The sequence below is a fragment of the Vibrio rhodolitus genome, from assembly GCF_003350325.1.
Taxonomy (GTDB): domain Bacteria; phylum Pseudomonadota; class Gammaproteobacteria; order Enterobacterales; family Vibrionaceae; genus Vibrio; species Vibrio rhodolitus.
This window is the reverse complement of sequence record NZ_QLYZ01000018.1, coordinates 1-57,671: the sequence shown is the minus strand read 5'-3', so window position 1 is coordinate 57,671 and position 57,671 is coordinate 1. Positions and strand designations below refer to the sequence as shown.

The following is a 57,671-nucleotide window of genomic DNA, read 5'->3' as shown; positions in this document are numbered from 1 at the left end:
CCGATTGAAGATACCGTTGCTGACCTAATGGGCGAGCTTTGGATCATTCTTGCCCTGCTCTACTTTGGTGTTTTAGCAGTGATTTTCTTGCAGATTGCATGGTCACTTAGCCCACTTACAAAAATGCATCGCGAGCTCAGCCAACTTCGTCAAGGCGAGCGCACAGCATTAGGTGATGATTACCCGCGAGATATCGCCCCGGTGGTGTCCGATCTCAATGCGTTACTGTTTCATTATCAAGAGCTACTCGAACGTGCGCGCCATCATGCAGGTAACTTATCTCACGCCCTAAAAACGCCGCTTTCTGTGCTAAAAAATGAAATCCAGCATTTACCACAAAGCAATCAACAACAGTTACGTCAGCCTGTCGACCAAATCCAAAGCCAAATCGACTACCATCTTGGGCGCGCTCGCATGGCTGGCTCGATGAATATATTATCTGTTAAAGCCTCACCAGCTGAACGTATTGATGCGATTTCGATGGCGTTCGATAAAGTGTATGCCGCGCGCGACATCACCCTGATCAATGAAATCGAATCTGAACTCGAAGTTTCCGTCGATAAGACCGATCTGGATGAAATGGTCGGCAACTTACTCGAAAATGGCTACAAATGGGCACACAGTATTATTCGCGTTTATGCCGAAACCATTGATAGCAACAACGTCAATATCATTATTGAGGATGATGGTCCGGGTATTCCCGACGAGCAACTCGACAATGTGGTCAAACGCGGCGTGCGCTTAGATGAAACCACACCAGGTACGGGGCTTGGCTTAAATATTGTCGATGAAATGGCGCACAGTTATCGCGGTGCATTTCAACTCGGTCGTAGCTCGATGGGCGGCTTAAAAGCAACCCTAACTATGAAAGTGAGCCACTAGCGAGAAGCGAGAAGCGAGAAGCGAGAAGCGAGAAGCGAGAAGCGAGAAGCGAGAATATAATAGCGATAAAGGCAAAGGCTCAACACTAAGTTGAGCCTTTTTACTTTCTACGCTGCTTGCTGTGCCAATTGTTCGCGATTGGCACTTTCCCTTACCACAAAGTAGCTTAATACTATTAGAGCCATCGCCGCCAAGCCTAAGCTGACATAGAAGGTGGTGTAGTAATTAAAGTACTCGCCCACCACACCGACCGAAAGGCTTGCCACCAGCATCGAGACTTGCAACAAACTCGAGAACAAAGTCGAAGCCGTTCCAAGGCGATTTGGCATCATATCTTGCAACGCCACCATACCTAAGGTCGCGGTGATGCCGATAAAGAAGCCATTTAATACCTGTACCGCCAGCAATTGCCAGAACTCAGTAACATTGATCATGGCAACAAAGAACACACAGCCGCTAACGAGAGACAACGCTAGCATCTTCATGGTGCCAAAACGCGCTGCCAGTCGCCCCGCTTTGAGCATAATTGGGATTTCACACAACGCTGCCATACCAAACATATAACCCACCCAGCTCGCATTAACTTTTAGCTCCTGCGAAAAATAGAGCGGCATACTGGTAATGTATAAGTTGTTCGCACTGCACATAAAAATCACGGCGATACAGAACAACACCACCGTTGCGCCAAATGGTCCTTTAGTCTCTTTAGGTGCATCTTCCCCTTTAATCACGCTACTTGGCAAGTAGATCCAAGCCAGCACGAGTGAAATAAAGGTCGCCATACCAGCAACAACAAACGAAGCACTAAAACCAAACGCACTTTTCAACGTAAAGGCAATTGGAGGTCCCACTACCCAAGCAATAGCAATACCTGCTCTCATCACAGAGAGAAACGTCGTGCTGTCCTTAATATGCTTATCCGCGTATTCACGCCCTAAAGCAAACAACTGACCAAAACCTGAGCCACTTAACGCCCCAAACACCATTGAAACGGCAATCGCCACGTAGTAATCACGAATAAAGCTAAACGAGAGTACCGTGATCAAATAACAACTGAGTGAGAACAACAGAATGTTCTTACGGTTCCAACCTTTATCTGAGCGCGCGGCAATCCACTGTGATACCGCTATCCCTGAAACAATGGACAAAATCATATAAACACTGAGCATCATTGGTGTCGCGCCGAGCGCTTCAATAATAAACAGGCTTGATAACGGATAGAAAAATGATCCACAAATCCCGGTAATAAACGCCATCACAAGGAAGATCAACGCTTCCTTTTTCTTAAACATAACTCCTCCTAAATGCTGTTCTTCTTTTTTCTGATCAGAGTATTTAGTTAACGCACTCAGTTTAATGATGTTTTCACCAATACGATTAATGACTATCCATCATTTGGTGATACTTTAAACCCAAACTTAATCAAAATTTTGACTGAAAATAACAAAGTCGGTAGATTAAATATCGAGCAAATAGCGAAGGAGTTGCAATGAAGCCTACAATTGAAAGCGTCCTCAGTGAAAACAACTTCAGTTGGTACATCAAAGAGTATGATTGCCGAGGCAAGGTTGGAGAGTTTACCTGTTCATGGCACTACCATTCTGAATATGAATTGGTTTTGTATCACGATCCAAATGACGTATTTAAAGGACGCTATTTCGCTGGAGATAACATCGGTAGTATTCACCATAACACCATGCTGCTCTATGGTCCGGGTCTACCTCATCTTATCTCGGGAGAAATGAATGGTGATGATGAGCGTGGGCATCGCTCGCTGATCCTGTGGTTTCGTCACCAATGGGTTGAATCATTGATGGAACATTTTCCTGAGCTTAGAAATTTGCAGCGCTTACTCAAGCGTTCGGCTCATGGTTTGCTTTTTAGCCCTGAAACCACCGATCGCGTTTACCAATTGCTGTCAGATATTGAGCGTCATGAGCCGCATCACCAACTGTTATGTGTTCTCGAAGCGCTATGTGCTCTGGCTGACGATGATAAATCTGAGCGACTATCTCTCCATGCTTATGGTCTGCATGACATGAATATTGACGATGAATCGAGTCGTCGAGTGGAATTAGCGCGTCAATTTATCGAGCAAAACTATGCGCGGCAGATAAAGATCGACGATTTGTGCCAAGCTCTGCACATCAGCGAAAGCTCAGCTTATCGATTATTTGAACGTCATTTCCTTGAGAGTTTTTCAGAGCATTTGAAGCGCTTTCGCATCGGTAAAGCATGCGAAATGTTGGTCAATAGCCAAGACTCCGTTGCTTTGATTGCTGAGCAGTCTGGCTTTAATAACTTGTCTAACTTTAATCGCCAATTCAAAGCAGTCAAAGAGATGACGCCATCTGCCTTTCGCGCGCAGTTTAACTAAACGTGAATAGCTGAGCCTGAATAGATCGAAACCTAAATAGACAGTCGCAGCTGACTAACTGCGACTTCTGCCCTGTTTAATAAGCTAAGTGGTCGCGGATCACCAATATGCGACCATCGGTGTAGTACTCGTGATCATCATCCAATACGGTCGGAGCGGCTAGCGCTGCTAACTCTATCTGACGATTGCTCGCTTGCTCACTCACTTGCTTTGCCAATTTGTCACGCTCAAGGTCAACATTAGGATCAACGCTGTGCAACACGGTGACAATTCCTGAATAAGGCGTTAGCTGCAAACCATCATCATAACTCAGCGCCCCAACCCACATTTTTTGTTGGCTCTTAGCATCAATACCCGCTTGCCACCAGCGAATGTGGCTGCGACGCAGCAAGTCACCAGGTAACTGAAATGCCATCTCTTGAGGTTGATTATTCCAAAACAAGTCCGAAACCGGCGGCGTATTATCTTTTAACAGCTGAATGTAATCTTTTAGCTCAATATCATTGCGCGAAAAAGTCAGATTCTCAATCCATCCTAGCTCAAGCATTAAGTCTCTTGGGTTCTCGCCAATAAACATAATGTTCATCGCTTGGGCATCAAACACATTCGACAGCCCCGGATACACTTTATACGCCAACTCACTTGGCTGAATGATTGCTGCTAAGCGTGCCCCGCTACTCTCTTGCTGCGCAAAATCATCCGAGTAGAAGAAAAAGTGGCTGTAGTTTGCCCATAGCATCAGGGCAAAGAATACCCCTGTGAATTTAGTAAACAAAAAGCGCCAACGAAGTTTGTAACCAATAACGAGAAACAACAAAGTTGCCGCAATTGCGATTAACGTATATTGGTGCTCAACCACCACAAGTTTGGCTTGGCTTAATACTGGAAATTGCTCAATCCCATACGCCAGTAAATAACCCCACATGACAAACTGGCCAACGCCAAGGAGTAGACCAACCAAGCCAAACAATGAAAACCGCGACCAGCCGATTTTGTTCGTCCCGGCGATAAACGGGACAACCCAAGCAACCGGACCAAGTAAACGCGCGAACGCCAACACATAGTTACCTTTTTTGTACATTAAGTGGCGACAACGCGCGATTGGTCGGCGGGTTTTAGGCTGCCAAGCCAACAGTTTTTTCTGTGCTGGTACACCAACATAACGACCAATCCAATAACTGGCTTGATCGCCGATTAATCCGCCAAATAAGACTGCAATAACCCCCGTCCAAATCCCTTGATGAAGTTGGTAACCTGCCGCAATTAAAAAGGGTTCACCCGGCACAAACAGGTTCGGACCAATAAGGGCATCAAGCAATGCCCCTATAAACAAACTCATCCCATCAAACATCTGTTTTACCTAGATAGATTATTGCTCTTTGTAATGGCCGAATTTGTATTCCATCTCGTTATTACGCATCTCGCCAAAGAAGAAGCGACGCACATTTGCTTTCAGATAAGTCGCGCCCATTTTGAAAATACCATCTTGGTCTAGACGACGAGGGTCGAAGCCAAAGGTTAGGTTCAAGAAGCGGAAGCGCCAAGTTTTACCGGCACGTTTTACGTAGTCACAGTCTTCACACAGCGTAATATCTAGGTCAAAACCGCCAATTTCATTGTGTGCACGTTTGGTTGAAAAAATACACGCACCCACCGCTGTTGGAAATGTGTACTGAGTGATAAATAACCCTAAGTTAAATAATCCATAACCCAACTTATGAATCATTGGCAGATTCTTAGCACCCATATAAACACCAGCCACTTCTAGCTGCTTTTCTTCTAGCTGGCTTAGAGCATTGGCTAAGAAGGTTGGCTCCAGTCTTACATCGGCATCCAAAAAGAGAATGCGTTCATACTGCGCCATCGCAGCACCTGTATTACGTCCAAGACTCACGCCGCGCGCTTCCATATTGTGTACGGTTAGTTGTGGTAGTGACACTTCGTATGCTGTCGCAACTTGACAAGTGTTATCATCGCTATTCGAGTCAACCACAATCACTTCAAAATCTTGATGAGTTTGCTTGCTCAAATCATTTAGCAAACGTCCAATACGCTTTTCTTCGTTTAGGGTAATAACTACAATACTTACTGGTCCCATCTTTATTCTCCACTAGGTGATGGCTGATTATGGGACTAGTCTATGCTCGGCTAACTTAACCAATCGTGAGTGATTCATTCACAATCGGTTCATGTTTTGTTTATCAAAAACTTGGCTGGCTAAGCTGCGCTAAAAAGCTCTTACTCAGGGCAAATTGATGACATTGTAATCATCTGTAGAATTAACGGCGTATCTTGCTTATAAACCCAGCAAGCAAAAGGGAAAAGTATTGCTCTTCGCCATATTGAGTGGTAGTATCCGCGCTCGCTGTTGAAGTAACTACCAATTACTCATCAGCGTTTAGCACGATATGAGGTCGCATCATGTCGTGAATTCAATACTTATTTTTCGAGAGTAATACTATGAAATTTGAAGCAGTAGTACGTACTGAACTAGGTAAAGGTGCGAGCCGCCGCCTACGTCACGCTGGTAAATTCCCTGCTATCGTTTACGGTGGTTCTGAAGCTCCAGTATCAATCGTTCTTAACCACAACGACATCGTTAACCAAATGGACAAGCCTGAGTTCTACGAAGGTATCATCCTAGTAATCGACGGTGCTGAAGTGAAAGTTAAGCCACAAGACGTTCAACGTCACGCTTTCAAGCCAAAAGTTGAGCACATGGACTTCATCCGTATCTAATTCCTCTACCTAGGAATTAATCGGATATAATCCAGACCTTTTGCATAAAGATTATCGGAATTACCAACCGAGACATCTAAAAAATTCGAAACCCCAGAGACTTACCACCTCTGGGGTTTCACCGTTTATGGGCTTAATAAAAGTCTCACTGCTACCATTTCTCTTCAGCTTGCACCATTCGCAAATAACGCTCACGTAACGCCTCTCCTGCCCCTACCAGACATAAACAGCTACACAGATAGCGAGAAAGACCAGGCGAATATTTTCAGACAATCAGTGAAAACCAACACAAAAAAAAGAGAACGATGAAAAATGCGCAAGCTTTGAGAGCGATCTAGTGCGTACCAACGCCAGTATCATTTGCCAAACTTGAGAGGGGAACTGATTTGATCACGGGTAGAATCAGGGCGCAAAACGCTCTGCGCCTTACTGTTCTGTCGCAAAACGCCCAATAACAGTGTATCGAGACAGATTAATTGACTAATATAGCTAAGCCACTGATTGGCTGCGCAGACGGGCGAAATGCACTGGGTATTTAGTGCGAATATGGCGCTGCTGTTCCACCATATCTTTAAAAGATGGACCTTGAACTAACTGTAAGATCACTTCATTGTCGTCAAAACGCAAAACCTGCCCCTTGACCGGGATCTGATTATCAACGCCTAAACTCAATGTGCCCGTTAAGGTTAAACCTCGGTACAGTGACGCGAAGTTATTCATGATGATACGGATACCCTTTTCAGAGATTTCGCTGACATGGAACAGTTGATCATCAATGCGAACGGTCGGCATTGCTCGACGAGGATACCTCAGTCGATAATACTTACGCTTTTGCACGATCTCTTCCATGTAAAATTTCCTATATTGGGTATTACGGTTAACTCTTGTCGCTAAACCTTGCAACTAGGCTTTGTACCTGGTGTAAAGGTTGATCTTGGTAAACAGGCGACTGACCTTGGTCATCGGCTATTATTGTTATTATAACTATCGGCTATTGAAAGCCAAACTTTAGTTTAGTTTCTATCTAACAAAACCAGCAATTGACTCACTCTCGTCTACTGAGCCAAGACACGTTAGACAGAGCTCAAAACCAATTCCCTATCAACTCAATTAAATCAGCAAGACTAAAACGTAAAAACCCCAGCACTAAGCTGAGGTTTTCATCAAAGGACGATAAGTCATGGAATTAGTGTTCTCTGCCGGAAGGATTCACACCAAATTCTACTTGCTGATAAATGTCAGCCAACTTCTTCGGCTTCTTAGCTGTCGCTTTACGACTGAGTTTGCCATCTTCAGAATGGGATTGTTGCTGCAATGCCTTTTGATGCGCCTCAGCTGACTTAATGTATTCTGGATTCGCCATCGCTTGCTGGCGTGCACGATTTACGCGTTCTAATGTTTCCCACAACATACTCACCTCCACTTACTGTTTATACATACAGCATATCTAACCGACGAGTAATGTCAAGAAAATAACTGTATATTAATACAGCCTTAAATATTCTTAAGTGAACTACCTGAATAAAATCTGAGTGTTAAGTGATTAACCGCCTTGACTAAGACACGAACAACAACAGCTACTCCCAATGCAAGTCACTGTTTTTACGGATTGATCTCTATACTGCTAGGTTGTTTTTACCTACATGAACAATACAAAGAGTGGTATGAGATTAACTAGCATTCATCAATTAAATCCCATAAGTCGCCATTTTCGCAGTAAGAATATCTGCAATTTGGCTTAAGAATTATCATCTTACTCGAGCCAAAATCGGCTTTTATAGCGGTACGTCCTATTTTGGATCTTCGACTGTGAAATAGATCGAATAACCTTTTCGCCGCGATAGTTTCTTTAAAATCGCGTGGTAGTGTCATTAGTTAATAGACGCGAGTAGTTCGTAAAACATTAGGTATCGTAGGGAGATTGAGATGCCGAGGGAGCTACATGATTGACAAGGAAAATTGGCTTAACCGAATGTTGAGCCCTTTAGTTTTGGTCAGAATAGCTTACATCGCCGCCATCACTTTGATCACGCACACACTCATCACGGAGCATGAGTTAGTTGGGTGGTCCTATCTGCTATTTCCACTCGGAATGCTGATTGCCCTATTCACCAAATCTGCCAAGCGACGCAAGCTATTTGCAGTGCTTTCTTTTGTGCATATCTTAATTGGCGGTTTGATAGAGCCGTTAAATGTCGAGGCGATCGAGCGTTCATTTCTCTTGCTACCACTCTGTTACTTGGTGCTTTTCCCAAGTACGATTTGGCCCATCACTATTTCTTTAGTCTTGATTGCCCACTACATGTTTTCCGTACCCAAAGAAGGCATGCTCGAGATGGCAGACGATTCGGTAAAACTATTGCTGATCACTGTGTTTGCCACCATTATGACTTACTACAAGTTTAAATTTGATAGGCAACTAAGCATCTACCTTGATGAAAGCCGCAGTGACTTTCTCACTCAATTGCCTAACCGACGCGCTTTCTATCGTTACATAGAAAATTACGCTGATGCTTATATTGATAATCGCGACTTTGTCCTACTTAAGATTGATGTCGATAACTTTAAAGACGTTAATGACTCATTTGGTCCACAACAAGCCGATACCTTACTGAAGTTCATTGGTACTCGTCTAAAACAACTGGTGATGAACAAAGCCGAACTGTTTCGTTTAGAAGGTGATGAGTTTGTCATCGTGGTGACTGAAAAAGCCAATATTGATCAGCAAGTGGAAGGTATTGTACGTGAGCTATCACGCCCTGAGCGCTTCCACTTTGAACTCGACCGTGGCTTCTACCAAGTGACCTTTTCTGTGGGTATTTCTTCTTTGAAAAAAGCGACTAACAATCGTGATATCTGGTTAAAGAACGTCGATGTTGCGACAGTGAAAGCCAAAAATACCGGCAAAAATCGCGTGCGTTGGTACGATGAATCCTTACTGGATGAAACCATTCGTGCCCATCAAATTGAAGTCGAACTTGAACAGGCAATTCGTCTTAACCAGTTTGTGCTGCATTACCAGCCCAAAGTGTCGGTCAAAGATCAACAAGTACGCGGCGCGGAAGCTTTGATCCGCTGGCAGCACCCTGATCTTGGGACGATCAGTCCATTCGAGTTTATTTCGGTGGCCGAGCAAACCAAACAAATCATTATGATTGGGCGTTGGGTTATAAAAGAGGCGTGTGAACAAGCCAAAGCTTGGTACGATGCAGGCATGTCGGTACAAATCTCCGTCAACGTTTCTACCGTTCAGTTTGCTCATGATGACTTGCTAACTTATGTGCGCCACATTTTACGTCGCACTGAACTACCGCCTCATCTATTGCAAATTGAGATCACTGAAACGACTTTGATGAAAGACTCCGATCGCGTCACGCAAGTTTGTCATCGACTTCGTGAGCAAGGTGTCACGATTGCGGTTGATGACTTTGGCGTCGCCTACTCATCGCTTAATTATCTCAAACACCTGCCGATCGATGTTTTGAAAATAGATAAGTCCTTCGTTGATGACTGCGTGCAAGAACATCACGATCACATGTTAGTTAGAACCATAGTGCAGCTGGGTCACAATATGGGTAAATGGGTGATAGCAGAAGGCGTGGAATATGAAAATCAACGTGAGCTACTATTCCAAGAAGGCTGTGACGATTTCCAAGGCTACCTGTTCTCCAAACCTCTTTCAGCGCATGAATTTAGCCAGAGATTTGTTGAACATCCCGATCTTGAAGAGCTCAGTATCTAACCTTACAAATCGTCGAGGTTTTCTAGGTAATGCTCAGCTTTTTGCACTATCTGCTGCTGCACTTCATCATCCAACGCATCCCAAGAGCGATAAATCATGCCAATACGTGGGTTGTTGCCAATTAACGCCCGGTGTTTATGCATAAATCGCCAGTACAAGCTGTTTAAAGGACATGCCCCCTCCTCCAACTTGTGTTTAACGTTGTAGTGGCACGACTTGCAGTAATCGCTCATACGATTGACATAAGCGCCACTCGCCGCATAAGGCTTAGTGCCAACAATGCCACCATCGGCAAACAATGCCATACCACGAGTATTGGGCATCTCAACCCATTCAATCGCATCGATGTAAATCCCTAAGTACCATGCATCAACTTGCTCGGGGTCGATCTCGGTGATTAGGCAAAAATTACCCGTGATCATAAGCCGTTGAATATGGTGCGCATAAGCGTATTTAAGCGACTGACCTACCGCCTGCTTAATGCAGTTCAACTTGGTTTGACCGTGCCAAAAATAGCTTGGTAAATCGCGCGTTGCCTGTAGCGCATTCTTACTCTGATAATCAGGCATATTGCTCCAATATACGCCGCGAATGTATTCTCTCCACCCGAGGATCTGGCGCACAAAGCCTTCGATTTGGGCGATATCAATATCATCGTTACCTTGATAGGCACTAAGCGCCGCATCAATCACTTCAAGGGGGCTAAGCAGTTTGCAGTTAAGAGAAAATGAGATCCTGCTATGGTACAAACTCCAAGCTGATTGATGCTGGTCTGTCATCGCATCTTGAAAGCTGCCAAATAGAGGCAAGCAGCGCTGACAAAAAAATGCGAGCAGATTAAGACTTTGATTGCGGGTTACCGGCCATAAGAGATCATCACCTAGCTCACCGATAGTCATAACGCCATGGCGCTCGATTCGCGCTTTAATTTCAGTGATATCATTGGCAAACATCAAAGGTGCTGGCAGATCAGCAATGTCTGCCGCTTTAAGCGCTTTGCGATTGCGCGCATCAAAGTTCCATTTACCGCCCTCAGGTTTGCCGTCTTTGATAAGAATGCCGTAACGCCTGCGCATCGAGCGATAAAAATGCTCCATCAAAATGTGCTTATTTTGCGGGAACGACTGTAGTATCTCTTGGTAAGGCAAAAGAAAATGTTCGCTGGCGACGCAATACGAAGTCGCTTCATAACTGTGCGTTTCAAGCTGCTTCAGCAAACGAAACTCATCTGGTCGTTGATACTCAAAATGCTCTGCTTGATATTTTTTAATAATTGAATCAATGATTTGGGTTAGATTCTCGTACTGGCATGTATGATCGAGCGTCAAATACTCCACATGGTGACCAGCCTGACGCAGATGACTTGCAAATTCTTCCATGGCGGCAAAAAATGCCGCGACTTTTTGCCCATGATGCCGCACATAATCCGTTTCTTGCTTTAATTCCGCGATGAGATAAAGCACGCTCGGATCAACGCGCCCAAACCAAGAATGCTGATGGTTAAGCTGATCACCCAAAACAAGCCGAACTGTCTCTATTTTCATCGTCTCTTTCCCTATTGATGTGCGCTGCGTAGCTTGGGTTTGCATGGTTCAGGCTCTTTTGGGCCAGTCGACCATATCGACATTATCCGATGTTGCCACGCTGCTATTGCCATTCCAACGCAGAACAAACTCCCTTTGCGGATCGTACAATGCCGCTTGCTTGCTTTGATCGAAACGACGTGCAGAACGACTTGCCCCTACGCCAGCGATATACTGCCAGTTACCCCAGTTAGAGCCAACATCATAATCAACCAACTGGCTTTCCATGTAAGCAGCACCATAGCGCCAGTCAATACCCAATTCGTAAATCAAGCAACTTGCCACCAGTTGCCGTCCTCGGTTTGACATATAGCCAGTTTGGTTTAATTGCTTCATGCAGGCGTTAACTAGCGGGTATTCGGTATTACCCATTTTCCACTGTTTAAAGCGCTGCGGATAAAACGTGGTTAATGGCGGCTTGTTTTGCACTCCTTTACGCTGAAACAGAGAGACACCAAACTTGCGTGCATACCATTGAAAGTATTCTCGCCACAATAACTCAAAAAAGATCCAATAGGTTGACTCATTACTGCCGTTACGATGTTCATATTGATTGAGCGCATGCATGATTTGACTAGGCGACAAGCTGCCAACCGCAAGCCAAGGAGAAAACTTCGTCGAGTTCTCTTTACCATCTAATTCATTTCGGGTTTGCTTATAACGACTGGCAAACGAAGTGGAGAAATAACACATCATGTGCGCATGGGCAAAATGCTCGCCTCCGACAAAGTCATCACGACTACTAACGCTAACCTCAGGCAAGGTCACAGTCTCTAAGCTATGTTTTGCTGGAGCAGGAAGATTGGTTATTGCGCAATGTGGCAAGGCGATAGATTGACCTTCAACCATTTTACGAAATTGGGTAAACGACGCGGGCAAAGCATCGAGTGTGAATGGCAGCTCAAATTGTTGGAACAGTGTCCGCTGCGATCGCTGGCATATCTTCACTAAAGGAAAATAGCAGCTCAGATGCTGGACGATTAGCCTTTCATCATGGGCGACAAAGTCATCACAGTAGAGCGCGCTAATATTATCGTTGCTCATTAAGTGCGCTAGCGCAGAAAAAGGATGAGCTTGTGAGACAACTAGACGCTGTCCTTTCTCGTTTAGCGCTTGGTCTAAACTGGCGACAGATTGCTGCCAGAAGCGCTCTCTTGCACTGCCATAGTGTGATTCAGAGGTGAAACGCTTTAAGTATTCAGAATAGCTCGGCAAGCAATAAAGGCAGATAAGTTGGTCAACCTCTTGCGCCGCTTGTGCAAGCAAAGGGTTGTCATCTAAACGAAGATCGTTGGTAAACCAGTAAACGCCGATTGTTTTTTTACCCATCTTGAATCCACTCCGTAACTACACCGACTAATATTTACGTAAATGGCTCTTTTTAGTTCAGTTTCTCTTTACCACCGGCTAACGAATAACAGCTCAATTTGTCAGGCAAAATCTACCAACGTAAAAAAGGGAGCATTTGCTCCCTCTTCACTATCAGCGATTATTGCAAGTATGCGTTTAGCATCCACATTAGTTTTTCTTGCTCACGAATGTAATCACCCATCAATGCCGCTGTACCTTCATCTTCAGCTTCGCCTGCTTGCTCTAGAATCTGACGCTGTTTAAGAATAAGCATGCTAAAGCCTTTCACCAGACCTTGGACACAGTCTTGACCTTGAGTTGCATTAACGTGCTCTTTTAGCTCGCTAAGCTCTAGGTAACGCGTAAAACTATGATCCGGTGTATGACCAAGTGTAAGAATACGTTCTGCCAGCTCATCGATTTTGGTTTGTAGATCAGTGTAGATCTCTTCAAATTTCACGTGAAGTTCAAAGAATTGCTGACCTTTGATATTCCAATGGTAGCCACGGCTGTTCATGTATAACACTTGGTAGTGTGCAAGAAGTTGGTTTAGTTGCTCAGCTAGTTGAGCAGATTTTTCGCTATTTAGACCAATTAAAGTAATTTGATTAGACATCTTGATTCTCCTAACTCGATATGAGCAAACAACACTCGGCTGTGTTGTTTCAATGGAGCTAGAATACGCCTTCTCTCGTCGGTGGTAAAAATGCTTACAGCTATACTAACAATCGGTAAAATCGATTATACCTAGCCGCCGATAAGTGCTGGGTTTAAGCAATCAAATTAACTTATTTTTCAGCTATAAAGGCGTGAAACCGCTAAGGTCAAGAGCTACAGGCTCACCCAGCCAATAGACATAATCAGTGTGGTCAAGATAATCGTCCCCAGTTACGGCATGAATTAAAACTGAGTGACCATTGCGATTGGCGTCAAGCCATGCGACTGCGGCTTCAAATTCTTGATGAGTAAAATCAATCTCAAAGCTCCATTTAGTGTGTGGTCCGACTAAACGTTGATTGAATCGACCGACGAACAATCCAAATTCTTGATGAATTTTATCGCGGATTGACGCAGCGAAATCACTGCTTTGCTGATCAAAGTAAAAATGAGCGTGGTAGTCTTGATGAAGATTTTTCGGATAAGTCATAGTATTTTTTAGTTGTTGAGCTTTAGCGCGGCAGTCTATCACTTGAGCGCCTTGGAGACATTCAAGCTTACATTCCTTACGTTTGTCCAAGCTCAATCAGAAGGTAGACAGAGCTTACCGCAGCTAAATCATGCCCCGTTCTACCGCATATTTCGCCAGCTCGGCAGTACTACTTAACTCAAGTTTGTGTTTGATATTTTGTCGATGTGTCTCAACGGTTCGATAGCTAATATCCAGCTGTGACGCGACTTTTTTGCTGCTGTAACCTTGAGCGACTAATTTAAGCACCGCTTCTTCTCTTCGGCTGAGCGGATTTGGCTTATCGGCTGCGGGGAGCGACCCTTGTGAGAACAGAGTTTCTCTGACCGATTCACAGAAGTAAGTAGAACCTTGCTCAACCGTTTTAATCGCTTGAACCATTTTTTCTGCAGAAATTTCTTTCAACATATAGCCCACAGCCCCTGACTGCATTACTTTCATAATGTATTCTCGGCTATCGTGCATCGTCAGCATTAACACCTTAACCTCTGGGCACTCGGCTTTAATGATCCGCGTGGCATCAATACCGTTCATCAGTGGCATACTGATGTCCATCAGCACCACATCAGGCTGCAAGGCTTTGACTACTTCGACGGCTTCAACACCATTACTTGCCGTGCCAATCACTTTAAAATCAGACTCAAGACTTAGCCTAGCAATAAAACCATCAAGGACCACTTGGTGATCATCGACGATTACAACGTTGATCGGTTTATCCATAAACTAACTCATCCAACTCTAGTAATACCGTTATCTCGGTGCCAAACCCTGGCTCGCTTTCGAGATCAAAATCGCCGCCAATAAACTCTACGCGCTCACGCATATTACGCAAACCAATGCCAGTCTTGCGCAGTGTCGAGCCAACATCAAACCCCACCCCGTCATCACGGATAATGAGCTGAAGTCGGCTACCAAGTTGCTGCAAGATGACGTTCACGGCGTTGGCTTGCGAGTGCTTTTCAATATTGGTCAACGACTCTTGTGCCACTCGATAAAGCGTAGTCGCAACTTCCGATTTCAATTTGCTGTTTTGAGTATCAAACACCGCTTCGATACTCAAACCTGAGTGGGCACGAAAATCTTGCAACAGTGTATCCAACGCCGCTTCTAATCCAATATCGTCGAGTGAACTTGGACGCAGTTTATGCGATATATGCCGCACTTCATTAATCGCCATCATCAATGATTGCTGTGAATGTGCCAGATGTTGTTTCTGCGCTTCGTCTTCAAGTTTGTTACTCAAAAGCTCAAGATGGCACTTGCTCGACACCAGCAGTTGGTTAATGCCATCGTGCAGTTCTCTAGCAAGATGCTTCTTTTCATCTTCTTGAAACATAACCGTTTTGTGTGCAAGTTCTTTCAAACTTCGGTCTGCTATACGATGTTCATGCAAATTGACCGCGAGCGTTACCACGACAATAAGCGCAACGGTGACCACGACAATAATGATCATCGAAAAGAAGGTCGTTTCGATATTTTTGTCCACTGCACTTTTGAGGTTGGCGACTTCTTCGCTGACATCTTCAATATAAAGCCCAGTACCCACCATCCATTGCCATTTATCCAGCCAAGCGGCATAGCTAAGTTTGGTAACGGTTTCTCCAGTCGAAGGCTTTTTCCAAAGATATTGATGAAAACCACCGCCACGCTGAGCTTGCTCAAGCAAGGTGACGATCAAGAAATCACCATTGTTATCTTGAATATCGAGCAAGTTCTGCCCTTGAAGTTCCGGCATGATCGGGTGAACCAGATTTGTGCCCTCTTGGTCGTACACAAAAAAGTAGCCATCAGTGCCATAGCGAAGTTTTTCAATAATGGCTTTAACTTGCGCTTTCGCCACACGCTCATCTAAGGACGGATCGTTATAAACATGTCGAATCGAGTCTAGGGCGAGATCGACACTGTCTCGTAGTGCAGTTTCTTTTGATTTGATAAGGCTAGAACGGAAAATCTCCACCTCTTTATCACGAAGTGTCTGCGCTTGATAAACCGAAATCCAACTGGTGCTGATAGTGACCAGCAATAAAGGCAACAAGCTGAGCAAGATTAACTTAGCTTTAAGAGGCATTCCTTTTCCCCATTACAACTAAAACAAAGCGGCTTACTAATGTAAGCCGCTTAAATGTATCATTTACAACCGATTAACAAAAATCACATGATCACATTCCGTAAAATTCCGGGAAGACCAAAATGGTTGCCAGCACCGCTATCTGTATCGCGATAAATGGCATCACACCTCGATAAATATCACGGGTTGTTACGCCAGATGGCGCCACACCTTTGAGATAAAACAAACTAAATCCAAATGGTGGGGTTAAGAACGAGGTCTGCAAGTTCATCGCAACCAGAATCGCAAACCATGTCATATTGATGCCAAGCAGCTCGGCAACTGGCGCCAGAATTGGCACGATGATGAAACAGATCTCAACGAAATCAATAAAGAAGCCAAGAACTAAAATCACTAGCATGGTAATGATCAAGAAGCCCCACTTCTCACCTGGGATCTGTAGCATCCACTGCTCAACAAGGTGATCGCCTCCGGTATAGGTAAACGCCATCGAGAACGCCGTTGCACCAAGCAAGATAGCAAACACCATCGCGGTAACTTTTACCGTTTCTTTTGCTGCATCATAAATCATGCCCCAGCTAAATTGGCGATAAAGCACCGCTAACACGATTGCACCTGCGCCACCCAGTGCCGCTGATTCGGTTGGTGTTGCCACACCCGCGAAGATTGAGCCAAGTACCACGACGATCAACGCCAATGGAGGAATTACCGCTTTAAGCGCTGCAATCACCTCTTGCTGACGGCTAACACTTTCATCGCGCTCGATAGGTGCAGCGGCTTCTGGGTTCATTTTGGCATAAATAAGAATGTAGACGATGTAAGCTCCCACCAACACCAATCCAGGCCAGATTGCTGCTTGGAAAAGATCGCCCACTGGAACACCCAAAACATCACCAAGAAGAATAAGTACAATCGAAGGCGGGATGATTTGCCCCAATGTGCCTGATGCACAGATAGTGCCGCAAGCAAGACCTTTATCGTAATTGTACTTCAGCATCACGGGTAGCGAGATCAAGCCCATAGCCACCACCGAAGCTCCGACAACCCCGGTAGAAGCGGCAAGCAGAGCGCCAACCAGCACGGTAGAGATCGCGATACCACCGCGTACACCACCGAACAACTTACCCATAGATTCAAGCAATTGTTCCGCCAGACGAGTCTTTTGCAGTACTAGCCCCATAAAGACAAATAGCGGCACCGCCATCAAAACGGTGTTTTCCATAATTGATTGAATTCGGTATGGCATAAAGGCGAACATATCGAACCCTTCTGCCCAAACACCAAAGATTAACGCAATACCACCAAAGGTGAATGCGACTGGAAACCCTAGCAACAATGCAAATAGGGCAACAAAAAACATTACAATACCGACCACGTGCTGCCTCCTACTTCTCTGCTGTTGTATGCATTAGGTGTGGATTAAAAATTCGATTAAGTGAGTGCAGGACAAGCCCTACGCCACTGATCGCCATAAATAAGAATGAAAGTGGAATCATGCCTTTGATGATCCAACGATATGGCAGACCACCCGGGTCACCAGACATTTCATTTAATGCGTAGCTTTCTTTGGCGAAATCGATGCCGTACCACGCAACCAACAGGCAGAAAGGAAAGAGGAAAAATAGCGTGCCAAGTAGATCGATAACCGCTTGGGCTTTGTTCGACAGACGCTCATAGAATAAATCGACGCGAACATGACCGCCCGCTTTGATGGCGTAAGGCACACCAATTAGAAATACAGCCGAAAATAGATGCCATTCCATTTCTTGGAAAGCAATAGAAACATCGTTAAACACATAACGCATCACGACATCATAGACAACGTTACACAGTAACAAAATAAACAAGATACTGGATAGCCATCCTAGGATATCCCCGAATCGATTAAACAATCGCTCTATATAAATTAAACTTCTCATCCCTAACTCCATGGAACTTAAAAAGAGCTCCACTCAGCCGGAGCTGGTGGAGCGAATATTCTAATAATAATTAAGGGGTTTTCTTGGACTTCGAGTGACTGTGTCACTTCATTTTTTTACAGCTATTTATTTTTCAGCTTGGCTGTTTAGGTATGCACGGTGAGAAATATCTGACCATGGACGAACCTGTTCGATGTATGCCGCTTGAGATTCTTGAATCTTCTTCGCTAGCTCATCTTTTGCTGCGTGGTCTGCAAGTAGACGCTCATTCGCTTCTTCTAGCGCAGTAATCACTTCCGCTGGGAAATCCTTCACTTCTACGTTTGGATACTCAGATTTGATTGATGCCCAGTTCTTACCACTTTCATGCTTAGACTGAGTGTACATATCGTACGCGGCAGTCTTCATCGCTACTTCTAGAATCGCTTGTAGATCAGCTGGTAGGCTATCCCAAGTACGCTTGTTGACTAGGAATTGCAGCTCTGTGCCTGGCTCATGCCAACCTGTGTAGTAGTAAGGTGCAATCTTGTGGAAACCCATACGCAGATCAAGCGATGGACCAACCCACTCTAGTGCATCGATAGTGCGGCGCTCTAACGAAGTATAAAGTTCGCCCGGAGCAATGTTAGTTGGCTTAGCGCCAAGTTCTGCAAGAATTTCACCGGCAAAGCCAGGGATACGCATTTTCAGACCTTGTAGGTCATCGACAGAGTTGATCTCTTTTTGGAACCAGCCACCCATCTGCGTATCTGTGTTACCACCAGGGAATGACAGTAGGTTATGCGGTGCATACACTTCTTCCATCAACTCCATACCACCACCGTGGTAGAACCATGCGTATTGCTCGGTTGGCAACATACCGAAAGGCATAGATGTGAAGTAAAGTGTATTAGGCACTTTACCCTTCCAGTAGTACGACGCTGAGTGACCAAGGTCATATTGACCTGACTTCACCATATCAAAGACACCCAGTGGTGCTTTGTGCTTGTTTGATGAATCAATGGTGATCACTAGGCGACCATCTGACATTTCCTCTGCCATTTTCGCCATATTTTTAGTTGCATCACCAAAGATTGGGAAGTTTGGTCCCCAAGTTTCAGCTAACTTCAACTTATAAACTTTCTCTGGTTTCACTTCTTGTTGGGCGGTCTCTTGTTTAGACTCTTCTCCACAACCAACTAGCGCAATCGATGCTGCTAGTGTCGCAATACCAACTTTTAGCTTTCCATCTAAAAATGAATTAAATGCTCTCATTATCAGGTCCTTTGTTTCACGAGCGCCTTTACGACACTTCCTATTCAAATTCAGCATGACTTAACAATGAGCAAGATAAAATCGGCGAGAACACTGAAAAATTTAACAGTCGATTTATGCACTACGTAACCATACTACGTATATCTACGTAGCTAATATGACACAACCATATTATCTAACTGAATTATATGGAAATAAAATTAAAAGCAAGCAAAGACAAATCGCAAACGATACGTACGTATATTTCACCGAGGCTTCTGACTATTATTATCAAATATGTGATGTGAACGTTTCTATTTTGTAGATTTGTGCACATACAACGTGAATTGAACGTACAGTAGGACGGGACAATTGAAGCAAAAAAAAGCCCCCACATCTGTGGAGGCTTTTTCCTAACTTGAGCTGAGCTATTAAAGAGCTTTGTAGATAACTTTGTTGCCAGCTAGTTGTTCTTTAACTACTAGATTCTCTTCTAGTAGTTTTTTAAGTGCGCCAGTTGCCCAAGAAGCTGCTTTTGCTTCTTCTTGACCAGCCGCTAGACCGATACCCTTAGGGTTGATGCCATCAGTATTGCTAACAACAATATCTAGCACTTGTTGCTGCTTAGGAGTCAGAGCAACGTCAGCTTGCTTAACAGCAACGACTTTCTCCGCTGCTGGTGCTACAGCGACTTTCTTCTCAACTACAGGCTTAGCTTTTTTAGTTGCTTGAACGTTAGCAACTGCCGCTTTAATGTGCTTTTGCAGTTTCAGCTGCACTTTGCGCTTATGAGCAAGTCTCATCGAGTGTTTCTCCATTTCACTGCATACCGAGCAGTGGTGAAAATTTGAAGCGCGTTTTATACCAAAAATTTGCGGCTAATGACAGGAAATCGACACCTTTCTGCGACAAAAACGTGTGGCGTGTTGGTGTAAGTTTACAAAATAGTCGATATTTAAACTGATCCATTTAGCCTTCGTTGAGTACTGAATGGCATGTCTGTCGGTTGAAAACAAAGGAAATGGATGAAAACTATACATCTATACAATCATCGCTTTAGAAACATTTCCCTCAAGCAGATTTGGGTAGCGACACCCGTTGCTGTTGTGGCGGCATGCATCGTTTGGTTTGCGACAAATTGGCAGCAGTTAATTGTCGGTTTCTTACTGCTTATCGCCGCTTACTACGCACTAAAAAAGCTCATCGAACAATCGACCGTCGCCTATACGCTGACTGCTACCCATTTTCAGCAGCACTTTGCCAAAGGTGGCTGGGTCGTCAGTTGGCACAACGTGCAGAAAATAGGTATCTGCCAGCATCATCACGAGGGTTGGTATCAACCTCTCCCATGGATAGGGATTAAATTAAAAAGCTATGAGCCTTATCTAGACAGCATTTGCCCGCGCATATCCACTGAACTTTTACTCGGACAGCGCGCGTTACTGTACTTAGGGCTCAAGCAGCAAGGTCAGATCGCTTACTTCGAAGATAAAGTACTCGACTCTCGACCTTATCTTTCATCTCAAGGCAATACTTACACGGGTCTTCAAGCGATGTTAGCCAACAGAATGCGCTATCAACGTGACTTTTATGATTATGACGTGTTTATTGCCACCAGCGATTTAGATCGTTCAGGAGAGGAGTTTGTTGGTTTAATGAGACGCTATTTAGCTGCGGCGAGTCACGACGCGAATAAAGACGGTTTCGATAAACAAAAAGGTCGCGAAAGCGACCTTTGGAAAGATATACATTAGAAACCAGCCATTAATATAGCGGCATCTCATCTGCTACGAACGGGTTAGATGCACGCTCACGACCAAATGTTGACTCAGGGCCATGACCCGGAACGAAACGTACTTCATTACCCAATGGCCAAAGTTTGGTCTTAATCGAGGTGATCAGTGTGTTGAAGTCGCCTTTCGGGAAATCTGTACGACCAATGCTGCCGTTAAACAGTACATCGCCGACAAACGCAAGCTGCGCTTCTTGGCTAAATAGTACAACGTGACCTGGCGTGTGACCTGGTGTATGAAGTACCGCCATAGTTTGGTTACCAAAAGTAATCGTGTCACCGTCTTCTAGCCATTGATCCGGTTCGAAAGCTTGCGTGAGTGGGAAACCAAACATCTGGCTCTGACCTTCCAAGCCCTGTAGCCAGAAATTGTCTTCTTTATGAGGACCAACGATACGCTTACCGTCAAGCAATTCAGCTAAAGCTTGCGTACCACCAACATGGTCCAAGTGACCGTGGGTCAGTACCAGGCTTTCAACCTCAACACCCAGCTCTTTAATCAATACCGCGAGCTGTTTCTCATCACCACCAGGATCAATCACTATTCCTTTCATGGTTTCATCACACCACACAATTGAACAGTTTTGAGAGAATGAGGTAACAGGAACAACCTGATATTTCAAAGACATAGAAAAACCTTATATATAGCGAATCTGGCAGAACTATGACATGATAGTTAACTAAGCTCAAGCAGAGTTGGCTATCATGTAAAGCAGGGTTAAGACCAGTAACGCACAGGTCCGGTGTCAATGTGGACAAAGTTACTGCTTGGGTAATACCCCACACCACCTGCTTTGATTTCACGGGCAATATCGCGTACTTTGCGGAGATTAACGCCATCGAGACGAAAATCGATCGCTTGCCCTGTCATGTGGTAGCTTTTTTTCGCTACGCCGCTTGAGTTAGCACGCAACGCTTTATTGGTCGCTGGTGAACGGTAACCTGAGATGATCTGCACCTCAGCTTCAACCCCGAGCTCTGCTTGGATCAAAGAGATTTGATCAAACAACTTCTTATCCATCTTATGGATTTCATTGCGTCTAAAGTCACGACAGATCTTGTCAATTCTCACTAGTTCTTTGGAAACATAGTGTTGACCATCAAAGTAACGTGTCTCTAGGTTCTCACCTGTATGCACATTGTTCAGTGCGAGTGAACGTGAAAGGTCAGGATAGGATGCTAACGCAACGCTTGGGGCACAACTCGCCACCACTATCCCACTACCTGCCAACTTAATAAAATTTCTACGTGTAACTTGCACTGTTGTAAACCTTCATAACTGCTGTGGATCTCGTGCCGAAATGGACACTACCTAACTCTGTTATGAAGTGCAAATGCATAAACTGTGCTTAAAAGGCGCTCAAAACAGCCCATTCAAGATTAATTATTGAACTGAAAAGAGAAATATTTATAAATTGATAAATGCAAATATTTGTAAAATTTGCGTCAATGTGAAGCTTGCCACCTTATTGATTATCTAGGCGGTAAATATCATCCCTATACTGCACAACGCCCCCCTCACTCCAAGCCGTTTGATAGATGATATGCACTGGGATCCGCTGGCGCAAAGGAATCGATTTATTCGAACGCGTTGTGGTTTGCTGAATTTCAGCTAAGTCTATACCTTGATTCTCTAGCAGTCGCGCTGCGAATTGATCGGCATCCTTTACTCTCACGCAACCAGAACTATAGGCTCGCATTGGCTCATTAAACAAATGCTTACTTGGCGTATCATGGAGAAAGATCGCCCGGTCATTGGGCGTGTTGAATTTATACAGCCCTAAAGCATTTTGCTCGCCTGACATCTGCCTCATACGAAATGGAAACGCTTTAGGGTGAGTGCCATACCAATCCACCATTGTTGGGTCGATTATCTGACTCGATGTCCAACTACGTATGATCTTGATGTTATGCTTGGATAAGTAAGCGGGGTTTTCTTTCACTGCCGGAATGATATCTTCAACCATGATTTTCCAAGGCACATTCCAAGTTGGATTTAGCACCACCGATTCTAAGCTAATGGTCATCACCGGTGTCTGGCGGCTTTCTCTACCGACAATGACCTGAGATTCAAACATCGACTCCCCTGCAAACCAGTATTCCAATTGATAGCCCGGCACATTGACTAAAATAATCGTGTTGCGCTCTTCTGGCCAAATACGACTACGCTCAGCATTAATCGCGATGATTTTTAGGCGATCTTTCGTGCTTTTGTTTAACCAACGCAATGTGTTCGGTCCTATAATCCCATCGGGTTTGAGACCGTGCATTCGCTGGAACTGCTTAACCGCAACCTCAAGCTGTTCATCAAAATAACCGAGCTGGCGCTCTACAGCGAACAGGTCAACATCGACCTGCTGTAACCGTTGCAATAAGGCTTCGCGGTTTTCTAACAGATCCCCAACTCGCTTTAAGCGGGTCTCTTGCGTGTAAAGAGGCACAATATCGTAACGCTGACTGGCGATTCTTAAGTACGTCTCTATTAAGCCTTGATAATCATCACTATCTGGCGTGTAAGCATCAATTAGAGCATCCAATTGCTGTGATTGAATCGAAGCCTGCAGCTCTTGCAATGCGGCTGCACTTGGCAACGGCAGCGGTTGGAGAATTTTCTCTTCAAAAAACCATGTCTTGCCATGGTGTTTCGCCAATTCCGCGTAACTCATGTAAGCAATCAACGCATCGGTTGCTAACAAATCGTATTGATACCATTGATTACTCTCGCGATAAAACCGCAATTGATGGAGAAGTTGGGAAATAAGCGGACTGACGCCAGATTGCTCAATAAGTTCCAGTTGAAATTCCAACTGGCTGCTTTGCTGCAGATCAAACCACACCAGTTGCTGACCATTATTGCGATAAACGTGCTCCACCTGCTGGGGATAGAGGAAACTCAAAGGTTCACTAGGGCTTGTCCAGCCAATTTGTTCAAAATAGCTCTGTGACCATACAGCCGTAGGAGTAAGAGATAAAACGAATACGATCAGGGTTACTCGTAACATTATTCCATGCGCTTTTTCCGTATCATAAAAATAAGTATGGCAGAGATTCTCTGTTTGACTGTGAATTGTTTAAATCACGTTTTGTGTCGGTATAGCTTGGCGCGATAGGCTTAGTGCAAGAAAATCAAACGTCATCACTGCATGGTCAACTCGACGACGTTTGAATGTAGCTTGATATTTCAAACTACTTTATTTATCAGCTCGTTATCTATCCAAAAGTTTAGCCAATATAAGTAGGTTATCCGATTGCGTTCCAATGATTGTCCCATTGAACACCAGAAAGAGACGCCGTTTTGTCTTTTGGCTGAGATTGGGTGATCACTTGCCCTGAACCAGAGCTGACTGAAAACAGATCGTCTTTCGCCACCACACCAGAAGCATCCGGCAGAGCGGAGAGTTCAACCAACTTGCCTGTTGCTTTCGACCAAATTCCATAGCAGTTTCCCCTTGGTGAAGTAGCTAAAATCCACTCACTGGTTGCTGCTATGCTGGCGATATAGTGGTTAAACCGCGCCCATTGCTCTGGCTCCGCTTGAAGAGGGGTAAGCTTTTCTCCCGGCTTATGCATCGCAAGCAAAGAGGGATATTCATCAGGATCGCCGCGATACTGCTGACCACATAACACGGTTTCATCACCGTCATGAGCGAGATGGCGAATACTTAAGTGATGATCATCTAGCGTTAGCTGCTCCAACAGATCGCCCTGCGGGGACAAATAACTCAAACTGGGTTGCATCGATGCAAGGTTCAATGGCGTACGTCCATCAGTATGTACCCCGCCAACACCGATAACCAAGCGATCATCTGGCATAATGATCACTTCATGGGGTCCTAAACCAAAGCCACTGAACTCTGTCAGCTTCTTATACCCATCGGTCACATCATAAACGCCAATAATGCCACGACTGGTTGCGCGCTCTCCTTCGGTGGCAAACAGTAATTTACCGTCATTAGAGTAGACACCATGACCATAATAGTGGCGAGAAGACGCCGCTTTAATTAAGTGCAACATCTGACCCGAATTGTAATCAAACACCATTAAATAACTGCCAGGGCGGCGAGCAAACGCGACAGCGTGACCAAGCGTTGCGTTTACTGCGACGCCATGACCGCGCTCAGGCAGTGGTAATTGATGAATCGGAACACCTGCTTCATTCGCCACAACCACACTATAGCGCTCGCGTCCATTTAAAGCACAGCCCACCAAGCGAGGCTGTGTAGGCGCAACACCCGCACAGCCAAATGGTAATATCGGCGCGGTCGCGCCAAATAACGCTGCCTTAAGCAGCGTTCTACGGGTTTGATCAGTCACCATCGGTTGCGTTGAATCCTATTACGACACCTAACTCAATCGCCACTTCTTCATGAATAAGATAGTTAAGACGTTCCAACTTGTTATATTGGCTCATTACCTCGCGATAGCCTTGCTTCGTTTGCAATAAGTCAAACAAACTGTGCTCCGTTGGCCAGGTTTGCAATGTCAGTTCAAACTGAGCTTGAATGCGGTCTGCCAAAGAGGCTTTATCCAATGCTCTCAGGTGCGCATCTAAGCCATCGCCCTGAGCAAGATAGAGTTGCTGCATTGCCGCCACGTTGGCTTTTAGATTTAGCATTGAAGTACCGGAGCGCCATGATTCGGCAAAATACGCTCGTGGTTTACCCACTTTTGCTAGCGGTCGACTGAGTTTTTTCATGCTGTAATCCAGTTGATTAGACAACAGTGCGATATACTCTGAATCCCACTCTTTTGTTTTAAGCGCAGACCAAGGGTTGCTTTGCCATGCGGATGCAATTTTGTGCGCGTTATTAGCAAGATTTGCACTGATCGCAACACCAAGCTGACAAGCATTGGCATCGGTTGTAAGCGCAGATGCGCTATCATAGAGCAGCCATTCAAGAGAGCCTAACCCTTGCACAGTCACACTCTGCGCAGCAATTTCTTCAACCTGCCAATCGGCTTTGTCTTTAGCGACTAGACCCGACATTTTACGTCCTGTGGTGTTCTTTTTATCTGGCCAGAACTGAACATTCCAACTCTGCTCAAGCGCCGCTTGTGGTCCGCGCTCTTGACCTTGTAACGCCATCCAAGACAGCATGGTTTGATGCCATTGCTGCTTCACTTGCTCGGCACTATCTCCTGTGCTGCAGTACGCAGCAAACTGCTGATTAAGTACGGAAGCTTGCTGACTAAAACGCTGCGCCGCAGCTAACTCAACTAAGTAAATGCCTTGGCTGACATGGTTGGTTTGCTCAGGCTTAGCTAGAGTTTGCCCATCAGATTGGCACCCAGCGAGGAATAAAACGCCCAAACTGCTTAAGCAACCGACAATAATTTTACCTTTCATATGACCTCTACAAAGAGTTGAGGAACGCCAACAACGCGTCACGCTCATTGCGGTTTAACTTAAGAACTTTCTGTTTCGCATTTTCAGCTTCGCCACCATGCCAAAGCACGGCTTCCATAATTGAGCGAGCACGTCCGTCATGTAAGAAGTAAGTGTGACCATTGACCTCTTGCGTATAACCAAGTCCCCACAAAGGTGGTGTGCGCCACTCGGTGCCACTGGCTAAGTATTCTGGACGATGATCAGCAAGACCTTCTCCCATATCATGCAACAGCATATCTGTGTATGGGTGGATCAACTGCTCAGACAGTGCTGGCAGTTCTTTACTGCTCGCAGTTTTAACATCAACTTTATGGCAACTTTGGCAGCCAATTTGTTTAAACAGTGCTTGTCCTTGCTTAACTTGTGGATCATCAACATTGCGGCGGATCGGCACGGCTAAATGCTGCGTGTAAAACTCGACGAAATCGAGAATGTTATCGCTCACCTCTGGCTTACCACCGTTCGGCAGATCGCTACAAATCGACTGATTAGACGTACAGTTTTCATTAGGGAAAAGATTACTGGTTAAGCCAACATCGCCATTAAATGCAGCCGCATTTTGCTGCATCAGCGTTGGTTGCCCCGCTTTCCAGCCAAATCGCCCGATGGCGAAATCTTGCTTCTGTACATCCCAAACTCGGTTCACTTTGCCCGAGACACCGTCGTTGGCTGCCGCTTGCTCATCAACCCAAGCAAGTAGTGTTTCATCAGGTATCAGCTCTAATAGACCCAAACCTATCATTGGCGGTGCAACGCGTGCCGACATCATGGTATCTGGGTGCATCTCGCCGTAACCCAGTTCACTGATCGTTAGCTTTGGTTTACGCAAGGAAACTTGCGTGCCATCAGCAAACGTGACGGGAATTTCTTGATAACTAATATTAATTTTGCCTTCCGGCGTCTGATCTTGCAGAGCGAAGTCCTGTAGCTGTCCACCATATGTTGGCTCCGGGATCACGCCATCTTTGAACAGTGCTTTTTTCTGTTCTGGCGTCATTGCCGGAATACTCAAACGCACCAGCATGGATACCGCATGGAGATCGTTAGCTTCTGGTGGATGACCGCGTCCATCTTTGATGTGGCAGTTTTGGCAGCCATTGGTATTAAACAGCGGACCTAGGCCATCGCGCGCGTCAGTGGACGCTGGCGCTTGAACCCAAGGGTTACGGAAGAAACTGTTACCGACGCTAAAATCGAGTCGCTTGCTCATTGGTAAATTCGCCGCAGGCAAAGAAAAGGCATTGGCGCCCTCTTTTTTTACGGCGGTATTACCGCCAGTTTTGACTTCGTTTGCCATGGCAGACAGTGGGGTTGAAAAAAGTAGTATTGCTGCTAGAGAAGAATTTATATACCGCATCATTCCAGTGCTCTCTTAGTGTTGATGCTCAGCTAATATTGTTGTGATAAAGGGAAGCTGAACAAACTCAATATTCGGACAAAAAAGGGCTCAAAAGAGCCCTTGATGCAAATTGCCTTGCGACGCTTAAAACTCGTGGTCAGCCGTATCAGGATTTAGGCTATCAACACCGATCAGATTTGCCGCACGCTCAATCGAAGCCGTTTGTGCTACCAATGACATGATGGTTTGGTTAACAAGCGCGTTACCTTGTGTGTTACCCGCCGCAATCAGTTGATCAAAATGCTGATTGTCCTGCTCTGCTGCAGTAACCAGTTGACCGACTTGTGCACGAGTCGTATCAAACTGTTTTTGGATCTCATCAGCGGCTTTTTGATCTTTGTTTGCAACCAAAGCGTAAATGCCAGGACCTTCTAGTTTGCTTCCGTCTACTTTCTGGTATGTACCGGTGTAAACGTTATAGATGCCTTGCTCATTGTAGTAGTGAGAGTTGTGCGTGTTATCTGAGAAACAGTCGTGCTCGTCTTCTGTCGAGTTTGCTTCTAGTGCAACTTTCATACGCTCACCCGCCAATTCACCAAGTGAAAGCGAGCCCATACCAAACAACATTTTACGTAGACCGTTATCTGCTGAATCTTTTAGCAGCTCTTCACGGTAATTGCCTTTTTCAGATGCAGACCACTGCTTCTCCATCCACTCTAGGTCTTGTACCAGTAGATCCGCTGCCGCCTGTAGGTATTCACCACGGCGCTCACAATTGCCATTAGTACACTCTTTGCCTACCACAAAATCTGTGTAAGCACGCTCACCAGCACCAGCATTTGTACCGTTTAGATCTTGACCCCATAGTAGAAACTCAATCGCGTGGTAACCAGAAGCAACGTTGGCTTCAGAACCACCTACTTCATTGAGCTCTGCGATCAATTCTGGCGTGATCTTGGCAACATCAAGCTGAGTTGCACCAATAGTGAGGGATTTATTGGCGATAATATTTGCCGTCGCGCCTTCATTACCCAGCTCGTATTGGTAGTCAGTAGAAACGTAATCGATCAGACCTTCATCAAGAGGCCATGCGTTTAGCTGCCCTTCCCAATCATCAACAATGGCATTACCAAAGCGGAAAACTTCCGATTGCTGATAAGGAACACGTGATTCAAGCCAAGCTTGCTTCACTTGTTCAAACTTTGCTGCTGATGGTGCAGCAAGAAATGCTTCGATTGATTGGTCTAAAGATTTAGCAGTAGAAAGGGAGTCTGCGAAAACTGCGTGAGCTAAATCTGCATAATGTTCAACAACCTGTTGTTTGGTTACATCTGCTGCAAAAGCTGAGGTACCTGCAACGAGAAAAGCGGCCGCAACTGTACGTGCCAAAACTGTTTTTGCCTTCATGATTAAAATCCTTGTTGAGCTTGAAGTTGCTTACGAAAGGTATTGCTAATTGTTATCATTACCATTGCGTGTTGCGAATAATACAAATTTACAATTTTTTTGCAAGGCAAAAACAAAAAAACCTCATAAATATGAGGTTTTTGTCAAATCAGGTTAATCAATCAAACGTTAAAGCTTGAGAAGGTGCTTACCGTGGGAAACTTTGGCTTTCAGATAGCTTTCGTTACCATCTTTGATATGAGCAAGGGTATTTACGACTTCGACGATTTCGATGCCATGCTCTTGAAGCTCGCGCACTTTCTTAGGGTTATTAGTTACCAAGCGAATCTTATCAACACCCAGTGCCAATAACATTTGTGCCGCTTCAGTGAAATCACGCAAATCATCGCCAAAACCAAGGTGGTTATTGGCTTCGTAAGTATTCATACCTTGGCTTTGCAGACGGTAGGCATCAATCTTGTTGTAAAGACCAATGCCACGACCTTCTTGGCGCAAGTAAAGGATAATGCCGCCAGCTTCACCCATGCGGTCGATGGTTTCATCCAACTGCTCACCACAGTCACAACGTGAAGAGTGAAACACATCACCCGTCAAGCACTCTGAATGCATTCTAACTAGCGGCACCTGCGAGGTTTGGTCCGCTTGTTTGAAAATCACAGCAACATGTTCCTTGTCAGTCATCAATCCTGAAAAGGAGAGAATCTCTGCGTTAATTTTGCTTCCTACACCGACCTTAAAGTCAACTCTGGCACGTACTTCCGCCATATCAATACTCACTTGAAGTCTTTTCTTATCAATTTCTGTTATAGCATTCATCGTAAACGCCTCTATGGGTAACTATGAGGACTCTTACTCAAGAATTCAATGTTTAGATCACAATTGTTATAATATAACAAAACATTCTATTTAAAAAGCCGTAATAGTTTATGCAGCTTAAACGGAAAAACCCCAGTAACCTTGTGATTACTGGGGTTTCTAAAACTGAGCACTAACGATTAGGAACTAGAACGACGCCTGATTACGCTGCCATACAGAGAGTTCAACCCATACATGTTCGAGCTCTTTAAGCTCTTCTTCAGTCAGCAAGTTAAGAGTCGGTTGGCTTTGTGGCAAGGTGTGTGCTTGCAACGAACTGATATTTTTATAAAAGTCCTTTTTAAGTTGTAATAACAATGATTCCACGGCGCTTCCCTACTCTAATTCGTCAACTAGCCCAAAAGTTTATTCTTTGTCCTAACATTCGGATAAGCTTAATGATAACAAAATCGCCGATCTGCGCACCATTTAATCACATTAATGGGAGCAATATCACTTTTATACGTATTGATTTATGTTGTTAGATAAGATCCATTTTTGGATCTTCCGACAAATAAAAAGAGAGAATTGATCAAAAACCAATTCTCTCTCAGTACTTTTGTTTAGATCATCGATTAATGATCATTTATCAGTCACGCTTACCAAGCTTCACTTGGCCATTATCGGCAAACCACAGCGCTTCTGAACGGCGTCGAGCGATTAGGATTGGACCATCATCGTAAAACAAAAAGTTTTTCCAATACTTTTTGAATATTGACCACTTGGTTTCAATAATATTGTATTTTTCGTAGCAAAAATAAACGGTTACGTCATCTTGCCAATCGATAAACTGTAAGATCTCTTCCGGCAATTGCTCATCGTCCGACTCCCATGCGGACATCCAGTTCACTGTCTCTGCCGCCCAGTTGCCAGATTTCATTGGCCAATCACTTGAACTTAAACGCTCAGCATCAGGACTTTGTGCACTGATGTTATCTTTCCAAAGCTGTGCCGAACGAGCTTGATCCATTGGCTTGATCGCCTCTAGATCTTCTGCTGGTACAGGCATTGATTGATGCGTAAAAATCCATTTTCTTTGGTACTGATCCAAAGGTAAATAAGACATCTTGTTCCTCAACTAAGACTTCAACCAGCCTTTCTCGCTGGCTTCTTCAATAATTTGTTTCGCTCGTTGCCACAAAGCTGTAGAGCCCTGCTCTATTTTTTGGTTAACGTTAAACGCTTGCTCGCTCGTCACGTCATTTTCGATCCAGCTCTGACCATCATTGTGGTAGTTAAGCAACATGGGGATTAAACGATCCAGAGCTTTGGCATATTTCGCTTCCGCACTTTCTGCACTCTCAAACTCAAGCCAAATCGATTTTAGTTCTATCGCTTGATCTTGTGGCAGCATGCCAAACAGGCGCTCAGCAGCTTCAAGTTCTTTCTCGCTCTGCTGCAACGAAGCGGCAGTATCGTAAACGAACGTGTCCCCGGCATCAATCTCTACGATATCATGCAGTAATAACATCTTGAGGACTTTACTCAAATCAACCGGCTCATTGGCGTGCTCTTGCAACAAGATGGCCATGAGCGCTACGTGCCAACTATGCTCGGCACTGTTTTCCATGCGCCCCTGCGCGGATTTGACTCGGGTGCGGCGCAGCACCGACTTAAGCTTATCAAGCTCTATCAATAACGCGAGTTGCTGTTCTAAACGAGTTGTCATAGCGTGCTAGGCTCCCAGTTTTGGTTGGTCAACGCGGTTAATACATGATCGCGCCATTGACCATCGATCAATAAGTAAGCTTCAGCAAAGCCTTCTCTTACAAATCCCACTCGCTTCAGAACTGCCTCGCTTGCCGCATTGTGTGGCATATAGCTTGCCATGATTCGGTGCATGTTCTGATGTTTGAACATGTACCCCACGGCAAGTTTCAAAGCGCGCGTCATGGTCCCTTTCCCCTGTTCACCCTGTGCCAGCGAATAGCCAACATTGCAGGCGTGGAAAGGAAAACGAGTGAGATTACTGAATGAGATCGTACCCAGCATCGCTCCGGTTGGTTTGTCGATAATAAGCAAGTAGTAGCCAAGCCCTAATTTGTGCAGTTCATTGAGCTTAATTAAACGCTGAGTCCAACCGGAAAGCGTGAAAAACTCCTCTTCCCGTTTTGGTTCCCAAGGCTTCAAATAATCCCGATTGGTGACAAAGTACTCCCGAATCATATAGGCATCGGTAGGCTCTGCGGTGCGCAGAACAATGTCACCATCGACTTCAAAAACTTGCTGTGGCGTACTCACCTGACTCATCAAATCTTACGGATCCCATATTCGCGCAGTTTGTTTGCCACAGAGGTATGTGACACATCCAAACGCTTCGCCAGCTTACGGCTTGACGGGAACGACTGGTAAAGTCGCTCTAACACTTTCGACTCGTACTCTTTCATAATTTCATCTAACGAGCCGTCTAAGCTCAGCGTCGCACCTGCAGCGACGGCTGCTTCTAGTTGCGGCAGGTGGAATAGATCCACCGTGAGTGTGTCGGTTTCAAGCTCGGTTAATGCGCGCAATACCATGTTTTCCAATTGACGCATGTTACCTGGCCAATTGTATGAATTGAGTTGGTCGAGTAAATCTTCTGCCATATTCGGACGAGTAATTCCGAGTTGAGTCACGTACTTAGCAATAAACATTTCCAGTAGTGGTTCAATATCGGTCGTGCGCTCACGCAATGGTGGGATCTGGATCGTCAGAACATTGAGGCGATAGAAAAGATCTTCTCTAAAAGAGCCAGATTCGGCTAAGTCTGCCAACTTATGGCGTGTTGAGGCGATAACTCGCACATCTACTTGCACTTCATGCTCTTCACCAACGCGACGGAAGCGTCCGTCTTGCAGTAAGCGCAGCAGTTTGATTTGTAGATGCGGGCTCATCTCACCGATCTCATCGAGGAAAACCGTACCGCCGTTCGCTTGCTCAAAGATCCCTTTATGCGCTTCTTGATGATTAAACATGCCCGGACCATGACCAAACAGTTCAGTTTCGGCAACATCATCCGGCATTGAAGCACAGCTTAAGACCAAAAATGGCTGCTCTGCGCGATCAGAACGATTGTGACACGCGCGTGCCAACATCTCTTTACCTGTGCCGGTTTCACCTTGGATAAGTAGTGGCTGGTCCATATTCGCCAGTTTTTTCGCTTGGCTGATCAGCGCTTTATGGCGATTTGAAATACCAACAAAATGCTCAAAACCTAAATTGCTTTGCAGTGGCAGCATCTGTTTGAGCAGCGATTTATCTTGAGTCGCGCGAATGATCATTACCGTACTGGCTAAAATCGATTCTTGGGTTTCCGTTTCAATGTAGACCGGCATGATTTCCATCACGTAGTCTAAGCCATTGATCACGATATTTTCGCGCTGGCGAGTGATCTTGCCTTCTGCCCACTTAGAGAAGTTAAAGCTTGGTAGCAGATGGCTAATTTGGTGAGAAATCACCTCATGCTCTTCAAGATTAAATAGGCTTAGCGCTGCTTGGTTTGCCATATCGACATTACCACGCAGGTCTATTGCCACTACCGGCTCAGGTAGGTTGTTAAGCAGAGAGATTAGCTCAGTGTTGTGCCTTTCCATTGGCATGAACTGGATTTTTCGTACATCCTTAACGCCAGAAATTCGACGAATTTCCGCCATCAGTTCACTGAAAGTATCAAAATCAATATCTGGGCAGTTTAGATAAATGATGCCCGAGATATCAATTTCGATACCGCGTAAATCGAGATTTCTCGAAGCTAGAATATTAAGCAGCTCGCGAGTCAGACCGAGTCTGTCTTCACATAAAACTTCTAGACGCACAGAATAGTCCTAATAGGTGTCAGGAAAAGTTGACAGTAGTTTCCTCCAAGCCTATTTGCCCGTCAAGCAATGCAACATTACCAGCTTCACATTCACGTTATTTTACTGTCAGCTCGGCTACTTTTAGCGCAATTTGCTTGCGAATTGCCGACAATTTCACCGCACGCTCGGCATGCCAAGGCATTGGACGCAGCAAAGACATCGCTTTAAGCCCTAAACGAGCGGTTAAAATACCAACACCGATGCCCTGACCTGCCCTTGCCGAGAGCTTACCCGCCAGATCCATCGACATTAAATCCATACCGGCATCGATCGCTAATTCACTCGCGCCAGCCGCTGCCATGTTGACTAACGTCGACTTAAACAGTTGCAAACGAGACCAATAACCTAACTCGATACCATACACATCAGCTAAATTGTCGATCATTTTGAAATTTCGCCAAGCCACCAATAGCATATCCGCTGCCGCTAGCGGGCTGATTGCCACCAACGCCGCTGATTCGGTTGCATGACGAGTGACAATTGCTGTCGCGCGTTTATCTTGTTCAGCCACTACGATTGCATCATACATATCGAGAATTTCCGCATCGCTGTGTGACGGATTAACACCATTTAGCCAGCGATCGTAGCTTGGCGTTTCAGGCTTCACTCCACTGTCGTGAGCGAGCTTCTCACAAAACGCTTTGCCTTGCCCAACACTGTCACTTTGCAACAGCGCTTCACTCGCCTCTTGGATAGAAAAGTGATTACGTAGGCGGCGTAATTTCCAAAGCTCTTTGCCTATCGCGCCTAAACCTAACGCAGCAATAGCCGAGATAAAGCCAGCCCAGCCCAGCGCTAACCAATCTGCGCTTTGCACCGCTTGAACCACGGAATCGACCGCTTGCCAACCAACCAGCGCCGCAAAGCTTGTAAGCAAACCAGCGGCTAACCATTTACGCCCTTTCTTAGGACGAATAATCTTATCTAGTTGCTGTTCGCTGTCAGTTTCGCTTTGCTCATTTTCAGCACTAGCGTCAATATTTATAGGCACAAATTTATCAGTAGTGGCAAACTGCTGCTGCGCGTTTAACTCGATATTAGTATTCAAATCCGCTTGTAGAGGCTCACTGAAAACCTGCTTAGATTTATATTCACTCATTTCAGTTTGTCTCCTAATAGGTATTGCAGTGCTTTGTCGATACGAATGTGCGGTAACGGCTCATCTTGATGGCTTGCCATTGGTTTAAATGCTGTAAATTCAAAGCCTTTATTGTGCCAATAATCTGCCGCTGGCAATTTCTTCGGCACTTCACCCGGGTAAACCGTTAGTGCATGACCATCAAGTGCGGTGCCCTGCAGCGCCGGAATAGATTGCTCACCACTGGCAATAAAACCGCTTTGCGTGGCTTGAATCGATGCCATCGACATGCAGCTCATCTCTATATTTTCAAAAGATGCGCTCTGCCACGCAGGGTGCACCATTTGCTGCAGCAATGAGACCAAATTCGCATGCTGATCCGGCGTAACATGATCAGCCTTGGTAGCGGCAAACAAGATCTTATCAATGCGCGGCGCAAATAAGCGTTTAACTAAGTTACTGCGTCCATAGCGAAAGCTATGCATCAGTTGCTCTAGAGCGTTGCGCATATCCATAAAAGACTCATAACCAGCGTTGAGGGGCTGCAAGCAATCCACTAGCACAATTTGACGATCAAATGTCGAGAAATGATGCTTATAAAACGCCTTCACCACCTTGTTTTGGTATTCCTGATAGCGTGCTTTTAGCATCGCAAGGTTAGAATCGCGCCCCGCCTTATGCTCTTGGTCAAAGCGAATAGGGAAAAACTGCAACACAGGCGCTCCTTCCAACTCGCCCGGCAAAACAAATCGCCCCGGCTGCACCCAGTGCAGACCATGATCTTTACAGGCGTGAAGATAGTCGGTGTAGCTCTTTGCCACCGATTGCAGCTTCATTTCATCTGCTTCGCTATCAATATCAATTTGCTCTAACGCCGCCAGCCATGGCTTGGCAAGTTCAAGACGTTTACCTGTTAGCACCGCAAACTGGCTCTGTGACCATTGGTGAAAATCCATATCCAGCAGGGGTAAATCCAACAACCATTCGCCTGGATAATCAATAATGTCTAAATGCAAAGTGCTGGTGCTGCCCAATAACTTTTTGGTGGTTTTGGTTGGTTTGTATTTGATTGCTAGCCTGATTTCGCTCACGTCACGAGTCGGCTCAGGCCAATTAGGCTCGCTGCCGTGTAGTTGGCTCATCGCTTCATCATAAGCAAAGCGCGGCACCATCATGTTTGTTTGTGGCTCACGTTTTGCGCCAATCACACGCTTATCACGCACCGCATGCAAAAGTGGCAGTTTATCGTGAGTCGATGTATGAAGCAGTTGGTTAACAAGTGAGGTGATAAAGGCAGTTTTCCCCGCTCGCGACAGACCTGTTACCGCCACGCGCACGTGCGAATCCATACTACGATGCAGAAAATCATTCACTTCTTGTTTAATACTCTTCATTGAATCTCTCATGGTTGCTTAACTATCACTAGCGTAACTAAAGCTATATTAATCGTGGATGAACAAAAAACCTCTGATAGAAATCAGAGGTTTTACGTAAAGTCTTACCAAATGCCGGTAAAAAGCGAAAATGAAACGTGAGACAAGGTCTAGTCGTCTTCAATCAACTTGTAGATTACAAATAGTGCGATCTCTAGCAAGACAAATAGCACACACGTGATAGTGACGTACTTTTCATCAAAAATACTGATCCCGTGTAGGATTAAGTCATACCCAACGAAAAAGGCAACAACGGCTGCGATAATGATTTGAAGGATCTGAATAAAGCGTGGCATGAATTCTCCTAGTTCTTATTGTGATTTATTACTCTAGTAGCTTATGCCGATAGCTAAGTGACTGCAAGACAAAGCCCTAAGAGTATTGTCAGTGTAGAGACAAAAAGTGCAGCAATTGCTGCACTTTACATCTATAGTTAAAAGCTAACTAGGCTTCCATCTCTTGGATTTTAACTTTCCAAGTATCCGGACCAATTTGGTGCGCGTTAGCACCACGTGAGTCAACCGCAACCGTCACTGGCATATCTTCCACTTCAAACTCGTAGATTGCTTCCATGCCAAGATCTTCAAACGCCACTACGCGCGCTTTCTTGATCGCTTTCGCCACTAGGTAAGCCGCGCCGCCGACAGCCATTAGGTAAACCGACTTGTGTTGCTTAATAGATTCTACCGTTGCAGGACCACGCTCAGCTTTACCAATCATGCCCATAATGCCCGTCTGCTCTAGCATAAGGTCAGTAAACTTATCCATACGAGTCGATGTTGTCGGACCCGCAGGACCAACGACCTCATCGCCAACCGCATCAACAGGACCTACGTAGTAAATAAACTTGCCTTTAAAATCGACACCTTCCGGTAAGCCTTCACCACTCTCTAGCATGGTTTGAATGCGCTTATGCGCAGCATCACGACCAGTTAAGATCTTACCTGAAAGCAGAACGGTTTCGCCGGTTTTCCACTCCATCGCTTCTTCTTTAGTGATGGTGTCTAGGTTTACGCGGCGCGTGTTTTCACCCGCTTCCCAAGTAATATCTGGCCAATCTTCTAGCTTAGGTGGCGTCAACTCAGCAGGACCGCTGCCATCTAGAGTAAAGTGCACGTGGCGAGTTGCCGCGCAGTTAGGGATCAAACACACTGGCTTAGAAGCCGCATGGGTTGGCGCCGTTTTGATTTTCACGTCAACCACTGTGGTTAAACCGCCCAAACCTTGTGCACCAATGCCAAGACGATTAACACGATTAAAGATATCCAAACGCAGCTCTTCTTCTGCATTTTGTGGGCCGCGCTCAATCAGCTCATGAATATCAATGTGCTCCATCAAAGACTCTTTAGCCAGCACGGCTGCTTTTTCTGCGGTTCCACCAATACCGATACCTAACATACCTGGTGGACACCAACCTGCGCCCATTAGCGGCAGCGTTTTCTCTACCCACTCGGCAATATCATCGGATGGGTTGAGCATCACCATCTTAGTTTTGTTTTCACTGCCGCCGCCTTTGGCCGCAATTTGAATTTCGACTTTATCGCCCGGCACCATGTTTATGTGCACCACGGCTGGCGTATTGTCTTTGGTGTTAATGCGCTTACCGGCCGGGTCTTTTAGTACCGAAGCGCGCAGCGGGTTATCAGGATTGGTGTAAGCTTGGCGCACACCTTCATCAACCATTTGCTGCACGGTCATGTCTGTATCGTCCCATTGCACTGCCATGCCAATGTTAACGAAACAAGTCACGATACCCGTGTCTTGGCAGATTGGTCGGTGACCTTCTGCAGACATACGTGAGTTAATTAAAATCTGGGCGATGGCATCCTTTGCCGCTTGGCTCTGCTCACGGTGGTAAGCTTGTTCTAGGGCTTGAACGAAATCGAGTGGATGGTAATAAGAAATGTATTGAAGAGCGTCAGCTACGCTGCTGATCACATCCTCTCTGCGGATTACTGTCATTACTTGCCTCTTTTTGCTTCCGTTATCCCCGCTTTGTTAAATATTGCTTCCGACAATCCAACAAAACTTTGTCATCCGATTTTATTCTAAGTAGCGGGTTCTATTTTGGTTATGATACTCTTGCTTTTCCCAACACGCCACGCAGTGAACGATCTCTTTGTCACAATTTAAACAAATGAATAACACACAACCAAATCGCTTACAGATCAACCAGATTGAATACTCAAATCAGTTAGCTCAAACGCTGTTTGCGCCTATCTCGACGCAAAATTGGGCGATGTTACTGCGCTCTGCTTCACAGCAACACGTCGACAGCCGATTTGATATTTTGGTAGCTAACCCGCTGGTTACCTTAGTGACTCACGGTGACGATACCCATGTGTGTAGTGGCAACGACAATTATCACTCGCAGCAAGACCCTTTTCAGCTTATCGAGCAAGAACTTGCAAGCCAACTTGGTACACTCGATTATCAAGGTGAACTGCCTTTTATTGGCGGCGCACTAGGCTACTTCGCTTATGACTTAGGTCGCCGGGTTGAAGCGTTACCAAGCCTTGCCGAGCACGATCTCACCAGCCCAGATATGGCTGTTGGCATTTACGAGTGGGCGGTGATCGTTGACCATAAACAGCAACAAGCGTGGGTTGTTGGGCAAAACATTGAGCAGCATTGGCAATGGCTGCAATCACAACAAGCAACAGATGAAGCACCCTTTGCCTTAACCGCTGATTGGCAATCCAATATGAGTAAGGCGCAGTACGAGCAAAAGTTTGCTCAAGTACAAGAGTACCTGCTTTCAGGTGATTGTTACCAAATCAACCTCGCACAGCGCTTTAGTGCCAGTTACCAAGGCTCGGAATGGCAAGCGTACTGCCAATTAGAGCAAGTAAACCAAGCGCCTTTTTCTGCTTTTGTCAGAACTGAGCACAGCGCGATTTTAAGTGTTTCGCCAGAGCGATTTTTGCAAGTAAACCACGGTATTATTGAAACCAAACCCATCAAAGGCACCCGCCCAAGATTTAGCGATCCTGAACAAGATCTCGCTTCAGCCAACGAGCTGGCTGCAGCGGAAAAAGACCAAGCAGAAAACCTGATGATTGTCGATTTGCTGCGTAATGACGTTGGACGTGTGGCAAAACCTGGTACTGTGCATGTGCCTAAACTGTTCGATATCGAAAGCTTCCCTGCGGTGCATCATCTTGTTAGTACCATCAAGGCTGAGCTGGATGAGAAATATCACTGCTTAGATTTGTTACGCGCCAGCTTCCCTGGCGGCTCGATTACCGGCGCACCGAAAGTGCGCGCAATGGAAATTATCGAAGAACTTGAGCCGCACCGACGCAGCGCCTACTGCGGTAGCATTGGTTACATCAGCCGTCATGGCCGTATGGATACCAGTATTACGATTCGTACACTGGTGGCAGAAAATGACAAGTTACATGTTTGGGCCGGCGGCGGTTTAGTGGCTGATAGCCAAGCGGATTCGGAATATCAAGAGACGTTTGATAAGTTGAGTCGGATTTTGCCGGTATTATCGTGAGGGGGTTTTTCCCTTTCATATCCTACCCTGTCATTCCCGTGGAAGCGGGAATCTCTTTTGTAAAATCAGTATGTTTTGAGATGAGCGCGGTGGTTTGTCCCGCTTTAAGTGTTGAAGTTCTCTTTACGCTCAATACCAGCGGGCCAGTTACTCTTTGTCTTGCCAAAGAGTAACCAGAAACTCGCTTTTGTATCTTTGCCTTTGTCCGGCCGGTTTTAGGCGTTCCCGACGCCGAAAACCTAAAAATACGTCCTGTATTTTTGCCTATTCTTGCGGTTGTATTGGCTAGTAAACTATTAATATCCGTTACTTATAACAGGTTATAATTCATTAAAAAGCTTAGTTTCTCTGAAATAATCGCGATAAACTTAGACTAACGGAGCAAATATAGAACCTTGTTCTGGAGTAAAAAGTCTTTGGTACAGCTTACACGCTTCCGTATCTGTCATAGAAGAAATGTAATCCGCTATTACACGATCTAAGCTAGCCTCTTCAGATAATTTCTCTTGAACAATTTTTGGTAAAAGCGCGTACGGTTTTGATTTAAGCGCTAAGAAAATATCAGTAATTATTTTTTGACCTTTAAACTCCAGCGTTTGAACACTAGGTTGAGATATTACTTGCTCGTAAACGAAATCTTTGAAAGAACCAAGTATTTCTTGTCTTTCACTATCCATCGTACACTGGAAATCCAATAGTGGACTTTCGAACTTATCCTGTTTACTTATTGTCGTCCCGTTTACTAGTGCATTAATAATGCAGCTAATAGCAGCTTTAGTATCTTCTAAGCGACAAGATGCTAATTTATTCGAAAGGTAATTCTTATTAGTGCTACCCCATCGCTTAGTAACGAATATAGATAGTTCCTCAAGTTCATGGGCGAGTTTTTCACATACTTCATCTCGATGTAAAAGCTGCATGACTAGCGCATCTTCAAGGTCATGGATACCGTATGCGATGTCATCAGCACACTCCATGATACTTGTGTCAAACGATTTGAATTGAGATTTCAGCTTACCTTTTACTTCTCTAACAGATGTAAATAGCTCCTTATCTCGATCAGTAAATGGGCTTAGTACCCAATCTAGCGTTTCGCTTTCTGTATCGTGAATACATTTTGGAGGTGACCAATTTCCGATATCTATATCAGCAATTTTTTCTGATTTTGGGTATTGGCGGTTCAACTGGCTATGAAGTACAGGGTACTTGATAACACCTAGCAGGGTACGACGCGTGAGGTTATAGCCAAAGTCGCTCGAATATTCACCAAGCTTAGTTAATATTCGAAATGTTTGCCCATTGCCTTCAAACCCTCCATCACCATGTAGAAAATAGTTGAGAGTCCTTTCTCCATTGTGACCGAATGCAGGGTGACCTAAATCATGAGCTAAACAAATTGTTTCAATTAAAGGGATTGGTGCGAGCCATTTTTTACTTGGACAGTCTCTTTGTTCGGCAATAAATTTTAGGCGATGAGTTATCGAGTTACCTACTTGAGCTACTTCCATTGAATGGGTTAATCGAGTTCTGAAAAAGTCACATTCACCAACACCGTGTACTTGAGTTTTAGATTGAAGCCTACGAAAAGCTACGGAGTTAATCACCCTACTTTGATCTATTCTGTACAAATACTCGTGCTCAGTATCCGAATTTCGTTTTCTATCACTTTGACGTATTACCCATTCATCCATGATCTATACCCTTTAAATATGCAACAAAGTTAAACCACTCTACCAGATATTAACGTAGCCTTACTAGTACATACTTCAGGAATTATTGCATCCGTACTTGCAAAGAAATCGCCAGAACTATACCTAAAAGAAGTAACTCAACTAGGTAAAAATACAGGAAGTATTTTTAGGTTTTCGGTGCCGGGAACACCTAAAACCGACCGGACAACACCAATGAACCAAAAGCGCCTTTCTGGTTACTCTTTGGCAAGACAAAGAGTAACTGGACTGCCTGCATAAAATGCAAAGATAGCGACAAAGCTATAAGCAGGACATAGGACATGCAACAACCCCATGCCACAGCACCAACACTCAAACCGCTAGAAACTAACGCATCTGTGCTTGTAAAAGAAACAGTTAGAACTATCCCTAAGAGAAGTAACGCACTAGGTAAAAATACAGGAAGTATTTTTAGGTTTTCGGTGTCGGCAACACCTAAAACCGACCGGACAACATCAGTGAACCCAGAGCGCCTTTCTGGTTACTCTTTGGCAAGACAAAGAGTAAATGGATTACCTGCATAAAAAGCAAAGATAGCGATAAAACGATAAGCAGGACATACAAAAGAGCGAGCAGAGATTGGAATACGCCCACTCGCTATTCATTTTCCGAAGAAACTTTACCCTTTCTAAAATACTTCAGCCCCATCCAAACTAGATAAACCGCCACCCCAACGATGAGCGTAGAACGAAGAAGAATTGGTGCATCATGCTCTAATTGGTGAACATGCGGACCGATACTGGCAAACAGTCGGCTGGTAAAAAGTAGCCCCATAACTAGCAGAAAAATTTTGTTCATGTGTTCGCCCTTTCGATAGATGCATGCCACAGAACAATCTTGACCAGATCCAACCTTGCTCTGCGCGGATTAAAAAGCATGCGCCTCTATACCCTCATCGTCAACGCCACATCCCATCTAAAGCCAGTAAGCTTACATTGCATTTCTGAAAGGGCTTATTGCGTCTGTCCCTACAAAAGGAACTGCCAGAATTAAGCATAAGAGAAGTGAACCACTAGGTAAAAATACAGGATGTATTTTTAGGTTTTCGGTGTCGGGAACACCTAAAACCGACCGGACAACATCAGTGAGCCAAAAGCGCTTTTCTGGTTACTCTTTGGCAAGACAAAGAGTAACTGGACTGCTGACATAAAAAACAAAGATAGCGATGAGGCTTAAAGCAGGACATACCACTGTATGTTGACTAAGAAAGTATCGATACTCAAAAAAGTGAAACATCACACCCACTTCTCAATCATCGATTTAAGATCCGCCGCGGTATACGGCTTAGTCAAAATATCATCCATTCCACTATCGATGCACTTTTCACGCTCTTCCAAGGTGGTACCAGCGGTAAGCGCTACAATCGGTCGAGTATAATTGTGTTCTCTTAAATAGCTGGTAGCCTCAAAGCCATCCATTTCCGGCATACGACAATCCATAAAGATCAAATCGTAACTGCCCTGTTCTACTGCCTTTAACGCTTCAAGCCCATTTACTGCGGTATCTGGCACAATCGAGAGTTTTTTCAGCATCTGGTTAATAATGATTTGGTTCATGCGAATATCATCGACCACCAAAATAGCGAGGCTATCGAGCGCACGTTGCTCCTGCTCGTTTTGACCATCGCGAATAACGGCTACACTTGCAGTTTCAAGCGGTAAAACAATAGTAAACTCACTGCCAACACCTACTTCACTCTCTAGCTTGATACTACCTGCCATCAACTCAACTAAATTTTTACAAATAGCCAGCCCCAAGCCTGTTCCTTCATAGGTTCGCTTTGCGGTTCTATCTGCTTGAACAAAGGGATCGAACAATCGCTCTTGTGCACGTGCTTCTATTCCACAACCGGTATCAGTCACCGTAACTTGTAGCTCTGTCTCGTGCCAACTCGCCACCACTTCAACCTTACCGGAGGCAGTGAACTTCACCGCATTACCAATCAAGTTAACCAAGATCTGGCTAATACGCTCAAAATCACCGACAAAGGCTGGTGGCATTGATGTGGCTTCTTCGATTAGAAATAGGATCTGCTTTTCTTGCGCTTTGGGCGAAAAAATCCCCTCTAGCATTTGCTTCATTTCATGCCAAGTGAACTTGCTGGGGAAAAGCTCCATCATCCCGGCACTTATTTTACTGAAATCAAGCAGGTCATTGATGATATGACGCAGCAGATCGCCTGAATGAGTAAGGTTGACCAACATGGTACGTTGATCTGGGTTAAGTGGGGTATCAGAGAGCAGTTCAGCGCTACCCAGAAGACCATTAAGCGGCGTGCGCAGCTCGTGGTTTATCATCGCCACGAACTCTTTAGTCGCCCTTTCAGATTCTTCAGCACGCTTGCGCGCCATTTGAGTTTTGGTCACCATCAGTTGGCGACTAATCGCACTACAAATCAGCTCAACAACCAGCTCCATCTGACTTTGAATAAAGTCGAGCTCGATATCATTGGGCTCAATGTCGACGGTGAACTCTCCCACCATTCCACGTTCAATTTTTAACGGCAGAGATAGTCGATTTCCCTCCCACTTAGGTTTGGCGCTTTTCACCAGTGGAGCTTGATAGGAATATGAACCAAATTCTGTCGCAATAACACTGGGAAGTAAGTCAGGCTTTAGGTATAAGCCAACGTCGCTGAGTAACTTACAAGCTTTGACACGCTCAACAAAGCTCGACAGCAATCCATCATCTAATGTGCGGCTTAAAAATGAACGTCCAAAGTGGATAAGAGAGGCGCTGATATAACCTTCTAACTCAAGCTTTTGCAATCCTTTGAGGTTTTGGTTTTCTAATTGGTCGAGCACCAGCTTAAGTTGTTGATTAGCCTCGTACAGCTCCAAGCTTTTTTGTTCCAATAGCATCTCAGCCTGCTTACGTGAGGCTTTTTCTCGAGCGATTTTCCTTTCCAGAGCACTATTGGTCATTGCTTTACTCGACTACTCAATTTGTTCCTAAGCATCTCTTCCTTATCACACTAGCGTGAGATGAAAACGAACATGGCTGTTGTTGGAGGATTGATCATCCATCGCGATTTCCAGTTGCTCGTTAAAGTGATCGGCACAGCCCTGCACTAACCCTAAACACACATGCGACATACAGCGCGCGCTTTTATAATCAAAAACCAGTTCGGTTTCACTTTCAGAGATAAACTCAAACTTAGGTGGATTTGCTTCTGGATAGAGCTTTTTGACCTCGATATGGATGTAATCTTCCACTAAACGGACAAATTGGAAGCTGTTCTTACACTCGTGCAAACTAGCAGAATTAGGTAACGTGGAATAAAGGTTATTAAATACTGATTGGCCAAACACTTGTTGTAGTGTTTCCGGTGGAAGCTCGGTGATTTCACTCAGTTTGACGATAAGTTTAACCAAATCACGATGATCATAGCTTCCAACGGCGGTATATACTCCCTCGTCACCGGCACCATCCAACACCTGATCCAACACTTCTAAGCCAAATTTATCTTCAACCAAGTCCATAAACTCGGTAAATATGATTCCTTTCATCTGACCGCCTTTTTATGTTATACCCAAGTAAAGTTTCGATGCTCACAACTCAAAGCATGATCCATAAAAACGGCTTTTTCAAATAGATACGGGAGGAATTGTGCGCTTACCCACCAGTCGAGATGCGTTAATTCAACACTTTCAATTTAAGCAACCAGTTCCATACCATGAAGGTTCGCTAAGACGGCTCGCGTTGTTGCAAGATACACCCCTGCGCAAAGCCGCCGTTTTAATAGGGTTTGTTGAACGAGATGGCGCACTGCACGTGCTATTTACTAAACGGGCTAACCACTTAAAGCATCATCCCGGGCAGGTTAGTTTTCCTGGTGGCAAGTTTGAGCCAAGTGATAACTCTTTAATGCAAACTGTGTTGCGTGAGACGTTTGAAGAAATTGGCGTTACAGCCAACAAAATTGACGTTTTTGGGCAAATGGCGGCGTTACCAACCATTAGCCGTTTTTCTGTCACACCCTATTTAGCTTTTATTCAAGCAGACTACCAAACTCGTATCGACCAAAACGAAGTCGATGAGGTGTTTGAGGTGCCACTTGAGATTATTTTAGATCCGCAACAGCTCAAAAGTAGTACGTTTTTTATCAACCAAGATCAGCATAAGGTGTTCGGTATCAACTACGGTCAGCACTTTATTTGGGGGATGACGGCACAAATCATTCAAGCATTACAAGCGCAACTAGTATAAAAATAATTCACTTCGCGAATTTAGTCTCTTTTTGACATTTCATACGGTTAAAACGGGCGTTTGACGCAAACGCTTGCTATGAACAAAATAAATACAGCTCATCATTTTAATAAGTTTTTCTAATGCGAGGCATTAAGAAAAATCACGTGTAGCACGTCATTTTCGTGACAAAAAACTCCTTTTTGGAATATCATTAGCGCATCCCCATCGTTTTATGATTTAGATCTAATTTTTATGTAATTCTTTCTTGCAGAATTGCACCCGACTTATTTCCTGTTCCCAAAAAATGAGTATCCCAAATATGAACTCTACTACTACTTCAGCTGCGGCTGAGCAATCGTCTAGTAAGTTTACTTACAAAGACTTCACTTGGTGTCTATCACTATTCGGTACTGCGGTAGGTGCAGGTGTACTATTCCTACCTATCAAAGCAGGTGCTGGCGGTTTCTGGCCTCTAGTTGTTCTTGCTCTAATTGCAGCACCAATGACTTGGTTTGCACACAAATCACTAGCTCGTTTCGTTCTTTCTGCAAAGAACCCAGAAGCAGACATCACTGATACTGTTGAAGAACACTTCGGTAAAACTGGCGCGAACCTAATCACTTTCGCTTACTTCTTCGCTATTTACCCTATCGTTCTTATCTACGGTGTTGGTATCACTAACACGGTTGACTCTTTCCTAGTTAACCAAATGGGTATGGAATCAATTCCTCGCTGGCTACTTTCTGGCGCGCTTATCCTTGCGATGACTGCGGGCGTAGTATTCGGTAAAGAGCTAATGCTGAAAGCAACTTCAGCGATGGTTTACCCACTAGTATTCATCCTACTAGCTCTATCTGTATTCCTAATTCCTGATTGGAACACTTCAATGATGTCAGTTGCACCAGACTTCAGCTCTATGCCTGTAGTTGTTTGGCTAGCAATTCCAATCATCGTGTTCTCATTCAACCACAGCCCTGTTATCTCTCAGTTCTCAAAAGAACAACGCATGAACTTCGGTGACGACGCAGTTAAGAAAACTGACGCTATCACTGGTGGCGCTGCGATGATGCTAATGGGCTTCGTTATGTTCTTCGTGTTCTCTGTTGTTCTATCTCTATCTCCAGAGCAACTAGCAATGGCACAAGAGCAAAACATCTCTGTACTATCTTACCTAGCTAACGTACACGACAACCCAATCATCTCTTACATGGGTCCTGTTGTTGCTTTCGCTGCGATTACTTCTAGCTACTTCGGTCACTTCCTAGGTGCACACGAAGGTCTAGTAGGTCTAATCAAATCTCGTTCTTCTACTCCGGTAAGCAAGATCGAGAAAGGTTCTCTAATCTTCATCGTTATCACTACTTGGATCGTTGCAATTGTTAACCCAAGCATCCTAGGCATGATTGAAACAATGGGCGCACCAATGATCGCGGCTATCCTGTTCATCCTACCTGTATTCGCGATGCACAAAGTACCAGCAATGGCTAAGTACAAAACTTCAGCACCTGTACAGCTTTTCACAGTTATCTGTGGTCTTGCAGCGATTACTTCTGTAATCTACGGCGCTCTTTAATTACCAGCCCTTATAACTGGTAGCTAAAGCAAAAAAGTATAATGAAATTAAGCCTCCCTTTTGACGGGAGGCTTACTTATGAGGTAATCGATATGATTAGTGTTTTTGACATCTATAAAATCGGCGTTGGTCCTTCTAGCTCACACACTGTTGGTCCAATGAAAGCGGGTAAAGAATTTATTGATGATCTTCGTTCAATGGGAAAATTGCGCGACATCACTAAAATCACCGTTGACGTTTATGGATCACTATCACTGACAGGGAAAGGTCACCACACAGACATCGCTATCATCATGGGTCTTGCTGGCAATACCCCTGAGAAAGTAGATATCGACTCTATTCCGGGCTTTATTGCTCGCGTAGAAGAAACTGAGCGCCTTCCTGTTGGCATGCACTGTCACACAGTATCGTTCCCTAAAGATGGTGGTATGAACTTCCATACTACTAACTTATCGCTACACGAAAACGGCATGCAGATCCACGCGTGGATTGATGACGAAGTAGCATACTCTAAGACTTATTACTCAATCGGTGGTGGTTTCATCGTCGATGAAGAGAACTTCGGTAAAGAAGAAGAGAACCCAATCAAGGTTCCTTACACATTCACGACTGCTGAAGAGCTAGTGAACCAGTGTAAAGAGCACGGTCTTTCTATCAGTACTTTGGTAATGAAGAACCAAGCGGCACTTCACTCTGACGAAGAATCTCGCACTTACTTTGCTAACATTTGGAAAACAATGCGCGAAGGTATGGATCGTGGTATGAATACAGAAGGTATTCTACCTGGACCACTACGTGTACCTCGCCGTGCAGCAGCACTGCGTCAACAGCTACTAACGTCAGAGAAAACCTCTAACGATCCAATGGCAGTTGTAGACTGGGTAAACATGTTTGCTTTCGCAGTTAACGAAGAAAACGCAGCTGGCGGTCGTGTTGTAACGGCTCCAACTAACGGCGCATGTGGCATCATCCCTGCTGTTCTAGCGTACTACGACAAGTTCATCCAAACCGTAACTGAAAAAGATTACATCCGTTACTTCGCAGCTTCTGGCGCGATCGGTGGTCTTTACAAGCGTAACGCTTCTATCTCTGGTGCTGAAGTAGGCTGTCAGGGCGAAGTTGGCGTAGCATGTTCTATGGCGGCGGCTGGTCTTGCTGAGCTTATGGGCGGTAGCCCAGAGCAAGTATGTATGGCGGCTGAAATCGCGATGGAGCATAACCTAGGTCTAACTTGTGACCCAGTTGCTGGTCAGGTTCAAGTACCATGTATCGAGCGTAACGGTATTGCTGCAGTAAAAGCAATCAACTCAACGCGCATGGCACTTCGTCGTTCATCTGCACCAACAGTATCTCTAGATAAAGTTATCGAGACGATGCTAGAAACTGGTAAAGATATGAACGCGAAATACCGCGAAACTTCTCAAGGTGGTTTGGCAATTAAAGTTATCTGCTAACTTTAATAGTGATCACCAGTCGAAATATTATTAGAGTCATACTCTATTGATATATTTGACGATATAATGGCGACTCTTGAGGTCGCCATTTTTGTATCAGTCCAGTTCAATACATAACTGAGATTGAACATTGCAGTATCAATGAGGCTATATGATTGCAATCAAGCCGGCTAAGTTAAAAGATTTTGCCAGTTTAATGCAGCTTGAAGTGTTGGCAGAGCAAAAAGCCGCTCACCTACCCTTTGAGCAGGCTTACCATAACCGTTCCAAATATGAAGTGATTCTCGCGCTGTATGCCGAGCAGCACCCTATTGGCTATTTAGTCCTAGATAAAGCATTTTCCCACTCGGCTACGTTTGCCCGAAGACACGAGCTCGCGTTGAAATACATGGTGTTAGATAAGCGTTACCAACGCCAAGGGTGGGGTCGTAAGGCTATGCAGAAGCTGTTTGTCTACGCAAATGCTATCGATGCCAACAGTGACTCACTGTGCGTCACTTTGCCTGCTGCTGATGAAGCGTCACAAAAGTTTTTTGCCGCGGTCGGTTTTAGTGAAGAAGCTAAGCTGTTTTATGGGAAAAACGGCAAAGAGCGCATTATGCGCCATCGATTATAAAAGCCAATCTGAGATTGGCTTTTATAAGAGTTAAGGGGTTATTCCCCTTTATAAATGCAGCCTGCCGTGCAGGTTTCTTTGATTTCAACTTTACTTAGCAAAGGTAATGAAGGTTTTAGTTGCTGCCAGATCCATTTCGCCAGCACTTCACTTGTTGGGTTTTCCAAACCTTCAATATCGTTGAGATAATAGTGGTCAAGGCGATCATAGATCGGTTTGAATGCAGACTTGATCTCCGAAAAATCAATCACCCAGCCAGTATGCGGATCCACTTCCCCTTCAACGTAAAGACGAACTAAAAAAGAGTGTCCATGTAGACGACCGCACTTATGCCCTTCTGGAACATGAGGCAAATGATGCGCGGCTTCAAACATAAACTCTTTGTACAACTCTGTTTTCATCTCGGTTACCCAACTAAAAATTGATGTCACATCTTAGCGGACTTGCTGTTTCATCTCTACCGCATGAAGGAGACTTATTTTGTCTTATTTGCTTAAATAATTTCATTATTTTACACATCGAATTATATCTGCGTCGATTTTTTGTCGTCACGACAACAGAATGACCACATGTTAATCACATCACAATTACAATAACCCCACCTCGTGCATGGTCACAATAAAAACACCTTATTGTAACAACACTTGCGTCAGTTCCTTAAACTTGTTACGTCCATTCTAATAAAAAGTAACTTTTCATGCGCTCAACAATTACTTTTAAGCTCTTAGTCGCGTTAGTACTGGTTTTTGGTTGTGTACTCGCGGTCTCAACTTTCTATCAATACAAGCAACAAAAAGAACTTATTCACGACGTCTTAAGCGAACAACTACACGATAAAGCAAGCAATTACTTCGATAGTCTCAATATGATGATGCTTACCGGCACCATGTCACAAAAAGAGACCTTACGCGAAAAAGCCATGGCTCAAGATGGCATCGAAGAGGTGCGCGTTTTACGCGCCGAAGCTGTGAACAAAATCTATGGTCCTGGCGGTGCAAATCAAGCGCCCGTTGATGAGATTGATAAACGCGCCCTCGCGGGTGAATTGGTAATTGAACCGATCCAATCCGATTGGGGCAAAGGTTTGGTCGTCGCTCTACCGATGAAATCTAGCCTGAACTATCGCGGAACCAACTGTGTGGGCTGCCACGCAGCGCCAGAAGGCGAAGTACTGGGCGCGATTCGCCTTGAGTACAATATGAACCACGTCAATTCCATGGTCAGCAAACAGGCGATGATCGCCGTGGCTATCATGTCCTCTATCACTTTCATCGGTTTCGTTTTGACTATGGCGCTAACGCGCAAAATCGTTGTCACACCATTACAAGCTGCTTCTAAGTTTATGTCACAGGTTTCTGAGTCAAAAAATCTCTCCGGTCGTTTAGAGTCAAAGCAGCAAGACGAGATTGGATTGCTAACCAACTCGATTAACTCGTTTATGGATACCGTAAGTGACAGTCTGCACAAGGTGCAACAAACCACCCACTCTCTCTCCAGCTCTGCCAGTCGTTTGACTGACGTAGCACAATCTACCGATGACGCCGCGAATAACCAACAAGCAGAAACCAATGATGTTCAGAGCAACATTAACAATATGCTTGAGCAACAAAGCCATACCGAGCAAGCAACCCAAGAAGCGACCTCTTTGGTCAATCACACCGTTGAAGTGGTGACGCAAAGTGCGGCAAGCGCGCACAGTGCTAGCGAGGACATCAAACAACTTGTAGGCTCGATTGATAATGTTAAAGAGAAAATCACCTCGCTCAACGATCAGACAACCGAAGTGTCTTCGATTCTGGAAGTGATTAGCGGCATCGCTGAACAAACCAACTTGTTGGCGCTGAATGCAGCTATTGAAGCGGCGCGCGCGGGTGAACAAGGGCGTGGCTTTGCCGTCGTTGCAGAGGAAGTGCGTAACTTAGCAGCACGCACCGCTGAAGCCACCGGAAATATTGAAAGCATCATCGAGCAATTCCAACAAGGCAGCCAAGAATCGCTGGCGTCAGTTGACCAAGTTTGCGCCCAAGCCCATCAACGCTCTGAAGATGTAGAAAGCTTGTCGACCACTATGCACGAAGTGGTTAATGAAATGCATCAAGTGCTTGATCATACGAGAGAGATACAACAGAAGACACATACAACATCTTCGGTTAGCCACCACATTCAAGGTAAAGTGGATACCATTACCTCTCATGCTGATGATACCTCGCAATTGGCCTCACAAACGCGGGATATTAGCCTAGACTTAGAGCAGCTCTCCGAGCGTCTCGAGCAACTTATCAACCAATTTTCGTTAGGTCACAGCCATGACGTAAAAAAATAGCGGAATTATCGACGCGAAATCGATAATAAAGGTTGAAGCAATCGAATTGACAGGTAATATGTTCATTCGATGAAAAAGTAATGACAACCCAATGTTTTGGCGAAATTTCGGTCAAATGACTGCAAGATTCATCGCTCAGACATTGGGTTAAATTTTTACCCTAATCCTCAATGGAGATTATTGTTAACATGACTTACGCGCCTGTAAAAGACGTACTGAGCGGTAAGCTAGCAGTAGACAGTGAAGTAACTGTTCGCGGCTGGATCCGTTCGCGTCGTGATTCCAAAGCTGGAATTTCTTTCCTTGCCATCTATGACGGCTCTTGTTTCGACCCGATTCAGGCCGTGGTCCCTAATAATCTTAATAATTACAACGACGAAGTGCTAAAGCTAACCACTGGCTGCTCTGTTGAAGTAACTGGTAAGGTTGTGGATTCACCTGCTGCTGGTCAAGCATTCGAACTTGCTGCAACTGAAGTTAAAGTTGTGGGTTGGGTTGAAGATGCTGATACTTACCCAATGGCGAAAACTCGTCACTCTATTGAGTACCTACGTGAAGTTGCTCACCTACGCCCACGTACTAACGTAATGGGTGCAGTAGCACGTGTTCGTAACTGTCTATCGCAAGCTATTCACCGTTTCTACCACGAGCAAGGCTACTTCTGGGTTTCTGCTCCTCTAATCACAGCTTCTGATGCAGAAGGTGCTGGTGAAATGTTCCGCGTTTCTACGCTAGACATGGAAAACCTACCTCGCACTGATGAAGGTAAAGTTGACTACAACGAAGATTTCTTCGGTAAAGAGACTTTCCTAACAGTATCTGGTCAGCTAAACGCTGAAGCTTACGCTTGTGCACTGAGCAAAGTTTACACGTTTGGTCCAACTTTCCGTGCTGAAAACTCAAACACCAGCCGTCACCTAGCGGAATTCTGGATGGTTGAGCCAGAAGTTGCGTTCGCAGAACTAGACGACGTAGCAAAACTTGCAGAAGACATGCTGAAGTTTGTTTTCAACGCAGTACTAGCGGAATGTCGTGATGATCTTGAGTTCTTCGCTCAACGCATCGACAAAGAAGCGATTACTCGTCTAGAGCAATTTGTTTCTTCTGATTTTGCTCAAGTTGACTACACTGACGCAATCCAAATTCTTCTTGATTCAGGTCGTGAGTTCGAATTCCCAGTTGAATGGGGTATCGACATGTCTTCTGAGCACGAGCGTTACCTAGCTGAAGAACATTTCAAAGCGCCAGTAATTGTTAAGAACTACCCGAAAGACATCAAAGCATTCTACATGCGTGCTAACGATGACGGTAAGACTGTAGCGGCAATGGACGTACTAGCACCTGGTATCGGCGAAATCATCGGTGGTTCTCAGCGTGAAGAGCGTCTAGAGATCCTAGATGCGCGTATGCGTGAGGTAGGTATCGATCCTGAGCACATGAGCTGGTACCGCGACCTACGTCGTTACGGCACAGTGCCACACGCAGGTTTCGGTCTAGGCTTTGAGCGTCTAGTATCTTACGTAACTGGTATGGGCAACGTTCGTGACGTGATCCCATTCCCACGTACACCACGCTCTGCAAACTTCTAAGCCATTTGACTTAGACGTTACAAGTATCTAAGAGACCTCCTTCGGGAGGTCTCTTTTGTTTTGGGCAGATATTATAAAGTTACATGCGAGCACTTTAATCGCGACAGACACGCCCATCATCACTTCTGCTTTGGATCTACTCTATCCTGGGCGCGAGTTGCCAATTTTACGCCCAGTAAACACAAGCCAAACATCACAAACGGGATGGCTGCTGCGGTGTACTCTACCCATGCAAACTGCACAAAAGATTTGGTTAAAATCAAATGACCGACGATCACCAATAACGCACTGATGATTGCCACGCCAATAAGTAATATTTGATTGTTCACTTGCTGCTTTTCCATAGTGTACTCCTTATTCTCTCAATAAAAGCAGTGCACCACATTTTTGGGGAGACGACGTAATACAGTTTTAAACAAAAATGACTAAACAGTTGCTTCCTTTAGCGCTAAGCGAAGTAAATCACCCATTTGTTTAATCGCTTGTTCCGTTTCAGCTAAGTGAGCAAATGTAGTATTGAGGCGCACAAAACCGTCACATTCACTATTGTTAGCAAACAAGCTACCGCTAGCCACAGTGATCTCATATTCCGCTAACTGCTGGCTTAGCTTCTCACCACTTACACCATCTGGCAGTTTTAACCAAAGAAAATAACCACCTTGGGGCCGAGTGAACTCTACTGAACTTGGCATATATCGACGCAACATATCAGCCATGTGCTGGGTACGCTGGTGTAGGGTCTTGCGCAGCCTACGCAGGTGATTATCAAAGCTGCCGTGCTGCAGATAGTGAGCGATGCCCAGCTGAATAGGCGCACTGCCTGAAAGCGTCGACATCATCTGCAGTTTTTGAATCGGTTGATGAAAGCGTTTTGATACCACCCAACCAAGGCGATATCCCGGACACAAACTCTTTGACAGAGAGCAGCAATGCAGCACTTGTTCTTGCTGCCCATTATCAAATGACTTCAAGCTACTTGGCTTATCTTGCGCAAAGTAAAGCTCACCATAAACATCATCTTCAATCAGATGAACCTGATGTTTTCGCGCTAATTCCACAATCTTTTGTTTGCTAACATCACTCAAGCTCTGCCCGGTTGGATTGTGAAAGTTACTCATGAGCCAACAAGCTGTTACATTGTGTTGGCTAAAAGCTTGTTCTAACTGCACCAAAGCTGAGGTTTGATTGCTATGCAGCGCCAAAGGAATTGCCTTTAAGCCTAGCCGCTCGACACATTGCAAAGCGCCATAAAATGTTGGCATTTCTATTACCACCGCATCACCGGGTTTGGTGACAACTTGCATACTTAGATTAAGCGCTTCCAACGCGCCAGAGGTGATCACAATATCATCATGACTAATATTTAAACCTTGCTGGATGTAACGTTGAGCAATTGCCCTTCTTAGTCCCTCAATCCCCGGAGGCATGTGCGCCAAAATACTCTCGGGCTTGGCTCTGCGACCCGCACTGGCTAAACTGCGATTGAGCGCCTCCAAGGGAAAAAGGTTTGGCTCTGGAAAAGCAGAACCAAGTTTCAAGAACGGTTCTTGATTGTGGGATTTTAGAAACTCAAATAAGCGATCATTGAGCGAGGGATAGGTACACAAGGCGTCTTGCTTTGGGTCTTCAACTCGGTCGAGCTTTGCACTAACAAAATAGCCAGACTGCGGTTTGGCAACAATCCATCCTTGCGCTTCAAGCTGTTGGTAAGCTTGCAATACGGTACCCGTACTAACAGAGTGGCTGCGACTGATCACTCGAATCGAAGGCATCCGCTCCCCTGCTCGCCACGTGTCATGTTGAATTTGTTGCTTAATTAAATCTGCTAATTGCTGATATCGATTCATAATTCCCTCTGATGCAATCTCTCGCACCATAGCACAGACAAGATCAGAAATTCTCGATGCATAACGATTAGTGCAAAGTAATTAGTCACAATTCGAGCTAGCCAAGCAGCACGCAAAAGCGCAGTTTATATCCCATACTAGCAATAAAGAGCTAAACGACGAGGTGACGATGAAACAATTTACTTTGGATGATCTCTCTTACAACGGTGCCCATCAAGGAGTGCATAGCTGGAGTCACCCTGATGGCAGCAATCCTTACTTTTGGCACCCTGACTGGCTACATATTGCGGAAGACGCAATGGGACTGCATCCCAAAAAACAGCTCGACGTCCCACAAGGCGAAGTCGCCACACAGGAGCATGCCAAGCGAGCCATTATCGACCATCTCAACGAGAAGTAATTAATTCTCAATACGATGCCAACCAAAACGGTTGGCATCACATTATTTTTGCGCACATATGGTAGATTTACATAATAAGAGTGAACTACCTCAAGCCACACGATAAGCGACACTAATAATGAAAAAGTACAACGAAGACGATATTCAATACAAAGGTGAAACTAACGGCGTCCATGCTTGGACGACACCATCTGGACAACCTTACTACTGGCATCCTGATTGGCTGCATATCGCGCAAGAAGCGACCGGGCATCACCCTAAAGCAGAGATCGAAGTCCCTCATAATGAAACTGTCAGCAAAAAGCATGCATTAAACGCTATCTTAGCTGATTTAAACAACTGGGCGACTAAAGCTATGTCGAATAACCCAGACTTTGAAACTCACGCACACGAATCTCAAATTCAGCTCAAAAAGTAATGCTTTAAGCGGTCTTTTCTCGTGTGAAACTGACCGCTTTATCCAGAAAATAGCTCTTTCACTAATAAAAAGCCTCTATTCCCCTCAAACTCGGCAATAATGCGAGCCCTACTAGCACCATCGTTTAGTCACTAAACCCTTAAGCTACTTTAATTGACAATCAATTAGCGACTTTGGCATCCAAGACAAGATTATTAAGTTGGCACTTGTTTTCTAAGTTATGTCGGAAATCTCTGCCATTTATGGCGAGTGTTGTTTAGAAAAAATCCACGATTCATTTCCAATTTCACCAGCAGTGAATAAAATTTCTATTTTCTACCCATTTAGTGTTGTCACTTGTCACTCATAAAGGTATAAATATTCAGATCACAGTATTTATCCCTTCGATTAACATGGATGACGATTATGTTTGAAAAAGTAGTTGCAGCGCCAGCAGACCCTATCCTTGGTCTTACTGAAGAGTTTAAAAAGGACCCTCGCGCCGAAAAAATTAACCTTGGTGTAGGTATTTACAAAAACGAGCAAGGTGAAACCCCTGTACTTGCTACAGTAAAAAAAGCAGAAGCTGCATTGGTTGAAACTGAAAAAACCAAGTCTTACCTAACAATCGAAGGCACCGCAGAATACGGTCTTGCAGTGCAAAAACTGCTATTTGGCAATGACTCTGCAATCGTGGCAGAGCAACGTGCGAAAACGGCACAAGCACCAGGTGGTACAGGCGCACTTCGCGTGGCTGGCGAATTCATTAAACGCCAACTTGGCGATGTGAAAATCTGGATCAGCAACCCTACATGGGCAAACCACATCGGTGTATTTACCGCTGCTGGTCTTGAAACAGCACAATACAGCTACTACAACGCGGAAACCAAGGATAAGGACTTCGCAGCAATGGTAGCGGATCTAGAGCAAGCAAACGCTGGTGATATCGTACTACTACACGGCTGCTGCCATAACCCAACGGGTATTGATCCAACAGCAGATGAGTGGGAAGCACTAGCAAAACTTGTCGCAGAGAAAAAACTACTGCCACTGTTTGATTTTGCTTACCAAGGTTTCGGCTCTGGCGTAGAAGAAGATGCAGCAGGTCTACGTACTTTTGCTAAGTACAATAAAGAGATTTTGGTTGCGAGCTCATTCTCGAAAAACTTTGGCTTATACAACGAACGTGTTGGTGCATTTACTCTTGTTGGTGAGTCTGCCGATGTTGCTACTACCGCATTTTCTCAAGTAAAAGCTATCATTCGCTCTATCTACTCTAACCCACCAGCACACGGTGCGGCAGTCGTAAACTACATTCTAAACGACGCAGATCTTCGTGAAGAATGGGAAGCGGAAATTAAAGAGATGCGCGATCGCATTCAAGAAATGCGTGAATTGTTTGTCGCAACACTAAAAGAGCAAGGTGTTGATGCCGACTTTAGCTTTATCGAACGTCAAAATGGCATGTTCTCTTTCTCTGGTTTGAGCAAAGAGCAAGTAACACGCCTTAAAGATGAATTTGGTATCTACATTGTTGGCTCAGGTCGTATTAGCGTTGCTGGTATGACAAAAGCAAACATGCTACCGCTTTGCCAAGGCATTGCAGCAGTACTGTAAGATTCCCTATCAACATGACCCGTCCTGATATGGGTTGACACTTTTTAGTTAAAACGCTCGGTGTACTTCATCGGGCGTTTTGTATTTTAGCGCTGTATGAGGCCTCATCTGATTATAGATTTCTACTGACTCAGCGACCATTTTTCTTGCTTGAGCTACATCTTTAGGCTTTCGCAAGAGATATTCCATTTTCAAAATGCCGTTCACCCTCTCTGCCAACGCAT

56 protein-coding genes (1 of these 56 running past the window's edge) are annotated in these 57,671 nt (G+C 44.9%); 16 read left to right on the top strand and 40 right to left on the bottom strand.

Translation table 11 applies throughout. The features are described 5' to 3' along the window. A protein-coding gene (locus DPF93_RS15935) for an ATP-binding protein (RefSeq protein ID WP_114767109.1) crosses the window boundary here: on the top strand, nt 1-882 show its 3' portion. Its footprint begins 459 nt before the window's first position; 882 of the gene's 1,341 nt are visible here — the last part of the coding sequence; the start codon falls outside the window, past its left edge; it ends in the stop codon at nt 880-882. A 107-nt stretch (nt 883-989) separates the two neighbouring features. On the opposite strand, the gene DPF93_RS15930 is transcribed toward DPF93_RS15935, so the two are convergent. After that, nucleotides 990-2,174, bottom strand: coding sequence for a sugar efflux transporter (locus DPF93_RS15930; RefSeq protein ID WP_114767108.1), 1,185 nt, complete (start codon nt 2,172-2,174; stop codon nt 990-992). Between the two features lie 197 nt (nt 2,175-2,371). On the opposite strand from DPF93_RS15930, the gene DPF93_RS15925 reads away from it, so the two are divergent. Next, complete coding sequence (locus tag DPF93_RS15925; RefSeq protein ID WP_114767107.1) at nt 2,372-3,259, top strand: helix-turn-helix domain-containing protein; 888 nt, start codon at nt 2,372-2,374, stop codon at nt 3,257-3,259. Nucleotides 3,260-3,335: 76 nt separating this feature from the next. On the opposite strand, the gene DPF93_RS15920 is transcribed toward DPF93_RS15925, so the two are convergent. Beyond that, nucleotides 3,336-4,610, bottom strand: a complete 1,275-nt coding sequence (locus DPF93_RS15920; protein ID WP_114767106.1) for an LssY C-terminal domain-containing protein — start codon at nt 4,608-4,610, stop codon at nt 3,336-3,338. An 18-nt stretch (nt 4,611-4,628) separates the two neighbouring features. After that, on the bottom strand, nt 4,629-5,357 hold the full coding sequence (locus DPF93_RS15915) for a glycosyltransferase family 2 protein (RefSeq protein WP_114767105.1): 729 nt from the start codon (nt 5,355-5,357) through the stop codon (nt 4,629-4,631). Nucleotides 5,358-5,719: 362 nt separating this feature from the next. On the opposite strand from DPF93_RS15915, the gene rplY reads away from it, so the two are divergent. Next, nucleotides 5,720-5,998: a 50S ribosomal protein L25 gene (gene rplY / locus DPF93_RS15910; RefSeq protein ID WP_075707582.1), complete on the top strand. Its 279-nt coding sequence runs from the start codon at nt 5,720-5,722 to the stop codon at nt 5,996-5,998. 489 nt (nt 5,999-6,487) lie between these two features. Here rplY and DPF93_RS15905 read toward each other — a convergent pair whose 3' ends face one another. Together DPF93_RS15905 and DPF93_RS15900 are read right to left on the bottom strand one after the other, a co-directional pair. Then, a complete protein-coding gene (locus DPF93_RS15905) occupies nt 6,488-6,847 on the bottom strand; it encodes a PilZ domain-containing protein (RefSeq protein ID WP_114767104.1) in 360 nt (119 codons plus the stop codon). A gap of 337 nt (nt 6,848-7,184) precedes the next feature. Continuing rightward, complete coding sequence (locus tag DPF93_RS15900; RefSeq protein WP_114767103.1) at nt 7,185-7,409, bottom strand: hypothetical protein; 225 nt, start codon at nt 7,407-7,409, stop codon at nt 7,185-7,187. A gap of 531 nt (nt 7,410-7,940) precedes the next feature. On the opposite strand from DPF93_RS15900, the gene DPF93_RS15895 reads away from it, so the two are divergent. Continuing rightward, the gene (locus DPF93_RS15895) at nt 7,941-9,740 is read left to right on the top strand and encodes a putative bifunctional diguanylate cyclase/phosphodiesterase (RefSeq protein ID WP_114767102.1); all 1,800 of its coding nucleotides are present in this window, start codon (nt 7,941-7,943) and stop codon (nt 9,738-9,740) included. Nucleotides 9,741-9,742: 2 nt separating this feature from the next. Here the strand turns inward: DPF93_RS15895 and DPF93_RS15890 are convergent, their stop codons facing one another. The 10 genes from DPF93_RS15890 to DPF93_RS15845 all read right to left on the bottom strand — a co-directional run bounded on the left by DPF93_RS15890 (nt 9,743) and on the right by DPF93_RS15845 (nt 19,882). Further along, nucleotides 9,743-11,284, bottom strand: a complete 1,542-nt coding sequence (locus DPF93_RS15890) for a cryptochrome/photolyase family protein (RefSeq protein WP_114767148.1) — start codon at nt 11,282-11,284, stop codon at nt 9,743-9,745. Nucleotides 11,285-11,332: 48 nt separating this feature from the next. Then, nucleotides 11,333-12,652, bottom strand: a complete 1,320-nt coding sequence (locus tag DPF93_RS15885; protein ID WP_114767101.1) for a DASH family cryptochrome — start codon at nt 12,650-12,652, stop codon at nt 11,333-11,335. 160 nt (nt 12,653-12,812) lie between these two features. Next, nucleotides 12,813-13,289, bottom strand: coding sequence for a Dps family protein (locus DPF93_RS15880; RefSeq protein WP_114767100.1), 477 nt, complete (start codon nt 13,287-13,289; stop codon nt 12,813-12,815). Nucleotides 13,290-13,472: 183 nt separating this feature from the next. Further along, on the bottom strand, nt 13,473-13,820 hold the full coding sequence (locus tag DPF93_RS15875; RefSeq protein ID WP_114767147.1) for a DOPA 4,5-dioxygenase family protein: 348 nt from the start codon (nt 13,818-13,820) through the stop codon (nt 13,473-13,475). A 123-nt stretch (nt 13,821-13,943) separates the two neighbouring features. Then, complete coding sequence (locus tag DPF93_RS15870; protein WP_114767099.1) at nt 13,944-14,579, bottom strand: response regulator; 636 nt, start codon at nt 14,577-14,579, stop codon at nt 13,944-13,946. Continuing rightward, nucleotides 14,572-15,927 carry a cache domain-containing protein gene (locus DPF93_RS15865; protein ID WP_114767098.1) on the bottom strand — a complete coding sequence of 452 codons (1,356 nt, stop codon included), beginning with the start codon at nt 15,925-15,927 and terminating at the stop codon, nt 14,572-14,574. The genes DPF93_RS15870 and DPF93_RS15865 overlap by 8 nt, the downstream gene beginning before the upstream one ends. Before the next feature lie 91 nt (nt 15,928-16,018). Beyond that, the gene (locus tag DPF93_RS15860) at nt 16,019-17,302 is read right to left on the bottom strand and encodes a TRAP transporter large permease (RefSeq protein ID WP_114767097.1); all 1,284 of its coding nucleotides are present in this window, start codon (nt 17,300-17,302) and stop codon (nt 16,019-16,021) included. 10 nt (nt 17,303-17,312) lie between these two features. Next, nucleotides 17,313-17,846: a TRAP transporter small permease subunit gene (locus tag DPF93_RS15855; RefSeq protein ID WP_114767096.1), complete on the bottom strand. Its 534-nt coding sequence runs from the start codon at nt 17,844-17,846 to the stop codon at nt 17,313-17,315. Between the two features lie 126 nt (nt 17,847-17,972). Further along, nucleotides 17,973-19,100: a TRAP transporter substrate-binding protein gene (locus DPF93_RS15850; protein WP_114767095.1), complete on the bottom strand. Its 1,128-nt coding sequence runs from the start codon at nt 19,098-19,100 to the stop codon at nt 17,973-17,975. 410 nt (nt 19,101-19,510) lie between these two features. Then, entirely contained in the window at nt 19,511-19,882 is a 372-nt protein-coding gene (locus DPF93_RS15845) for a MarR family transcriptional regulator (RefSeq protein WP_114767094.1), read from the bottom strand. Nucleotides 19,883-20,104: 222 nt separating this feature from the next. Between DPF93_RS15845 and DPF93_RS15840 the strand changes: the two genes are divergently transcribed. Beyond that, entirely contained in the window at nt 20,105-20,833 is a 729-nt protein-coding gene (locus tag DPF93_RS15840) for a DUF2982 domain-containing protein (protein ID WP_114767093.1), read from the top strand. Nucleotides 20,834-20,843: 10 nt separating this feature from the next. On the opposite strand, the gene DPF93_RS15835 is transcribed toward DPF93_RS15840, so the two are convergent. The 17 genes from DPF93_RS15835 to DPF93_RS15755 form a co-directional block, all read right to left on the bottom strand. Then, nucleotides 20,844-21,500: an MBL fold metallo-hydrolase gene (locus DPF93_RS15835; RefSeq protein WP_114767092.1), complete on the bottom strand. Its 657-nt coding sequence runs from the start codon at nt 21,498-21,500 to the stop codon at nt 20,844-20,846. Nucleotides 21,501-21,589: 89 nt separating this feature from the next. Further along, the gene (gene mepK / locus DPF93_RS15830) at nt 21,590-22,132 is read right to left on the bottom strand and encodes a peptidoglycan L,D-endopeptidase MepK (protein WP_114767091.1); all 543 of its coding nucleotides are present in this window, start codon (nt 22,130-22,132) and stop codon (nt 21,590-21,592) included. A 205-nt stretch (nt 22,133-22,337) separates the two neighbouring features. Next, complete coding sequence (locus DPF93_RS15825; protein WP_114767090.1) at nt 22,338-23,873, bottom strand: L,D-transpeptidase family protein; 1,536 nt, start codon at nt 23,871-23,873, stop codon at nt 22,338-22,340. A gap of 238 nt (nt 23,874-24,111) precedes the next feature. Continuing rightward, the gene (locus tag DPF93_RS15820; protein WP_114767089.1) at nt 24,112-25,188 is read right to left on the bottom strand and encodes a DUF1513 domain-containing protein; all 1,077 of its coding nucleotides are present in this window, start codon (nt 25,186-25,188) and stop codon (nt 24,112-24,114) included. Next, the gene (locus tag DPF93_RS15815; RefSeq protein WP_114767088.1) at nt 25,178-26,218 is read right to left on the bottom strand and encodes an imelysin family protein; all 1,041 of its coding nucleotides are present in this window, start codon (nt 26,216-26,218) and stop codon (nt 25,178-25,180) included. Before DPF93_RS15815 ends, DPF93_RS15820 begins: the two co-directional genes overlap by 11 nt. A gap of 7 nt (nt 26,219-26,225) precedes the next feature. Then, nucleotides 26,226-27,620, bottom strand: a complete 1,395-nt coding sequence (locus DPF93_RS15810) for a di-heme oxidoreductase family protein (RefSeq protein ID WP_114767087.1) — start codon at nt 27,618-27,620, stop codon at nt 26,226-26,228. Nucleotides 27,621-27,743: 123 nt separating this feature from the next. Further along, nucleotides 27,744-29,006, bottom strand: a complete 1,263-nt coding sequence (locus DPF93_RS15805; RefSeq protein WP_114767086.1) for an imelysin family protein — start codon at nt 29,004-29,006, stop codon at nt 27,744-27,746. A gap of 168 nt (nt 29,007-29,174) precedes the next feature. Next, the gene (locus DPF93_RS15800) at nt 29,175-29,822 is read right to left on the bottom strand and encodes a GTP cyclohydrolase II (RefSeq protein WP_208638799.1); all 648 of its coding nucleotides are present in this window, start codon (nt 29,820-29,822) and stop codon (nt 29,175-29,177) included. Nucleotides 29,823-30,008: 186 nt separating this feature from the next. Further along, nucleotides 30,009-30,188 carry a hypothetical protein gene (locus tag DPF93_RS15795; protein ID WP_114767085.1) on the bottom strand — a complete coding sequence of 60 codons (180 nt, stop codon included), beginning with the start codon at nt 30,186-30,188 and terminating at the stop codon, nt 30,009-30,011. 262 nt (nt 30,189-30,450) lie between these two features. Beyond that, nucleotides 30,451-30,927: a DUF2947 domain-containing protein gene (locus DPF93_RS15790; RefSeq protein ID WP_114767084.1), complete on the bottom strand. Its 477-nt coding sequence runs from the start codon at nt 30,925-30,927 to the stop codon at nt 30,451-30,453. A 12-nt stretch (nt 30,928-30,939) separates the two neighbouring features. Further along, nucleotides 30,940-31,530: an HD domain-containing protein gene (locus DPF93_RS15785; RefSeq protein WP_114767083.1), complete on the bottom strand. Its 591-nt coding sequence runs from the start codon at nt 31,528-31,530 to the stop codon at nt 30,940-30,942. Beyond that, the gene (gene rimJ, locus DPF93_RS15780) at nt 31,527-32,111 is read right to left on the bottom strand and encodes a ribosomal protein S5-alanine N-acetyltransferase (RefSeq protein WP_114767082.1); all 585 of its coding nucleotides are present in this window, start codon (nt 32,109-32,111) and stop codon (nt 31,527-31,529) included. The genes DPF93_RS15785 and rimJ overlap by 4 nt, the downstream gene beginning before the upstream one ends. Then, entirely contained in the window at nt 32,111-33,655 is a 1,545-nt protein-coding gene (gene tyrR, locus DPF93_RS15775) for a transcriptional regulator TyrR (protein WP_114767081.1), read from the bottom strand. The genes rimJ and tyrR overlap by 1 nt, the downstream gene beginning before the upstream one ends. A 97-nt stretch (nt 33,656-33,752) precedes the next feature. Continuing rightward, complete coding sequence (locus tag DPF93_RS15770) at nt 33,753-34,796, bottom strand: YcjF family protein (protein WP_114767080.1); 1,044 nt, start codon at nt 34,794-34,796, stop codon at nt 33,753-33,755. Next, the gene (locus DPF93_RS15765) at nt 34,793-36,169 is read right to left on the bottom strand and encodes a YcjX family GTP-binding protein (RefSeq protein ID WP_114767079.1); all 1,377 of its coding nucleotides are present in this window, start codon (nt 36,167-36,169) and stop codon (nt 34,793-34,795) included. Before DPF93_RS15765 ends, DPF93_RS15770 begins: the two co-directional genes overlap by 4 nt. Before the next feature lie 149 nt (nt 36,170-36,318). Beyond that, nucleotides 36,319-36,504, bottom strand: coding sequence for a hypothetical protein (locus DPF93_RS15760; RefSeq protein WP_114767078.1), 186 nt, complete (start codon nt 36,502-36,504; stop codon nt 36,319-36,321). 148 nt (nt 36,505-36,652) lie between these two features. Beyond that, the gene (locus DPF93_RS15755; protein ID WP_114767077.1) at nt 36,653-38,170 is read right to left on the bottom strand and encodes a fumarate hydratase; all 1,518 of its coding nucleotides are present in this window, start codon (nt 38,168-38,170) and stop codon (nt 36,653-36,655) included. A 175-nt stretch (nt 38,171-38,345) separates the two neighbouring features. On the opposite strand from DPF93_RS15755, the gene pabB reads away from it, so the two are divergent. Next, entirely contained in the window at nt 38,346-39,710 is a 1,365-nt protein-coding gene (gene pabB / locus DPF93_RS15750; RefSeq protein WP_114767076.1) for an aminodeoxychorismate synthase component 1, read from the top strand. Between the two features lie 368 nt (nt 39,711-40,078). On the opposite strand, the gene DPF93_RS15745 is transcribed toward pabB, so the two are convergent. Then, nucleotides 40,079-41,401, bottom strand: coding sequence for an anti-phage deoxyguanosine triphosphatase (locus DPF93_RS15745; protein ID WP_114767075.1), 1,323 nt, complete (start codon nt 41,399-41,401; stop codon nt 40,079-40,081). Between the two features lie 320 nt (nt 41,402-41,721). On the opposite strand from DPF93_RS15745, the gene DPF93_RS21205 reads away from it, so the two are divergent. Next, nucleotides 41,722-41,964, top strand: a complete 243-nt coding sequence (locus DPF93_RS21205) for a hypothetical protein (RefSeq protein ID WP_123777560.1) — start codon at nt 41,722-41,724, stop codon at nt 41,962-41,964. A gap of 73 nt (nt 41,965-42,037) precedes the next feature. Here the strand turns inward: DPF93_RS21205 and DPF93_RS15740 are convergent, their stop codons facing one another. From DPF93_RS15740 to DPF93_RS15730, 3 genes are all read right to left on the bottom strand, one after another. Further along, nucleotides 42,038-42,238, bottom strand: a complete 201-nt coding sequence (locus DPF93_RS15740) for a hypothetical protein (protein WP_114767074.1) — start codon at nt 42,236-42,238, stop codon at nt 42,038-42,040. Nucleotides 42,239-42,675: 437 nt separating this feature from the next. Next, nucleotides 42,676-44,364 carry an ATP-binding protein gene (locus DPF93_RS15735; RefSeq protein ID WP_114767073.1) on the bottom strand — a complete coding sequence of 563 codons (1,689 nt, stop codon included), beginning with the start codon at nt 44,362-44,364 and terminating at the stop codon, nt 42,676-42,678. Between the two features lie 45 nt (nt 44,365-44,409). Next, nucleotides 44,410-44,949: a heme NO-binding domain-containing protein gene (locus DPF93_RS15730; protein ID WP_114767072.1), complete on the bottom strand. Its 540-nt coding sequence runs from the start codon at nt 44,947-44,949 to the stop codon at nt 44,410-44,412. A 100-nt stretch (nt 44,950-45,049) separates the two neighbouring features. On the opposite strand from DPF93_RS15730, the gene DPF93_RS15725 reads away from it, so the two are divergent. The 4 genes from DPF93_RS15725 (at nt 45,050) to DPF93_RS15710 (ending at nt 49,274) form a co-directional block, all read left to right on the top strand. Next, nucleotides 45,050-45,649 carry a CoA pyrophosphatase gene (locus DPF93_RS15725; protein ID WP_114767071.1) on the top strand — a complete coding sequence of 200 codons (600 nt, stop codon included), beginning with the start codon at nt 45,050-45,052 and terminating at the stop codon, nt 45,647-45,649. Between the two features lie 301 nt (nt 45,650-45,950). Continuing rightward, the gene (locus DPF93_RS15720; protein ID WP_114767070.1) at nt 45,951-47,204 is read left to right on the top strand and encodes an aromatic amino acid transport family protein; all 1,254 of its coding nucleotides are present in this window, start codon (nt 45,951-45,953) and stop codon (nt 47,202-47,204) included. A gap of 92 nt (nt 47,205-47,296) precedes the next feature. Then, the gene (locus DPF93_RS15715) at nt 47,297-48,658 is read left to right on the top strand and encodes an L-serine ammonia-lyase (RefSeq protein WP_075649054.1); all 1,362 of its coding nucleotides are present in this window, start codon (nt 47,297-47,299) and stop codon (nt 48,656-48,658) included. 151 nt (nt 48,659-48,809) lie between these two features. After that, nucleotides 48,810-49,274, top strand: coding sequence for a GNAT family N-acetyltransferase (locus DPF93_RS15710; RefSeq protein WP_114767069.1), 465 nt, complete (start codon nt 48,810-48,812; stop codon nt 49,272-49,274). 38 nt (nt 49,275-49,312) lie between these two features. On the opposite strand, the gene queD is transcribed toward DPF93_RS15710, so the two are convergent. After that, complete coding sequence (gene queD / locus DPF93_RS15705) at nt 49,313-49,675, bottom strand: 6-carboxytetrahydropterin synthase QueD (protein ID WP_114767068.1); 363 nt, start codon at nt 49,673-49,675, stop codon at nt 49,313-49,315. Nucleotides 49,676-49,971: 296 nt separating this feature from the next. Here queD and DPF93_RS15700 point away from each other — a divergent pair, with 296 nt between their 5' ends. Next, a complete protein-coding gene (locus DPF93_RS15700; RefSeq protein ID WP_114767067.1) occupies nt 49,972-51,597 on the top strand; it encodes a methyl-accepting chemotaxis protein in 1,626 nt (541 codons plus the stop codon). Between the two features lie 188 nt (nt 51,598-51,785). After that, nucleotides 51,786-53,186, top strand: coding sequence for an asparagine--tRNA ligase (asnS, locus tag DPF93_RS15695; RefSeq protein WP_114767066.1), 1,401 nt, complete (start codon nt 51,786-51,788; stop codon nt 53,184-53,186). Nucleotides 53,187-53,305: 119 nt separating this feature from the next. Here the strand turns inward: asnS and DPF93_RS15690 are convergent, their stop codons facing one another. Together DPF93_RS15690 and DPF93_RS15685 are read right to left on the bottom strand one after the other, a co-directional pair. Continuing rightward, the gene (locus DPF93_RS15690; RefSeq protein ID WP_114767065.1) at nt 53,306-53,530 is read right to left on the bottom strand and encodes a hypothetical protein; all 225 of its coding nucleotides are present in this window, start codon (nt 53,528-53,530) and stop codon (nt 53,306-53,308) included. 81 nt (nt 53,531-53,611) lie between these two features. Next, nucleotides 53,612-55,033, bottom strand: a complete 1,422-nt coding sequence (locus DPF93_RS15685; protein WP_114767064.1) for an aminotransferase-like domain-containing protein — start codon at nt 55,031-55,033, stop codon at nt 53,612-53,614. Nucleotides 55,034-55,202: 169 nt separating this feature from the next. On the opposite strand from DPF93_RS15685, the gene DPF93_RS15680 reads away from it, so the two are divergent. The 3 genes from DPF93_RS15680 (at nt 55,203) to DPF93_RS15670 (ending at nt 57,447) form a co-directional block, all read left to right on the top strand. Further along, on the top strand, nt 55,203-55,433 hold the full coding sequence (locus DPF93_RS15680) for a hypothetical protein (RefSeq protein ID WP_114767063.1): 231 nt from the start codon (nt 55,203-55,205) through the stop codon (nt 55,431-55,433). 118 nt (nt 55,434-55,551) lie between these two features. Next, nucleotides 55,552-55,851 (top strand): hypothetical protein, encoded by a 300-nt coding sequence (locus tag DPF93_RS15675; RefSeq protein WP_114767062.1) that lies wholly within the window; start codon nt 55,552-55,554, stop codon nt 55,849-55,851. 405 nt (nt 55,852-56,256) lie between these two features. Then, on the top strand, nt 56,257-57,447 hold the full coding sequence (locus DPF93_RS15670) for an amino acid aminotransferase (protein WP_114767061.1): 1,191 nt from the start codon (nt 56,257-56,259) through the stop codon (nt 57,445-57,447). A gap of 48 nt (nt 57,448-57,495) precedes the next feature. Here the strand turns inward: DPF93_RS15670 and DPF93_RS15665 are convergent. Then, the coding region (locus DPF93_RS15665; protein WP_164675380.1) for an integrase core domain-containing protein at nt 57,496-57,671 on the bottom strand (176 nt) is incomplete at its 5' end.

What these genes read in the sequence shown, in the direction of transcription:
- DPF93_RS15710 (WP_114767069.1), top strand. Translation starts at nt 48,810, where the DNA reads ATGATTGCAATCAAGCCGGCTAAGTTAAAAGATTTTGCCAGTTTAATG.
- queD (WP_114767068.1), bottom strand. Translation starts at nt 49,675, where the DNA reads ATGAAAACAGAGTTGTACAAAGAGTTTATGTTTGAAGCCGCGCATCAT.
- DPF93_RS15915 (WP_114767105.1), bottom strand. Translation starts at nt 5,357, where the DNA reads ATGGGACCAGTAAGTATTGTAGTTATTACCCTAAACGAAGAAAAGCGT.
- DPF93_RS15755 (WP_114767077.1), bottom strand. Translation starts at nt 38,170, where the DNA reads ATGACAGTAATCCGCAGAGAGGATGTGATCAGCAGCGTAGCTGACGCT.
- DPF93_RS15745 (WP_114767075.1), bottom strand. Translation starts at nt 41,401, where the DNA reads ATGGATGAATGGGTAATACGTCAAAGTGATAGAAAACGAAATTCGGAT.
- DPF93_RS15825 (WP_114767090.1), bottom strand. Translation starts at nt 23,873, where the DNA reads ATGTTACGAGTAACCCTGATCGTATTCGTTTTATCTCTTACTCCTACG.
- DPF93_RS15730 (WP_114767072.1), bottom strand. Translation starts at nt 44,949, where the DNA reads ATGAAAGGAATCATATTTACCGAGTTTATGGACTTGGTTGAAGATAAA.
- DPF93_RS15675 (WP_114767062.1), top strand. Translation starts at nt 55,552, where the DNA reads ATGAAAAAGTACAACGAAGACGATATTCAATACAAAGGTGAAACTAAC.
- DPF93_RS15925 (WP_114767107.1), top strand. Translation starts at nt 2,372, where the DNA reads ATGAAGCCTACAATTGAAAGCGTCCTCAGTGAAAACAACTTCAGTTGG.
- DPF93_RS15735 (WP_114767073.1), bottom strand. Translation starts at nt 44,364, where the DNA reads ATGACCAATAGTGCTCTGGAAAGGAAAATCGCTCGAGAAAAAGCCTCA.
- DPF93_RS15760 (WP_114767078.1), bottom strand. Translation starts at nt 36,504, where the DNA reads ATGCCACGCTTTATTCAGATCCTTCAAATCATTATCGCAGCCGTTGTT.
- DPF93_RS15885 (WP_114767101.1), bottom strand. Translation starts at nt 12,652, where the DNA reads ATGGGTAAAAAAACAATCGGCGTTTACTGGTTTACCAACGATCTTCGT.
- DPF93_RS15840 (WP_114767093.1), top strand. Translation starts at nt 20,105, where the DNA reads ATGAAAACTATACATCTATACAATCATCGCTTTAGAAACATTTCCCTC.
- DPF93_RS15685 (WP_114767064.1), bottom strand. Translation starts at nt 55,033, where the DNA reads ATGAATCGATATCAGCAATTAGCAGATTTAATTAAGCAACAAATTCAA.
- asnS (WP_114767066.1), top strand. Translation starts at nt 51,786, where the DNA reads ATGACTTACGCGCCTGTAAAAGACGTACTGAGCGGTAAGCTAGCAGTA.
- DPF93_RS15890 (WP_114767148.1), bottom strand. Translation starts at nt 11,284, where the DNA reads ATGAAAATAGAGACAGTTCGGCTTGTTTTGGGTGATCAGCTTAACCAT.
- DPF93_RS15920 (WP_114767106.1), bottom strand. Translation starts at nt 4,610, where the DNA reads ATGTTTGATGGGATGAGTTTGTTTATAGGGGCATTGCTTGATGCCCTT.
- DPF93_RS15905 (WP_114767104.1), bottom strand. Translation starts at nt 6,847, where the DNA reads ATGGAAGAGATCGTGCAAAAGCGTAAGTATTATCGACTGAGGTATCCT.
- DPF93_RS15790 (WP_114767084.1), bottom strand. Translation starts at nt 30,927, where the DNA reads ATGTCTTATTTACCTTTGGATCAGTACCAAAGAAAATGGATTTTTACG.
- rplY (WP_075707582.1), top strand. Translation starts at nt 5,720, where the DNA reads ATGAAATTTGAAGCAGTAGTACGTACTGAACTAGGTAAAGGTGCGAGC.
- DPF93_RS15765 (WP_114767079.1), bottom strand. Translation starts at nt 36,169, where the DNA reads ATGAAGAGTATTAAACAAGAAGTGAATGATTTTCTGCATCGTAGTATG.
- DPF93_RS15805 (WP_114767086.1), bottom strand. Translation starts at nt 29,006, where the DNA reads ATGAAGGCAAAAACAGTTTTGGCACGTACAGTTGCGGCCGCTTTTCTC.
- DPF93_RS15770 (WP_114767080.1), bottom strand. Translation starts at nt 34,796, where the DNA reads ATGAGTGAATATAAATCTAAGCAGGTTTTCAGTGAGCCTCTACAAGCG.
- DPF93_RS15785 (WP_114767083.1), bottom strand. Translation starts at nt 31,530, where the DNA reads ATGACAACTCGTTTAGAACAGCAACTCGCGTTATTGATAGAGCTTGAT.
- DPF93_RS15835 (WP_114767092.1), bottom strand. Translation starts at nt 21,500, where the DNA reads ATGTCTTTGAAATATCAGGTTGTTCCTGTTACCTCATTCTCTCAAAAC.
- rimJ (WP_114767082.1), bottom strand. Translation starts at nt 32,111, where the DNA reads ATGAGTCAGGTGAGTACGCCACAGCAAGTTTTTGAAGTCGATGGTGAC.
- DPF93_RS21205 (WP_123777560.1), top strand. Translation starts at nt 41,722, where the DNA reads ATGCAACAACCCCATGCCACAGCACCAACACTCAAACCGCTAGAAACT.
- DPF93_RS15740 (WP_114767074.1), bottom strand. Translation starts at nt 42,238, where the DNA reads ATGAACAAAATTTTTCTGCTAGTTATGGGGCTACTTTTTACCAGCCGA.
- DPF93_RS15900 (WP_114767103.1), bottom strand. Translation starts at nt 7,409, where the DNA reads ATGTTGTGGGAAACATTAGAACGCGTAAATCGTGCACGCCAGCAAGCG.
- DPF93_RS15850 (WP_114767095.1), bottom strand. Translation starts at nt 19,100, where the DNA reads ATGAGAGCATTTAATTCATTTTTAGATGGAAAGCTAAAAGTTGGTATT.
- DPF93_RS15870 (WP_114767099.1), bottom strand. Translation starts at nt 14,579, where the DNA reads ATGGATAAACCGATCAACGTTGTAATCGTCGATGATCACCAAGTGGTC.
- DPF93_RS15875 (WP_114767147.1), bottom strand. Translation starts at nt 13,820, where the DNA reads ATGACTTATCCGAAAAATCTTCATCAAGACTACCACGCTCATTTTTAC.
- DPF93_RS15855 (WP_114767096.1), bottom strand. Translation starts at nt 17,846, where the DNA reads ATGAGAAGTTTAATTTATATAGAGCGATTGTTTAATCGATTCGGGGAT.
- DPF93_RS15820 (WP_114767089.1), bottom strand. Translation starts at nt 25,188, where the DNA reads ATGGTGACTGATCAAACCCGTAGAACGCTGCTTAAGGCAGCGTTATTT.
- pabB (WP_114767076.1), top strand. Translation starts at nt 38,346, where the DNA reads ATGAATAACACACAACCAAATCGCTTACAGATCAACCAGATTGAATAC.
- DPF93_RS15865 (WP_114767098.1), bottom strand. Translation starts at nt 15,927, where the DNA reads ATGCCTCTTAAAGCTAAGTTAATCTTGCTCAGCTTGTTGCCTTTATTG.
- DPF93_RS15715 (WP_075649054.1), top strand. Translation starts at nt 47,297, where the DNA reads ATGATTAGTGTTTTTGACATCTATAAAATCGGCGTTGGTCCTTCTAGC.
- DPF93_RS15845 (WP_114767094.1), bottom strand. Translation starts at nt 19,882, where the DNA reads ATGAGACTTGCTCATAAGCGCAAAGTGCAGCTGAAACTGCAAAAGCAC.
- DPF93_RS15800 (WP_208638799.1), bottom strand. Translation starts at nt 29,822, where the DNA reads ATGAATGCTATAACAGAAATTGATAAGAAAAGACTTCAAGTGAGTATT.
- DPF93_RS15690 (WP_114767065.1), bottom strand. Translation starts at nt 53,530, where the DNA reads ATGGAAAAGCAGCAAGTGAACAATCAAATATTACTTATTGGCGTGGCA.
- DPF93_RS15810 (WP_114767087.1), bottom strand. Translation starts at nt 27,620, where the DNA reads ATGATGCGGTATATAAATTCTTCTCTAGCAGCAATACTACTTTTTTCA.
- DPF93_RS15720 (WP_114767070.1), top strand. Translation starts at nt 45,951, where the DNA reads ATGAACTCTACTACTACTTCAGCTGCGGCTGAGCAATCGTCTAGTAAG.
- DPF93_RS15880 (WP_114767100.1), bottom strand. Translation starts at nt 13,289, where the DNA reads ATGTCTAATCAAATTACTTTAATTGGTCTAAATAGCGAAAAATCTGCT.
- DPF93_RS15670 (WP_114767061.1), top strand. Translation starts at nt 56,257, where the DNA reads ATGTTTGAAAAAGTAGTTGCAGCGCCAGCAGACCCTATCCTTGGTCTT.
- DPF93_RS15680 (WP_114767063.1), top strand. Translation starts at nt 55,203, where the DNA reads ATGAAACAATTTACTTTGGATGATCTCTCTTACAACGGTGCCCATCAA.
- DPF93_RS15700 (WP_114767067.1), top strand. Translation starts at nt 49,972, where the DNA reads ATGCGCTCAACAATTACTTTTAAGCTCTTAGTCGCGTTAGTACTGGTT.
- DPF93_RS15815 (WP_114767088.1), bottom strand. Translation starts at nt 26,218, where the DNA reads ATGAAAGGTAAAATTATTGTCGGTTGCTTAAGCAGTTTGGGCGTTTTA.
- DPF93_RS15930 (WP_114767108.1), bottom strand. Translation starts at nt 2,174, where the DNA reads ATGTTTAAGAAAAAGGAAGCGTTGATCTTCCTTGTGATGGCGTTTATT.
- DPF93_RS15895 (WP_114767102.1), top strand. Translation starts at nt 7,941, where the DNA reads ATGATTGACAAGGAAAATTGGCTTAACCGAATGTTGAGCCCTTTAGTT.